The 57405-nt window shown below is 64.6% G+C and carries 30 protein-coding genes and 2 pseudogenes; 7 read left to right on the top strand and 25 right to left on the bottom strand.

The annotated features are described in order from the left end of the window. Positions 1–274: 274 nt before the first annotated feature. The 13 genes and pseudogenes from BQ7477_RS12230 to eccCa all read right to left on the bottom strand — a co-directional run bounded on the left by BQ7477_RS12230 (position 275) and on the right by eccCa (position 19298). Positions 275–1390: a hypothetical protein gene (locus BQ7477_RS12230; RefSeq protein WP_234968643.1), complete on the bottom strand. Its 1116-nt coding sequence runs from the start codon at positions 1388–1390 to the stop codon at positions 275–277. Between the two features lie 278 nt (positions 1391–1668). Then, positions 1669–2535 (bottom strand): FAD:protein FMN transferase, encoded by an 867-nt coding sequence (locus BQ7477_RS02285; protein ID WP_073982662.1) that lies wholly within the window; start codon positions 2533–2535, stop codon positions 1669–1671. Between the two features lie 249 nt (positions 2536–2784). Beyond that, positions 2785–3348 carry an FMN-binding protein gene (locus tag BQ7477_RS02280; RefSeq protein ID WP_073982661.1) on the bottom strand — a complete coding sequence of 188 codons (564 nt, stop codon included), beginning with the start codon at positions 3346–3348 and terminating at the stop codon, positions 2785–2787. Next, on the bottom strand, positions 3345–4163 hold the full coding sequence (locus BQ7477_RS02275) for an ABC transporter ATP-binding protein (protein WP_200783453.1): 819 nt from the start codon (positions 4161–4163) through the stop codon (positions 3345–3347). Before BQ7477_RS02275 ends, BQ7477_RS02280 begins: the two co-directional genes overlap by 4 nt. A gap of 8 nt (positions 4164–4171) precedes the next feature. Next, a complete protein-coding gene (locus tag BQ7477_RS02270) occupies positions 4172–5470 on the bottom strand; it encodes an ABC transporter permease (RefSeq protein ID WP_073982659.1) in 1299 nt (432 codons plus the stop codon). A 5-nt stretch (positions 5471–5475) separates the two neighbouring features. Next, entirely contained in the window at positions 5476–6753 is a 1278-nt protein-coding gene (locus BQ7477_RS02265; RefSeq protein WP_234968642.1) for an ABC transporter permease, read from the bottom strand. Positions 6754–6763: 10 nt separating this feature from the next. Then, complete coding sequence (locus BQ7477_RS02260) at positions 6764–8083, bottom strand: DUF2318 domain-containing protein (protein ID WP_073982657.1); 1320 nt, start codon at positions 8081–8083, stop codon at positions 6764–6766. 138 nt (positions 8084–8221) lie between these two features. Continuing rightward, positions 8222–8866 carry an iron transporter gene (locus BQ7477_RS02255; protein ID WP_073982656.1) on the bottom strand — a complete coding sequence of 215 codons (645 nt, stop codon included), beginning with the start codon at positions 8864–8866 and terminating at the stop codon, positions 8222–8224. Between the two features lie 56 nt (positions 8867–8922). Continuing rightward, on the bottom strand, positions 8923–10545 hold the full coding sequence (locus tag BQ7477_RS02250) for an FTR1 family iron permease (protein WP_084795607.1): 1623 nt from the start codon (positions 10543–10545) through the stop codon (positions 8923–8925). 965 nt (positions 10546–11510) lie between these two features. Then, positions 11511–12704, bottom strand: a pseudogene (locus BQ7477_RS02245) (PEP/pyruvate-binding domain-containing protein); the annotation flags it as partial. A 310-nt stretch (positions 12705–13014) separates the two neighbouring features. Continuing rightward, a pseudogene (locus tag BQ7477_RS02240) lies at positions 13015–14288 on the bottom strand (FHA domain-containing protein). Then, positions 14288–15160 (bottom strand): PP2C family protein-serine/threonine phosphatase, encoded by an 873-nt coding sequence (locus BQ7477_RS02235; RefSeq protein ID WP_073982655.1) that lies wholly within the window; start codon positions 15158–15160, stop codon positions 14288–14290. The pseudogene BQ7477_RS02240 and the gene BQ7477_RS02235 overlap by 1 nt, the downstream one beginning before the upstream one ends. Positions 15161–15245: 85 nt before the next feature. Continuing rightward, positions 15246–19298: a type VII secretion protein EccCa gene (gene eccCa / locus BQ7477_RS02230; protein WP_073982654.1), complete on the bottom strand. Its 4053-nt coding sequence runs from the start codon at positions 19296–19298 to the stop codon at positions 15246–15248. A 143-nt stretch (positions 19299–19441) separates the two neighbouring features. On the opposite strand from eccCa, the gene BQ7477_RS02225 reads away from it, so the two are divergent. The 4 genes from BQ7477_RS02225 (at position 19442) to BQ7477_RS02210 (ending at position 23745) form a co-directional block, all read left to right on the top strand. Then, positions 19442–20863, top strand: a complete 1422-nt coding sequence (locus BQ7477_RS02225; RefSeq protein ID WP_073982653.1) for a hypothetical protein — start codon at positions 19442–19444, stop codon at positions 20861–20863. Beyond that, complete coding sequence (locus tag BQ7477_RS02220) at positions 20860–22110, top strand: FHA domain-containing protein (protein WP_073982652.1); 1251 nt, start codon at positions 20860–20862, stop codon at positions 22108–22110. The genes BQ7477_RS02225 and BQ7477_RS02220 overlap by 4 nt, the downstream gene beginning before the upstream one ends. A gap of 224 nt (positions 22111–22334) precedes the next feature. After that, positions 22335–22775, top strand: coding sequence for a hypothetical protein (locus tag BQ7477_RS02215; RefSeq protein ID WP_084795605.1), 441 nt, complete (start codon positions 22335–22337; stop codon positions 22773–22775). 43 nt (positions 22776–22818) lie between these two features. Continuing rightward, on the top strand, positions 22819–23745 hold the full coding sequence (locus BQ7477_RS02210; protein ID WP_129582475.1) for a hypothetical protein: 927 nt from the start codon (positions 22819–22821) through the stop codon (positions 23743–23745). A gap of 1937 nt (positions 23746–25682) precedes the next feature. Here BQ7477_RS02210 and BQ7477_RS02200 read toward each other — a convergent pair. After that, positions 25683–25970 carry a WXG100 family type VII secretion target gene (locus BQ7477_RS02200; RefSeq protein WP_073982649.1) on the bottom strand — a complete coding sequence of 96 codons (288 nt, stop codon included), beginning with the start codon at positions 25968–25970 and terminating at the stop codon, positions 25683–25685. Positions 25971–25991: 21 nt separating this feature from the next. Continuing rightward, a complete protein-coding gene (locus BQ7477_RS02195; protein WP_073982648.1) occupies positions 25992–26300 on the bottom strand; it encodes a WXG100 family type VII secretion target in 309 nt (102 codons plus the stop codon). A 203-nt stretch (positions 26301–26503) separates the two neighbouring features. Here BQ7477_RS02195 and BQ7477_RS02190 point away from each other — a divergent pair, with 203 nt between their 5' ends. From BQ7477_RS02190 to BQ7477_RS02180, 3 genes are all read left to right on the top strand, one after another. After that, positions 26504–27859, top strand: a complete 1356-nt coding sequence (locus BQ7477_RS02190; RefSeq protein ID WP_073982647.1) for an EsaB/YukD family protein — start codon at positions 26504–26506, stop codon at positions 27857–27859. Then, positions 27859–29379 carry a type VII secretion protein EccB gene (locus tag BQ7477_RS02185; protein WP_073982646.1) on the top strand — a complete coding sequence of 507 codons (1521 nt, stop codon included), beginning with the start codon at positions 27859–27861 and terminating at the stop codon, positions 29377–29379. Before BQ7477_RS02190 ends, BQ7477_RS02185 begins: the two co-directional genes overlap by 1 nt. Positions 29380–29412: 33 nt before the next feature. Then, complete coding sequence (locus BQ7477_RS02180) at positions 29413–30537, top strand: S8 family serine peptidase (RefSeq protein WP_073982645.1); 1125 nt, start codon at positions 29413–29415, stop codon at positions 30535–30537. 38 nt (positions 30538–30575) lie between these two features. Here the strand turns inward: BQ7477_RS02180 and BQ7477_RS02175 are convergent, their stop codons facing one another. The 10 genes from BQ7477_RS02175 to BQ7477_RS02130 form a co-directional block, all read right to left on the bottom strand. Then, complete coding sequence (locus tag BQ7477_RS02175; RefSeq protein ID WP_073982644.1) at positions 30576–32138, bottom strand: serine/threonine-protein kinase; 1563 nt, start codon at positions 32136–32138, stop codon at positions 30576–30578. Beyond that, complete coding sequence (locus tag BQ7477_RS02170) at positions 32135–34708, bottom strand: transglutaminase TgpA family protein (RefSeq protein ID WP_073982643.1); 2574 nt, start codon at positions 34706–34708, stop codon at positions 32135–32137. Before BQ7477_RS02170 ends, BQ7477_RS02175 begins: the two co-directional genes overlap by 4 nt. Beyond that, positions 34705–35970, bottom strand: a complete 1266-nt coding sequence (locus BQ7477_RS02165; RefSeq protein ID WP_084795601.1) for a DUF58 domain-containing protein — start codon at positions 35968–35970, stop codon at positions 34705–34707. The genes BQ7477_RS02170 and BQ7477_RS02165 overlap by 4 nt, the downstream gene beginning before the upstream one ends. A 44-nt stretch (positions 35971–36014) precedes the next feature. Next, a complete protein-coding gene (locus BQ7477_RS02160) occupies positions 36015–40829 on the bottom strand; it encodes an Ig-like domain-containing protein (RefSeq protein WP_478209444.1) in 4815 nt (1604 codons plus the stop codon). 1206 nt (positions 40830–42035) lie between these two features. After that, the gene (locus BQ7477_RS02155; RefSeq protein WP_073982642.1) at positions 42036–43550 is read right to left on the bottom strand and encodes a serine/threonine-protein kinase; all 1515 of its coding nucleotides are present in this window, start codon (positions 43548–43550) and stop codon (positions 42036–42038) included. Positions 43551–43567: 17 nt separating this feature from the next. Next, the gene (locus BQ7477_RS02150; RefSeq protein WP_200783452.1) at positions 43568–46246 is read right to left on the bottom strand and encodes a transglutaminase TgpA family protein; all 2679 of its coding nucleotides are present in this window, start codon (positions 46244–46246) and stop codon (positions 43568–43570) included. Further along, positions 46243–47469: a DUF58 domain-containing protein gene (locus BQ7477_RS02145; protein WP_073982641.1), complete on the bottom strand. Its 1227-nt coding sequence runs from the start codon at positions 47467–47469 to the stop codon at positions 46243–46245. The genes BQ7477_RS02150 and BQ7477_RS02145 overlap by 4 nt, the downstream gene beginning before the upstream one ends. 20 nt (positions 47470–47489) lie before the next feature. Beyond that, the gene (locus BQ7477_RS02140; RefSeq protein WP_073982640.1) at positions 47490–48455 is read right to left on the bottom strand and encodes an AAA family ATPase; all 966 of its coding nucleotides are present in this window, start codon (positions 48453–48455) and stop codon (positions 47490–47492) included. A 51-nt stretch (positions 48456–48506) separates the two neighbouring features. Beyond that, complete coding sequence (locus tag BQ7477_RS02135) at positions 48507–54638, bottom strand: Ig-like domain-containing protein (RefSeq protein WP_073982639.1); 6132 nt, start codon at positions 54636–54638, stop codon at positions 48507–48509. Positions 54639–54824: 186 nt separating this feature from the next. Beyond that, positions 54825–57293 (bottom strand): ATP-dependent Clp protease ATP-binding subunit, encoded by a 2469-nt coding sequence (locus BQ7477_RS02130; protein WP_073982638.1) that lies wholly within the window; start codon positions 57291–57293, stop codon positions 54825–54827. Between the last annotated feature and the right edge of the window lie 112 nt (positions 57294–57405).

Below are 57405 nucleotides of genomic sequence, written 5' to 3'. Positions count from 1 at the left end.
AGCCGTCCGCGCCGCGAGCTTCGCTCGGCGCGTCGCCTCGAAGCCCGGCCAGGCCCTGCCACCGCCCACCTGCACCGCAACCTGGCCCCACCGGCACCCTCCACATCTGTGGGGCCTGATGCACTGGCGCATGTTTCGGTGCTTCGCCCCGCAGTGGCATCCGTTCGTGATTACGTCCACGCATTCGCTTGTTACCGATGAGGTGTTACACCCGATCGGTAAGGTTCAACCTCTTCTGATCGGGTTGAATGTTCCCGATCAGGTTGAATCTTCCCTAACGGGTGTAATCCTCTCGCGCGGTTCCCCAACGATTGGCAGCCATATGGAACCGACGCTCCGGTCCATCACATGCCGGCGTGGGTTTCGCCCACAGGCCCTGAGCCGAGGATGGAATCACGGATTGGAAAGGCCCCAACAGCTCACTTACCAAGGACCTCAGTTGCGTCAGATCCTCATAGTCTGGCCACGAGAATCGATAGATTGTCCAGCCAGCGCCACGTAAATCATTTTCACGTTGGATCCAGTCACGCTTCGCCCGAGCAAAGTCGGCTTCGTTCTTTCCGAGCTTTCCAATCCCATCGAACTCGAAGATGATCATGAGTCCCGGAATAGCGATGTCCGCAAAATAACGCCTCCCGTTGACGACGATCTCGAACTGGGTCACGACCTCGAAGGCACTCACCGACTTCACCACCCACAGAAGAGCGGCCTCAGCAGGGTTCTCGCAGCCCGGGTCAGCGGCAACAATCAGGCGTTTAGCTCTCCGGAAGGGGATAGTTTCTTTGCCTGTCGCGCGTTCTTCGAGCCTTGCCAGCATATTGGCCCGCAGACCATCCGAACGTTGCCGGTCCACGTCCTGCGTAAACACCGAAAATTGCGACTGTCGATTGAGTAGCATACACAGTGCCACGAAGGCACTTAAGTGTTCAGAGAAGAGAGCCATGCGCACTCCAGCATCAACGATTCCTTCGACGGTGATGCCCTCTACTTGCTCAAGCTCCGGCGCATTGGGTGGCACGACGCTCCACCGGACCGAGACAGCAGGCACCCGAACAGCCTCCGCTTGGACTGCGCGCAGCAATTTGTGCCCACGCCGCGAAGGAGTCCACACGCAAACATCGGGGTTCGCTTCCCACAACGGAATACCTCGAGCAACGAGCGCACTGGCTCCGATGAAGACACGATCTTCACTCCCCGCATGCTGCACAGCCAACAATCGTGCTCGTGACACGGCTTCCCAGACAGCCCATCGCGAACTCAGGAATTGAGCATCGTCGACGCGTACGTAGCACCCCTTCATGATGTGTAGATACACGCATGTATCTTGCATATCGCGAGGAATTCGACAGCCCGACGATGAACGAATTACGGTCAGCTGATTGTCACTCATATGTGGATGATTGCAGCACGGCGAAAGCACCTCACCTAGAACGGCTGCCCCTGTGGAAAACACACGACACGAACAAAGGACTGTGGATAAATGCCCCCCAGCTCCTGACAATGGTGGCCGACAACAGCACCTGCCCAGGTATTCACTTGTTACCGATGAGGTGTTACACCCAATTGGTAAGGTTCAACCTCTTCTGATCGGGTTGAATGTTCCCGATCAGGTTGACCCTTGCACCAAGCATTTCCCATCCCAGGCCCATCCACGCATCAGCTGCTCGTTCATCGCGCCGCACGCACCAGGCCCACAACCTTCGCCGAGGCCGGGGCACCCGTCACGCGGGCCCAGCGAGCCACGACATCAGGAACATCGATGGATGGATCAACGAGCAGAGCCGTTGACAGGGCCTCAGCCAACACACCCGACGAGGCCACGACACTGACTTGTCGCACACCTGCATGAGCGGGATACCCCGTGCGCGGGTCGATGATGTGGTGGTCCAGCAGGCGCGAGGAGGGTGCCGCCCCATCGGCGTGAGAGGACACGGTAGCATCGGCCGCGCACGCGGGTGTTTCACGGGTTGTTTCACGCAGGGACGAGGTCTGCCCTCCCCCGGTGGGCGCGCCGGGCTCGCTAGCAATAACAGTGGGGTGAGTACGGGCAGCAGTGCGAGCCTGCGCGATCACACCATCAGAGCCAGTGCCACCCGCGACGGAACCCTCGCCTGACACGCCACCGCTGGCATCACGACCGGCACAGTCCCCACCGTCCTGCGCACCGCCATGCACACAGCCAGCCGCGCCTGTTTCACGCGATGTTTCACGCGCGTGAGGAGCCGACACAGGATCGGGCGCAGCCCACGCGCGCACCCTACCCATCGGCCCGAGGTTGTCCCCGGACGTCGACAGTGACGCCATGTCACCCACGGGAAGTTCCACGACGCCAGAGACGGCCGTGGGCGCGCCGTTCGGGTCGCGCACGCCTGCGCGCCACGGGGAACCGTCGGCGCGGGTCCCGAACACCGACACCGACGACGTCCCCACCGACACAAGAACTCCGCGCGCCCCCATGGAGACCGCCAGGTCGCGGCACGCGTCAGCGGTGTACCCCTTCGCGACGCCCCCCAGGTCGAGGCGGGGGCACGGCACTCCGTCANCCCGCCCCACCCGATGACGTCCACGCGGGTGCCCATCGCGGGAAACGAGGAACGCCAGGTGGGTGCGGTCCCCGCAGCCTGTGTATGCGTCGCGTCTTGGGGGGCGGCCCGCGTGTTTGTATCCGCCCGATTGGCGCCAACTGGGGCGTCCTCGTCGCCTGTAACGGCGGCGGTCTGGCGGGACCTGGCCACGGCCTCGTTCCCCGAGGGGGCGCTAACAGGCGTCCCCGCGCCGCTCGGATCAGTCGTCGGAGTTCCCGAGGTCGGCGTCCTTCGTGGAGTCGTTGAGGCCGGGGATGTCGATGTCGTCGGCGCCGTCGGGGGATACGCCCTGTGCGGCGGCGATGGCGCGGATGGCTGCCTGAACGAACTGTTGGTGGGCGACAGTCGCGCCGGTGATGACGTCAACCTTGGCGGGGTCGCCGACCTGGGTCAGGTTGTCGGAGTACTCCTGGTAGGAGGCGACGGCGGCCTGCGCTTTCTTGTAGTAATCCTGGTTGAAGACCTCGCCCGAGGAGCTCTTGCCGTAGTCGGCACCCTTGTCAGTGCCGTCGGCAAGCGTGGTCTGGTAGGTGGTCGCAGTGATGTGACCACCCTCTACGGTGATCGTGATCGTACCGATGGAGCCTTGGTCGTCGGGGTTGGACTGCGCACTCCAGGTGCCGTCGCTCATGGGCTTACTCATGTCGAGGCCGGTGGAGGGCGTGCACGCGGCCAAGATGGTTGCGCCGAGCGCGCCGAGGACCGCGAACGAGGCCGGGGCGATCCATCGCGAACGGGTGGTGTCGGCGGGTCGAGCGGTCATCGTACTTTGTCCTTTCCGCTGCGCGCGTCGCCGTCACGGCCGGGCAGGACGGGCCCGGAGGCGTGCGCCGCGAAGTCGTGGTCGTGCCAGGTTTCTTTCACGACCTTACCGTGATCGAGCCGAATCTCGCGCTGGCCCTGTTCGGCGACGAGCGCGTCGTGTGTGACGACCATGAGGGTCGTGCCGTCGCGGTGGAGCTGGTTGAACAGGTCGAGGACGATTTCCTCGTTGGTTTCGTCCAGGTTTCCGGTGGGTTCGTCGGCGAGGACCAGCTTGGGGTAGTTGATGAGGGCGCGGGCCACGCACACGCGCTGTTGTTCGCCGCCTGAGAGTTGGCGGGGCAGGTGGGTGGCACGATCTGCGAGGCCAACACGGTCGAGGGCTTCGAGGGCTTCTTTTTCGTCGGGCATCGAGTGGTAGTACTGGGCGACCATGATGTTTTCGAGGGCCGTGAGGTGGCCGATGAGGTGGAACTGTTGGAAGACCAGGCCGATGGTGCGGCAGCGGACTTCGGTGAGTTCGTCGGCGGTCAGGTCGGAGATGTCGTGTCCATCCAGCATGACGGTGCCCTTGGTGGCGGTGTCCATGGCGCCGACGATGTTCATGAGGGTGGTCTTGCCGGAGCCGGATGGGCCGACGATGGAGACCCATTGGCCGCGCGGGATTTCGAGCGAGACGTTGTCGAGTGCGTGCAGGTCGCCGTAGATTTTGGAGACGCCCTCCAGGGTGAGCAGGGAGTCCGTGGTGGCAGGCGAGGCCTGGGTTGGCTCGTGTTCGTTGAGCGCCGAATCGGGGGTGGTGTCGGGGGTTGTCATGGTGGTTCTCATTCTCCGCGCAGGACGAGCGCGGGGTCGACGGCCAGTGCGCGGCGCACGGGCGGGAGGCAGGCGAGGACGGCGATGAGGATCGAGCAGGCGATCGTGCCGATGAGGATGAGCGGGTGCAGCGAGATGGACCGGTGGAACACGGAGGTGGAGATGAGGACAGCGAGGCCGTAGCCGGCTCCCGCACCGAGGATGCCTCCGATGAGGCCGAGCATGATTCCTTCGCCCATGAATTCCGTGGTGATGGAGCGTGCAGTGGCGCCCAGTGCTTTGCGCAGGCCGATTTCGTTGCGTCGCTCGGTGACGACGGCGATCATCGTGGTGGACACGCCGATCATGGTGAGGGCCAGGACGATGACGGTGATGACGACGAGCAGGGACCGCAGCATGGTGAGGACGCCCGTGTCGGATTGGGCGAGGCGTCGCACGGTCTGGGCGTGAATGTCTGGGTTCGCAGCGTTCATGCCGTCGGCGACGGCGCTCAGCGCATTGCCTTCGAGGGCGATGGAGTATTCGGCGAGCGACACGGTGCCGCTGGTCCCGGTCAGCGCGTCCATGTCTTGGGTGGACATGTAGACGTAGCCGTCTTCGTTGCCGCCTGTCTTCAGGATGCCGGAGACGGTCAGGGTGACGCTACGCGGGTCGGGTTCTAGGGCCGAGGCCTGGGCTGATCCTTGGGTTCCGGCGCCGGACTGTGGGCCTTGGGTGGCCGGGGAGGTGGATGCGCCCGACTGGGTAGCAGCGTCGTGGCTCGTCGATGCCTGTGGCGTGGCACCGACTTGGGCCTGCGCTTGGGCGGCCTTCGCGGAGGCTGATCCGTCGAGTTGGCTGATCGTGATCGTAGAGCCTGTCTTGACGTCGATGGTGGAGGCGATCTGTTCTCCTACGAGAACCTGCCCGGACTCACCTGGCCACTGCCCATCCACGTACCAGTAGGGGTTCATGGAACGCACGGCCGCCAGGTCTGTTCCACCGGCCACATACGGCTGGTCATTGATGGTGACGGTCTCGTAGTCGAAGGCCGCGGAACCGACCAGCGCGCCCGAGGGAACCAAACTGGTTGCGGTCGCCACGGCCTCGTCCGTGAGGACCCCATCCCCGGCAGGCGAAACGACGAGGTTCGCGCCATAGGAGCGGATCTCGCGGGCCATCTGCGCGGGCACGTCCACCGCGATCGTCACGAGACCGGAAAGGGTCGTCGCGCCGATTGCGACGGCGAGGACCGCGATGAGGACGCGGGAGCGGCGGCGCAGGATGGAGGAGATAACCATCCGCCAGAACATTGCTCGTCTGGACATGGGAATCACCTTCCGTGGAGGACTTCAGCCGCGTTGAGGCGCAGCAGGTAACGGATCGCTGGGATGGAGGCCCCCAGGACGACGAGGATGACGAGGACCGCGACGAGGCCCACGACGACGGGCGCGAAAGCGATCGAGGAGTGGAACACCATGTATCCGATTGCCTGGGCCAGCGCGAGGCCGCCGCCGTAACCGACGACGCCGCCGACCAGTCCGATGATGATCGTCTCCGTCAGGAACAGCGCGATGATCTGTTTATCTTTGGCACCCACGGCCTTCATGAGTCCGATTTCGCTGGAGCGTTCCATGACGCCAGCAGTCACGAGGTTCGCGATGGCCAGAGCGGAGGCGATGAGCGCCAGGACGGTGACGAGGACCATGAGGAGCTGAGTCTTTTCGAGGATCGTACCTTCGGACTGGGCGACCTGGCGGACAGGGCTAGCGACAGAGTCCGTCATGACTTCCTCGATCTGGTAGGCGATCGACGAGACGTAGGCCGTGCAGTACCAGGTTTCTTTTTCTTTCACCGTCAGCGAGTTCGGGTTCTTCGCAGCCTTGCGCGCCAAGTCGTTGTCCGGCGTGGTCAGGGCTGAGACCTCGACGCTGCCGACTGCCCCCTCACGCCCGATGAGTGCCTGTGCCTGCGCCAGCTGAATAAACACGCCGCGGTCAGCGTCGTCGCCGCTGGTGATGATGCCACGCACCGTGAAGTCGCGCGTGATCCCCTCGCGGGTGAGCGTGAAGGAGTCGCCGACGGCCAGCCCGTGCGCGCTAGCGTAGGTCGACCCGACGACCGCTCCATCCGCGTCGTCGTCCGCAGGCCACGCGCCCTCCAGCCCCCACCATCCGCGGAGCCTGTCCAGGCCTGTTTCGACGCTCTCGCCTGTGGCCAGTTCGAGGTGGTGACTAAACCAGGTGCCCGTGGTGGGCACGTGCTCGCCGCTGGCGTTCGTGGCGGACACGTTCAGCAGGGGCGCGAAGTCCAAGATGTTGTAGGTCCAAAAGATCGTCTTAATGTTGCCCAGCTCGTCTTCGCGCAGGTACGAGTGGGCCTCGGCGGCCTCGCCCGTGTTGTAGAGGTCATCGAGGACGGCTGCGCCCTGAGGACGCACGACGATGTTGGCACCGTACGATTTCAGTTCCTGGTTGACCTTGTCGCCCACGTTAAACATGACGGAGAGCATGGACGTGGCCACGCACGCTCCCAGCGCGACCGTCAGCGCGATCATCAGGTGGCGGTTCCCTCGCCGGGTGAGGGCGCCGCGAATCATTCGAAGAAACACTGTCAGCCCCCTACTTCACGAAGACAGAGGCCGAGGCCTCGAGCACCGAGATCGGAACGGTCAGCGTGCCGTTGGAGACCTTGTATTCAATGGGGATCGGGTTGCAGCCACCCTTAAATCCGATGGTCGCGATGTTCATCGCCACTTCACACAGCTTGCAGATGACCTTGCCGTCCTTCTCGTAGTATCCGGTTGGCCCGCAGATTTCGCATGCGTCCAAACCGACCCCGAAAGCGGACCCCGCCTTCTGGATGACAATGAAACGCACCTTGACACCACTGGAGGTCGTGTACTCGTAGCGGTGCAGGTGTCCGTCGGAAATGTCGGCCAGGTTGACGCTGACCTGGTCGTCGACGACGCTGTACGACTCGGGAGCTGAGAGTTCGACCTCCTGGCTGCCGTATGCGACACCAACGGTGATGAGCAGCGCGCCGCACAGGTAGCCGATCGCAGCGGTGCCAGCCATGGACTTATATAGGCGTGAGCGGGCTCGTCCCAGGCGGCCCTCCGCCGGGTTCGATCCCACGGTCGGGATCGAGCGGGACGCGCGCCAGGTCAGCACTGCGACGACGCCCAGGGACAACGCAGCCACGATCGTAAAAACAGCCTCGTTGTTGATGAACCAGACGATGACATCCCACGATGACTTGGGAATCTTGATCCAGTGCTTAGCCTTCATGATACGCACGAACAGCAGGGCGTAGTTAACCAGCAACGACAACACGATGACGACGGCGGGCCACAGTCGGTTATTCCACAAACATATCCGGTAGCACAGCCACGCCAAGAAACACACGAGGACCCACGCCAGCGCGTAGCCGAGGATCGCGAGCACCATCGGTGTCGAATAGATTTCAACGCCGCCCGACGTCATCATGACCGCCTGGCTCATGGCCACAGGTACGCAACGGAACAGCGTCAACGCGATGACGAGCGCACCCACGACGCGCACGATGAAATCACCGAACAGGGGGGTTTCCATCGACGAGGCCGCCTGAGCCTCGTCATCTGCGTCCCCTGGCAGGTGGACCCGCATGCGACGCGACCGCAGCGCGACCAGCGCCAGGAAGACGATGCCGAGAACAACAGCAAGCGGCAAGGTGATGAGGGCGACGACCTGACGGTCCACGGCCTTGGGGGCCTCGACGTTAATAATCGTCAGCACCAGGGAGGAGACCATGCCCAGTCCGACGCCTAACCAGACTGCCCACGAGCGCGACTGACGTCCGCGCCTGCCATGGCCCGCGGCCGGCATGAAGCGGATGACGGCACCGACGACAAGCATCGATAGCAGCAGCGTCAACGTCGCTTCACTCATCTGTTGAAGCATTGGCTTTCCTCTCGCAATTAAGGTTCACCGAAGCCATTGGGCCCCGATGACGAGTCTAGTCCCCTCACGGGGCGAGGGCCGAGGCGAGCGGTCCCATACACGAACCACCGCCTCGGCCCCGACAAACGCGCGCGTCGATCACCAGGAAACGGCGGCGGGGTCCCACTGCCAGTCCGGGAACTCCGCGACGAGCGGCTCAGTCCAGAAGCGGCCCTCGACGCCCGTGGCCTTATCGGTGTGCAGCAGCCAGCCGCTGGGGGGCTTGATCGTGAAGGTCACGTCGTAGGTGCCGGCATCCAGCTTCGGCAGGTTCAGGCCGTAGTGCGGGCCGTCGGAGGCGTTCATCGGCATGAGCGTGCCCTGCTGAACGACGTTACCGGACTTGTCCGCGATCGTGTAATCCACGGTCAGACCGGGCACGAAGTCGCCCGCACCAAAGCCGAGATTATTATCCTGTGCCGCGTGAATATCCGCCTCAACGTGCATCGACGACTCCGCAGCCGGGGTGCCGACCTCGGGCTCCATGTCAACGGGCTGGAAGTAGACGCCACCCACGACGAGGGGGCCGACGTGCACATCGTCGCCCAGGGGCTGCTCCTCGAAGCCAGCATCCTCACCGGGGGCGGCCGCGCCGGTGTCGGCGCCGGTGTCGGAACTGGCCGTGGATGTGGCGCCCGTCTTGGTCGTTTGAGAGGGGGCAGAGTTGTTCGAGCAGGCAGCCAGGGTGCCTGCGAGAGCCAGCGTGGCCAGGGCCGCGCCGACACGGAAGAGGGAGCGCTTCATGCGTTGATCTCCTTAGCGTGTTGAATGGGTGAAAGGTCGGTGTCGCTCAATGAGCGTCATTCCTCGGCCCGCGTTTGGGCGGCAGCCTCGCGGGCGAGGCGAGCTTTTCCGAAGAAGTAGAGACCGACGATCAGGATGAGAACGACGGCCTGCGCGGCCACGTTCTCCACTCGGGGATAGATCCCCAAGAGGTCAATGGTCGGGAACCCAGAAATCGGTGTCAGGGACACAACATCAGCTTCCTGGAGTTCCCCGATGCCCGAGCCTGTGAAGGTGACGGCCATGAAGGCCATCAGGATCGAGGTCACCGTGAAGAAGGGGCGCAGCGGGATACGCACCGCCGCGAATTGTATGAGCAAGTAAATGACGACCAGTGCGGCCAGGCCGACGGCCAGGCCAATCCACACATAGTGGACCTTGTCGCCAGCAGCAGCGACGATCGGCACGTAGAACAGGATCGTCTCGGCGCCCTCGCGCAGGACAGCGAGGAACGAAATGAAGGCCAAGCCAACGAGGGATCCGCTGGTCAAAGAGGCATCCGTCTGATCTTTAATGTACTTGTCCCACGCTTTGTTGGAGGACTTATTGATCATCCAGTTCGAGACCCAGATCAGCATAACGACCGCGAAGAGAGCGGCGAAGCCTTCCAACAGTTCCTGGTTCGCTCCAGCCAGGGAGGTCACGTAGCTGAAGAGGAACGCCAGGCCAACCGATATGGCGAGCGCCAGGGCCACGCCGCCCCACACGATGGGGGCCTTCTTTTTGTGACCTGCTTTGGACAGGTAGGCCAGGACGGCGGCAACGACCAGGATCGCTTCCATGCCCTCACGCAGGATCACGAGGAGAGAGGGCAGGAACTGTGCGATCCACGGGGACGAACCGCTGGCCGCTGACTTACCGGTGTAGCCGTCGAGGGTGTTGGCGTCCTCACGGATGTAGTTCGTGAGTGTCGCGTAATGCGCATCGACAGCCGCCGAGTCGTTGTCTGTCATGGCCTTTTTCAGGAGGGAGAACTCCATTTCGACCTGCGAGACACGCGAGCCGGAAATGCGGCTCATGACCTGCTTCTCCATGCCGGTGATCTCGTAGTGCTTGTAGTAGGCGTCGTTGATCTTGTCCTTGCCGGCCTTTGCGTCACCCCCCTTGTAGGAGTTGACGCCGTCCGCGATGATCCCGTTAATCGTTCGAGCGACCTCACCCCACGCTCCGGGACTGTAGTCGTCAGACGAGGCCTGGGCGGCATCGGACGGCGACACGCCGTCGAGGGTAGCGGCGTCTTCCACGATGTACTGCTTCAAGGTTGTGGCATGACTGGTGACGCCCGCGCTGTCCCCGTCCGCCATCGCTTTCTTCAGGAGCGAGAACTCCATTTCCACCGTCGATACACGCGATCCGGAGATGCGGGCCATGACCTGCTTCTCCATGCCGGTGATCTCGTAGTGCTTGTAGTAGGCGTCGTTGATCTTGTCCTTGCCGGTCTTCGCGTCGCCGCCGTTGTACGCATTCACCCCCTCGTCGATGATTCCGTTGATCGTCGTCGCCACGTCACCCCACGTTTGTTCGGCTGCCCGCGAGGGTGTGGCGACAACCGCCACGACAATAGTTGCCATGAGCAGGGCGATGATAAGACGAATAGACCGCTGGACGACATGTTCAGCGTGGGCGCGTAGCACTGCCACGGCTTGCCTCCTGACGAGTCGGCGCTCAGGCGCCGAGTTGATGAAATTCCCACCGAACAGCGTAGCCACATCTCGTACAGGTGGAAAGTAGTCTGCTTAGGTTGTCCTAAATTGTGATCATGCTGTGACAGTGTTTAGCGCGGAGACTTACCCCCATCGAGGGACTAAGGGCCCAGGATTGCCGCTTGCTGACACGATGCCATAAAAGGGTGACAGATCAGGCAAAATGCATCTTCCATCGAGCCACGACGAGGCGCACGCAGCGCCCGACGGTCCGGAGGGCCTGGCTGCGGCGCCGACACGCGTCATCAAGAAAGCCCCCAGCCAAATTTCGCACGTAATTTAACCCGGTCATTTTTCGAGATAGGCCACAAACGTTGCAATTCCAACAATGCAAATTCAATGTTTGAACAAGCCACAGGGGAATTACGTGCGACATTGTTGGGGAACCACTCCGGTATTTCAAACGAAAGAACCCACCGATTGGAGCGCGCCCGACGGTCCGGAGGGCCTGGCTGCGGCGCCGACACGCGTCATCAAGAAAGCCCCCAGCCAAATTTCGCACGTAATTTAACTCGGTCATTTTTCGAGATAGGCCACAAACGTTGCAATTCCAACGATACAAATTCAACATTTGAACAAGCCACAGGGAAATTACGTGCGACATTGTTGGGGAACCACTCCGATCAGCGGGGAGGTCGGACTCACCGCCAGGCTGCACCCGTTACGTCGCGCTGCACCCGTTACGTCGCGCTGCACCCGATCAGAACGGGTGCATTGCCTACGGATCGGGTGCATTGCCTACGGATCGGGTGCAATGCCTACGGATCGGGTGCACTGCCTACGGATCGGGTGCAGCACCCCCAGTCACAAGAACAAACGCGGAAGCTGCGAGACGCGGACCTGGGTGCGGTGCCGGTGGGTGGCGGCAGGGCCTGGCCGGGCTTCGAGGCGACGCGCCGNGCGGCGCCCGGGGAGGCGGCCATGCCGCGGGCGATGAGCTCCTTGTCGGCCTTGGCGTCGAACTGCGGGAACATCAGCTGGGTGAGCTGGTCGCCGGTGACGCGACCCAGGGCCTCGTCGCGGGTGATGAGTTTTTCGCCGAGGAGCTGGGTGGCAATGCGGAACGCGGCGGCGGCGGTGCGCTTGCCGACACGGGTCTGGAGCATCCACAGCTTGCCGCGCTCGATCGTGAATTCGATGTCGCACATGTCGCGGTAGTGGGTTTCGAGCTTGCGCATGATGGCGCGCAGTTCGTCATAGACGGGCTTGTTGATGCGCTCGAGGTCGGACAGGGCCAGCGTGTTGCGGATGCCGGCGACGACGTCCTCGCCCTGCGCGTTCTCCAGGTAGTCACCGTAGACGCCGGAGTGGCCGGAGGAGGGGTCACGGGTGAAGCAGACGCCGGTGCCGGAGTTTTCACCCATGTTGCCGAACACCATGGTGCAGATGTTGACGGCGGTGCCCAGGTTGTGGGGGATGCGTTCGCGGCGGCGGTAGATGCGGGCGCGCTCGGTGTTCCAGGAGCGGAAGACGGCTTCGATGCCCATGTCCATTTGGGTGCGGGGGTCCTGCGGGAAGTCCGCGCCGGTCTGTTCCTTGACGATGCCCTTGAAGGTGTCGACGAGGCCTTTCAGGTCTTCGGCGGTCAGCTCGGTGTCGCCCTTCACGCCGCGTTCGGCTTTGAGGTCGTCGAGGGCGTCGGAGAAGAGGTCGCCGTCGATGTCGAGGACGGTCTTGCCGAACATTTGGATGAGGCGTCGGTAGGAGTCCCACGCGAAGCGCTCGTTACCGCTAACGGCTGCGAGGCCGAGAACGGATTCGTCGTTGAGGCCGATGTTGAGGACGGTTTCCATCATGCCGGGCATGGAGAACTTTGCTCCGCTTCGCACGGAGACGAGGAGCGGGTTGGTGGGGTCGCCCAGGTGGCGGCCCATTTTGTCTTCGACGCCTCGCAGGGCTCGGGTGACCTCGGTGGCAAGCGTCTCGGGGACGGACGACTCCTTGAGGTATGCGCGGCACGCCTCGGTGGTGATCGTGAAGCCAGGGGGAACAGGCAGGCCGAGCTTCGTCATCTCGGCGAGGTTCGCTCCCTTGCCTCCGAGCAGGTCCTTCATAGACTTGTCACCCTCGGAGAAGTCGTACACATACTTGACCATCGTGGTCCTCAACTTCCTTGTTTGCGATGATTGGCCCGGCTGCGGGCCACTACCACAGGCAAGGATACACGCTTCAAGGGACTAAGGTCACTTCGAGACACACCCCGTAATGATTGTCCTGACATTGACGAGGCCGTGGTTGCTTGTCGGGTATTGTCTCCTCGCGTGGAAACGGGCTTCAAGGAGGTTAGGCAGGCAATCGGCGTCGCTGTCACACCGGATGACGGGCGCCGCGTTTTCTCGACCGGGGGCGGGCAGACGGACGTGGGGCGGACCCGAAGGCCCGCCCCACGTCCGGCGTGAGAATCGTTCAGCGCACGCGGAACTCGATGGTGGTCCCCTCGCCGACGTCGATGAGGTCGCCGTCGTTCAGGGCGATCGTCACCATGGGGGTGACGTCCTGGAAGGAGCCGTCCGCGTGGCGCAGGACCGTGCCGTTGGCGCTACCCAGGTCCATGAGGGCCCACGAGCCAGGCGTCGTCATCATGACGGCGCAGTGGGAACGCGAGATTTCGGTGGCCGGGCTGGGGACGCGCAGCACGGTCGCCACGGGGCGACCGGTCAGGGCGCGCGCGTCGGGGTCGCGACCGATGACGACGTCACGCGAGACTTCGACGGGCACGGTGCCGCCGTGGATCAGGAAGGCGACGGGCGCAGCGGGGCCGGAGTTGACGGGGGCGAGACGCAGAATCGTGGCCTCGGTGTCCGTCTCGGCGCCCAGGCCGGCCAGGCCCTCGGCACTCATCGCCTCGGGAGNTAGCCTCCCGCACGCTCGGCGGACTCGGCAGTGTCGACCGGCGGTTCCTCGGAGTTAGAAACGACGTAAAGCTCACCTGAGGTCTGTTCGGCGTCCTTCTCGGGCGCCTCCTCCTGCTGCTCATCTGCGTTGTCAGCCGTGTCAATGGAGGAATCCGAGGCCTCGTGGGCGGGCTTAACGGCGGGCGCACAGGCGCGCGGAGAGGGAGGCAACGAGACGGGTCCATTGCTGGTGGCCGCAAGGAACTGGGCCTCAACGGCGGCGAGATCCACTGACGTGGAACGCGGAGCAGGCTCGGGCAGCTCCTCGCGGGCCTCGCGGCGGGCGCGGCGCTCGTGGTCGGGGATGTCAGGGTTGATGAGGAAGCCCATCGTGTCGACGGGCATGGAAGCCAGGGCTTCGACTTCGTCCAGGGCGCGACCGATACGGATTTCAGCGGCCTCGACGCGGTCGGCGGCGGGAACCATCCACGTGACCTCGTCGCCCTCGATGATGGTCGCCTCGAAGGTTTGCCACTCGCCGGGGTTAAAAGGCCACGCCCAAATGGGGTCGGTCCACACCTGCTCGGTGATCTGCCCTGCGGCGCGCATGCGCAGCTGAATATTGCCGAGCACCGTCAGGTAGGGCTGTTCGCCCGCGCAGTCGAGCAGCAGGACGTCGCCCCGCTCTGCCTGCACGTGAGAGAGCCAGGCCTGCGTGTCAGCGCGTCCCCACACGACATCGGCGGCGGAGTCCGCGAAATCCAGCGGAACCAACGCCGCACCGAGCGGACCAGTGACAAGCATCGCGCCTTGGCCGCGACACAGGAAGCGTCCAATCTGAAGCATCAGTTACTGCCTTCTCTCCGAGGAACCCGGCGCGCTGTCTTGATCGACGCCGGACGTACTGGTTGAATCATCCGATTCATGACATTCGATGTCAATGTTACTCGTGATTCGGTTCCTGCGTAAACTACAACAGCGGAGCTATTGTCACGAGTCCCCGCCTCGAGGGATGCACGCACGAGCGCATCGGCGCTTCCCTGCGGCCCATCCCCAGCGGCAACAATGGCGTGAATCTGGGAATCCTGCAGGACTCCATGCACGCCGTCTGTACAGATGACCGCCCGATCGCCTTCTTCGAGCGGCATGATGGTGTAGTCGGCCTTCACACTGCCGGGCTGTCCGGCACCCAGGGCCTTGGTCACAACGTTGGCCGGGGGGATGACGCGGGGCGCCCCGGACGTGGCCGCGAGATCACGAGCCTCCTGTATGGCAGAGTGGTCGTGAGTGAGTTGACGAATGCCACCGGCTCCCACGACGTATGCGCGCGAATCACCAACGTTGAAGGAGAGCCAGTAGGGTCCTTCCGTGGTACGCAGGACCATGACACCCGACAGGGTCGTGCCGGGGGCGCTCATCGGATTGTCGGCGGGCGCGAGAGAGGCTACCGAGGAGGCTGCCGCGTCAATGGCAACCGAGAGATCAACCAGATCCACGGGTCGATTCCCGAGGCGTTCGGGACTGAGGAACTGCTGCAGCGTGATGACGGCCCTTGACGAGGCCTGGGCCCCACCGAGGTGACCTCCCATCCCATCGGCGACCGCGAACACGGGCGGGACTGCCAGCCAGGAGTCCTCGTTTTCTGCGCGGACCGGACCGATGTCGGTCGACGCGCCCCACAAAAGCGCGGGGCGCACCGCATGTTCACCCAGAGCCATCTACCTTTTTCTTTCTCGCTGCGTTGAGCGCATGGGATAACGCCTCACTCGGTTATTCTACACGCGCACCGCGCATGGTTACGCGCTATCGGACAGGGTCTGAGTAGGCCAACTGGGCGCGGAAGACGCCCTCCTCGCGCGAGACGACAATCGCTCGACCCGGCACAGCTCGGACCGGCTTGATGCGTCCAATTACCTGACCTTCGTCAGGGTTACCAGACAACATAATGCCCGTTGTTCCCAGATCAATGAGCGTCTGGAGGACCCGCTCGTACAGGGCACGGGACACGCCGCCCATGCGCCTCGTGAGAACCAGATGGAGACCAACATCACCCGCCTGGGATAGCAGCGGCTGGAGCGGCATCAGCGGGTTGCCTTCAGAAGTCACCACCAGGTCGTAGTCGTCGACAAGGACCCACACCTCGGGACCAGACCACCACGACCGTGTTGCGAGCTGCTCCGCGGTCACGTCATCGCCTGGCAAACGCATCTTGAAGAAATCAGCGAGCTCGCGCATCGAAGCGGCGACATCTTCAACGCGCGTGAAGTAGTCGAGCGAATACTCGGGGGGCACGACGCCGAGGGAGGCCCTACGCAGGTCGATAGAGATGATCCGCGCCTGATTCGGGGTGTTGCGTGCCATGATTTCGCGCGCAAGGGAACGCAGGAACGTAGTCTTTCCAGACTTGGAGTCCCCGAAGAGATAAAGGTGTTGTTCAGAATTCGGGTCGAAGCGGTAGGGACCGAGACGCGACTCTTCGATACCGAGCATGAGCGCGGGAGCGGGACCCTGCACGGGCGCGTCCGCGCCAGGCAGCTGCGCGATCTGAGCCGCGGTGATCTTTGTGGGCAACAGGCGCAGCTTCGGGCCGGGACCCGCGGGCAACGCCGCCCGAATCATCTGAAGCGTAGCCGCCACGCCCTCGGTCACTGTCGTCGGATCCGGATCGCCGTCGGCGCGCGGCAGACCAACGAGCACGTGATGCTTCGACATGGAGACGCCGCGACCGGGACGAGCCCCGGGGATCTGCTTCTGGACGTTACGGTCAAGTGCCGAGTCACGGAAGTCACCGATCTTGAGCTCAAGCTTGGAGCCAAGCATGTCGGCCACCTGCATACGGAAGTCACTCCATCGCGAGGTGGCCACCACGAGGTGAACACCGAAGGTCAAGGCTCGGCTGAGCATCGTCCCGATCGTCATGTCGAGATCGTCGAAGTCGGCCTTCAACGACGCCCAGTTGTCGACCACGAGGAACACGTCGCCGTAGCCGTCGTCGTAGCGCCCTTCAGCGCGTCCGCGGCGATAGGTTTCGATGGAGTCGATCCTATGTTCGCGGAAGTAACGCTCGCGATCCTCGATGATGCCTCGAATCTCAGCGATCATTCGAGTCAGGATTTCGTCGGTGTCACGTGTGGCGACAGCGGCGACGTGTGGGGCATCCGTGAAGGATGCGAACGTGCCGCCGCCCAGATCAATGATGTAGAACTGGACTTCCTGCGGCGTGTAGATGAGCGACAAAGACATGACGAGGGAACGCAGCGTCATCGACTTACCGGTGAGCGGGCCGCCGACGACCGCGAAGTTACCGGCAGCGCCCGACAGGTCAAAGGTCAGCACATCGCGGCGCTGCTCGAGCGGGAGGTCGCGGGTACCCATCGGGAAGACGAGCGAGCCGCGCTCACGCCACTGCCTCGACACATAGCCGAGGCCCTCAACCGGCGCCAGATCAGGCATGAGCTGATCGAAGGTGTCGGGAACATCGAGCGGGGGCAGCCACACTTGGTGGGCGGGTATCCCCTTGCCAGCCATCTTGGCGACCGCGATGTCTAGCTCGCTCATCTCCGCCCACTGTGCGTCCTCGGGCAGGACCATAGCCTGGCCGGTCGATGCCTGGGGGGCGCCCGGCTCTTCGCGGGTCAGAACGGGGGCGAGGCTGAAGGGCAGGACTTTGATCTGGCGATCCGGCGTGCCCGCCGTGGACATCTGGGTGGAGGCAACGGTTCGCGGCGGCGGTGGAGCTGCGACGTACGAAGCTCGGAACCGGATGAGTTCGTCGGTTCCGGGCATGAGGTAGCCGGAGCCAGGCAAGGACGGAAGTTCGTAGGCGTCGGGCACGCCCAGAACTTCACGGGACTCGCTGGCCGAGAAAGTCTTCAGGCCCACGCGATACGACAGGTGCGACTCGAGACCTCTCATCCGCGAGGTTTCAAGCCGCTGAGAAGCGAGCAACAGGTGAATCGACAGCGAACGGCCCAGACGACCGATTGCGACAAAGAGGTCCGCGAACTCGGGCTTGGCGGTGAGAAGTTCCGAGAACTCGTCGAGGATGATGAAGAGGGCAGGCATTGGGGGGAAGCTGTGCTTGCCAGCGACACGGTCAGCCTCATAGTCCGTGACGTTCGCATAGTTGCCTGCGTCGCGTAGGACTTCCTGGCGGCGCACCATTTCACCCTTAAGGGCGTCCTGCATGCGGTCCACGAGGGACAGTTCGGACTCGAGGTTGGAGATCATGGCAGACACATGCGGCAGGTTCGACATGCCGGCGAAGGTCGCGCCGCCCTTGAAGTCGACGAGGACGAAGTTGAGCTGCTCGGGCGAGTGCGTGAGGGCGAGGGCGAGCACAAGGGTGCGCAACACCTCCGACTTACCGGAACCGGTCGCACCGATGAGCAGGCCGTGCGGACCCATACCCTGCTGCGCGGCTTCCTTAATGTCAAGGAGGACGGGGATGCCCTCGGGAGTAACACCGAAGGGGACGCGCAGGCGGTTCCTACCAACGCGTCGCACCCAGGACTGCTCGGGGTCAAAGTCTCGAATGTCACCCAGGTGCAACAGCTCCAGCAGATCAACGGTTCGCTTGACGTCGGAACGCCCAACCGGCGTTTCGCTCTCCTTGGCTCCCTCGTCGGATGCGAAGGGAGTCAGACGGCGCGCGATGGCCTCAGCTTGGGCTTGACCGACGCGTTCCCACTCGCCGACGATGGCCTGGTGACTGAAAAGGTTAACTTCGAGCACGCCCCGCGTCTCACCCTTAGCGGCAGGGTGCACGAGAAGTCGCACAGTGGAGGGACTGGTCAAGGGACCCCATTTTTCGTGGAGATTAATGGTCGTCACCCCAACGGCACCCTCTGGGGAACCCAACTGGGTCGAGGCCGGCAACTCGGCTCCGTCACACACGAGGAGGACATGCGGCCAGGGGGTAAGGTCGTCGCGCGGCGCAAAAGCTGGACGATCAACGACATCGGAACCGAGCAGATCCAGCAGATCAACAGCCTCGGTCACGACCATGCGGGCGGGTCCAACCGCATCTGATTCAACGGTCGAACCGGCGTGGGGGAGCCACTTCACCCATTCCCACTCGGGAAGGCGATCCGGCGAGCACAGCACGGCGATGCGCAGGTACGTGGGACTCACGAAGGTCGCCAGGTGCGTCATGATGAGCCGCGCGATACCAATCGTGTCGTCGTGGCGACCCGCCAGTTCGATATGCGAATAGTCCTCCAAGGGAACACCGAAGGCGACGCTGTCCAGGTTGCGGTGCGTCTCGATGAAGCGCGTCATCGCCGACAAACACACGATGTCAGGATTGGCCATTGGGGGCAAATCCGGGGGCAGCAGTTCCATCGCAAGGCCCTGTTCAGACACACCCACGCGCGCGTTAAGCATCTCGACACCCGGCTCACGCTCCCACACGCGTTCGCCCTGTTCCGCGACCGCCACCAAGGCCTCGGGCGCGGGAAGCGCCCAGTTCACGAATGCCCGCTGGCGATCCGCGACGTTACGCACCGTCTGCCTGGTCTCCGCCAGGTACGCCAAGTATTCACCGCGCAGCGTCTTGACTTTCTGGCGGTGCTGGGAGACCTGGCGGTACACGTTGAAACCGACCATGGCGACCATCGCGAAGACCATGCCGCCAGCCATCATTAGCATCATGGGGTTACGGCCCTGGCCGCCCCCTGCGGATGCCTGAGAGATCGCCATGAAGATCATGACACCCATGGAACCCATCATGGGGATAACCATGGCGAGTACGTTACCAATGCCTGCGGCCTCCGCCTGATTCGGCGGCGGCTGGATGGGGATTTTCCCCTCCGGCATCTCCGGTACGCCCTCTAAGACATCCTCAGAGTCAGCCATCGTTCCTCCCTCGTAGCTGCACGCGGCTCTCAGTCGTCCCCGCTATCCTAACGTGCGTCAGAGATGAACTTTTGCCAAGCACACGTCTGATGACACAATACTGTGTGTGGGTCAGGCCTAAGAGTCAACGAGAGGAGGGGCGCGTGGGAAACGCTCAGGCATCGATCACGATTGTGGGCGGCTCCCGGCGGGACGATTACGTCATCCCCGTCGGCATGACGATTGCGGGGCTGCTCGCTCTGATCGAGGTCGACCTGGCGAAGCTGTCTGCGCGACTCACGTTGGGCGGCGGACGCCCCGTCGAACTCGGCGCCGTCATCGGTCGCGACATTCCGTCCGGTTCCGTCGTGACCATCGTCGGCTCGCAGGAATCGGCTCAGGCCCTGGCGCACGACCGGCAGGCCACCAGCAACCGCCGTTTCCGCCCCGCCATGGCGACCCTCTCCTTTATATTCGTGTCCTCTCTTCTGACACTCCTCGGTGTCGTTGCCCCAACGCTCGCCCTGTACACGACGGGCAACGAACTGCTTCCCCCGTGGATCACGGGCACATGGATCCGTGTGGCGCTCGGCTCTGTCTGCGCGCTCATCTGGATGTTGCCTCTTGCTGATCGGGCTCATTGCACCCGCGGGTTCGCTCTTTTTGGATGCTGCGCGGCGTCCGGAATCAGCATCGGAGTGGCGATCTCGCCGCTGCCCGGATCCGCTTCGCTGCTGCCCGTCATCGTTTCCTGGTCGTGTCTGCTCCTCTCGGGACTCGTCCTGTTCGCTCGATCGACAGCGAGTGCCCGCGTCACCGTTCAGGGTTTCGCGATGATCGCCGCGGCCCTGACACTGGCCTCCCTGAGTATGTTGAACACGATCAGGGTTGCGCCCCTTATTTTTGCCGCGTCGATCATCTTCGTTTCGTTGTCGCCCCACCTGGCACTACAGATCCCGGATCATCAGATCCTTGACCTGCCGCTGGTGATGAAGCGCTTGCCGTCGATCCGCCTCACAGTTCTGCCCCCACCGTCGCGTATCACACCCTCACGCATCAATAAGACACTGGCGGAAGCTAACTTCCGGTCGCACTCGATCCTGTCGAGCGCCACCATCATCGCCTTCGTGTCGGGCGCGGCCACCGCCTATCAGCTTCCCGTCGGTGGCCCCGTTCCCTACGCCGGCTACACTACGCTCGCGCTGTGCCTCCTTGCGGTCCTCGCGTTGGTGACTAATTCGCGGGCTAAACGCGACCACTTCACCCATTACGGGCCTCGCGTCGTCGCGTTGGTCGTCTGGGTGGCGCTATTTTTTGCGCCGGAATGGAACCAGTTCGTCGTGCGCTCGACGGGAGAGTCGGCGGTCCAAACGCTGTCGCTCGCGCGGTATGTCGTGCTCCCCCTGTCTCTGTGCCTGCTGGCTTTGATTGTGCCACTGACCGCTCTCATCAGGTCCGGTCGTGAACCTTCGGCGTTGGTCGGCCGAATCATTGATATTGTCCAAGGCTTCTCGCTGACCTTGCTGTTGCCGGCCGCGACCTACGGGTCGGGTCTCTTCGATTTAGTTTGGCGGAAGGTATTATGACGCCCACTTCACCGGCCCTGGTTCCCGTTCCCGCGTCTGCGGGCAAGCGCGCCATGGCGCTCCTCGTTGACCTTCTTGGGGCCGCATTGGTCGCGTTCGTCGCTTCAACGCTGTCGCACGGCAGCGTTGCCGTCACCGTGACGACGGTGGTTGAGTTCGCGGCTGTCGAGGCCATAATGATCGCCATCACCGGGCGGTCGATCGGAGTGTCCGTCACGCGCTGCGCGTTGGTGCGCGCTGATTCCTCCCAACTCTGTCCTTCTCTGGGGCGTTCCTTCGGGTACGTGTCTCTGACGGCGCTGACCTCGATCATCGTGCCGGTTCCCTTCGTGTCCGTGCTGGTGGGCGGCTACCAGGGGTCCTGGATGGCGAAGCTCTGCTCGCTGCAGTGCGTGACCTTTGCGCCGGAGGACACCATGGCCGAGGCCGCAGCTCCCTCGAGTCCGTACGGGAACGCGCGTGCGCGCACCGTCGGCGGCTACACGAACTTCGGGTCCGTGACGGGAGCGCCGTCGACTCAGGCCGGCCTGACTCGCGAGCATACGTGGGCCGATCAGCCACGTGCCGCCGCACCCTTGGAGAGCGCAGCGCACGCGCCCGTGTCGCCGTTCTCCATGCCGGTGCCCGCGAACCCGCAGGCCCCGGGACGCCCGATCGCCATCTCCGCTCCCGCGCCCAATCGTTTCGCCGCACCCCAGGAGAGCGCACGCCGCGCCGAACCGGCTGCACCAACCTCGCCCACGCCTCGTACCCCGATGACACCTGGCGCACCGACGGCGCCCTCGACGCGTCCTGTCCCCTTGCCTGCCCCGGCCCAGTCCGCGCCGTACGACGCACGCGGGGCGGGAGACATGACTGCGCCCGCACCCTCCAAGGCCTCACTCACCCCGGCTGCGCCCACCGCGACAGCGCCGCTGGCCGCACTCCTGCTTGACACTGGCCAGTCGATCCCGATTAACAGGACCATTGTGCTTGGCCGCGCGCCCTCTCAACTGAGCGCAGCCGACACCCCCATCGCGATCGACGACCAGACGCGGTCTCTGTCGCGCACGCACGTGCGGATCATGCCGTCAGCGACCGGAATTACGATCGAGGACCTCAACTCGGCGAACGGCACGCGCGCACGCACCCCGGGCGGACGCACGCACACGCTTGTTCCCGGGCGGCCCATCGAGCTACCCATCAACAGCCAGCTGCTGCTGGGCGAGCGCCTCATCTCCGTTGTTGATCTGCGCCAGAGGCGTTAATCCGTCTCTGCCTGACGCTGGCTTTAGCAGCGCAGAGCGTGGCGATGGTGTCACTTCGGCGATCGACGTTCCGTGGTCTGCGGTGGCCCGCGGCGGTTGCCTTGCACGAGTTGGCGCGCGGAGCACTCACACGCCCCGGCCCGCCACTAAGCCTCCTGTTGTGCACTCCTTCCATCTGGTAGGCTAGATGCGTTCCAACGGCGCGTTTCGATCAGGGAGTTGTCATGGGTATTGAAAGTGTTCCTGCGGAAATGATGGCTGACTACCAGCGGTGGAATGGGTGGATCACCAAGCTGACCGTGGGCGAGGACAGCGTCGTGGCCAGGCTCAATACGGCCGCCAACAAACTAAAGACAAACAGGAGTGGGCAGACGGTTGGCAAGTGGGGCGTGGAGGAGGGGCCGCAGGCCTTCCAGGCCCGCTACTCCACTTACCTGGACCAGGAGATCACTGCGCTGACGCAAATGGCAAATAACGTCACTAAGTTTGTCGCCGAATTACGGGATGCTGTTGACCGACTCGAGAAAGGCGATACGTCATCGGCGTCGAACCTGAAAGAGAAGGGGTCGAGCGTCTCAGCGATCTACAGCTCCGAGAGGATGCAGCAGATCTGGGATCAGGACACGACCGGCATGCCCAACATTCCGAGCGACTTGGACTATTAGGTCCGATCTGGGCGTGGTTGGGTTCTCGGCGAAAGGAATGGTCATGGGTGCAAGCACTCGGTTGAGGGGCCGCATGGCCCGGTGGGTGGCGTGCGCGTCGGCTGCGCTGTGCGCCCTGGTGGGAGCGGGCGGCCCCGCGTGGGCCAATAATAGGCCGGTCCCCACTCCGACGGCGAGCGTGTCCCAAGCACCCGACACGCCGCTCCTGCCCGGACACGTCATCACGATCTGGGTGCTCATCGACATGACTATTTCGAACGTCCGCACTGACCCAGCGGAGGACGTCTTCAACATGGAACTCACCTTCAACGGCGGGTGGGGCGGCTCCCAGGTCATTACGGACGAGGAATGCCAGGGCCTGGTCAACACGTTCCTGTCGGGCGCCAGCCCGGATTTTTTCACCCACGCCCAGACAGTTGGAGACGCCTGCCAGCTTGATGCCTACTACACGGGCGACGCCGCTCACGCTTTCTACTCCGTGGACGAGGGCGGACACACCCAGGTACGCGCCCCCATGACCTACCTCAACCAGATCGCCTCCGCCTTCGAGGACGCCACCATCGAACAGCTTGACGTCCGCTTCCTCCAGATCAACAACGCCCACTGCAACGCCGACGCAACCATGGAAATCCTCGATGAGCCACTGTCCGTCGGCCACTCCAGCTGGTGTCAGTGGATGGTGCGTCAAGGGGCCACCATCCCCACCACAGATGACCCGCTCCTCGAAGGCGACATCGAACAAACATTCTTCGACTTCGGCTACGGCACCGTCGGCCCGTTCACCGACCTGACGCTCCCCGTCAACCCCTTCACCCTCACGCCCACGCCCACGCAGGCCGCGGACGATTCTTCTCCCGCCTCCGCCTCTTCTTCGCCGCGGGGCCTCATCATCGGCGTGGGCGCCACCATCACCGTCCTAGCCCTCGCAGGCCTCGCAGCCCTCATCTGGGCGCTACGCGCCAAGAAGTAACAGCGTCCACGCACACATTCAGAACGCGTCGTCCCGCGGCCCGTTGACACGACTGACTCCCGGCGCAGCCGGCGGGGCGTCGAACGCGAACCCGGCGTGTCAAGTCCCGGGTTTTGTGGAGGCTTGTTGAGGCCGCTTCCTTTCGTGTTGTTGTGTGTTGGTTTTCTGCTTGTTGTGGCGTGATGCCGCCCAGGGCGAGGTGGGGCGGCGGGTGTTGTACCAGTGGACCCAGGCGGCGGTTTCGCGCGTCGGCTTCCAATCGGGCTGGTTCCCCAGTAATGTCGCACGTAATTCCCGTGCACATATTTCAGACATTGAAATGTGGTCGTTGGAATTGCAACGTTTGTGGCCTATCTCGAAAAATGACCGCGTTAAATTACGTGCGACTTTTNAGAACCAGCACCATCACGACCACCCGTAGTCCCACGCGCAGAACCAGCAGCACCACGCCCGGCGACACCACCACGCGAACCCGCGCCACGAGCCTCAACAACCCCAGCAGCACCACGCGCAGAACCAGCACCACGCGCAGAACCCGCACCACCACGCCCAGCGACACCGCCACGCGAACCCGCACCGCCACCGCCAGAGCGAGCCTCACTTAGACCAGACGACCCCACAAGACCCCCACGGCCACCAGCGCCACCCGAACCAACCGGAGCAACACCAGAACGCATACCCGCCACGCCAGCGCCGCGACCCACCGCACCGCCACCTAACAGAGCAGAAGGACGCAACACACCACCAGCAGGAGCAACAGAACGCAAAGGAGAACCAGCCACACCCGTGGCAAGCCCACCAATACCCGAGAAACCACCACCATGCGACACAGCAACACCAGCCGCACCAACCCCAGAAGTAGCCATCAACACGCCACCAGCAATCCGAGCACCACCACCACTAGGAGGCACCGCACGCCACGCCGGATCATCCACATTGAGCACATCAGCAGGCATATGACCACCAACTGGCCCATTAGGCGTCATCCGCTGATTCACCGGCGTTGTCGTCAAGTCGATGTGAGACAGTTGTGCGGGATCGGTGATCGGATTCGACGGGCTGCCGGGTTCGCCGGCCGTTGGATAGGCCCATCCATTCGAACCTGAACCCGCGACCGTATGCGCGCCCACGGTGGGAACAAGGCCGCCGCCAGCGCCGCCGCCACCGCGGCGACCATTACCGCCACCGCCAGCGCCGCCCTGCTGACCATCATCACCGTGAGACTGCCACGCGTCAGGCACGTAGTCGTCCTTCTGCGACGCGAAACTCTGTGCCTCCTGCTTGCCCTTAGTGTTGACAGCGTTCAGGATTTCTTGCGCCCTGGCCTCGCGCACTTCGTTGCGCTGGGCTTCCAGCGCCGCCAGGTATGCGTCACCGCTGGCTTCGACAGCGCCACCCATTCGGGCGGAGACTGAGGCATCAGGGATCGTCACCTTCTCCTTGCCGCTGTACGTCTCAATTTCCCAGGCGGACAGCAACTCCGGGTTCAGCTGTTGAGTATTCGCAACCTGCGTGTGCATCTCCTCGCGAACGGCGAGGTGGTGGGCCTTCGACGACTCGATTCGCTGCAAGTGTCGGTTGACGTCACTGATAAAGTATGACATCCACCGGTCGGCGCCACTCTTGGTCTGCGACTGTCCCACGCTCTCATCAGCTGTGAAACACTCCGACGTGTCCTTTGCGGTGTCGACATCGGTGTGGGCGTTTCCGGCGCGATTATCTTCGGCCAGATCCTCGGACGCCAGGGGCATAGCGGACAAACTCAAGAACGCCTTCGCGCGTTCGTACAGGGGCGATTCAACAGCCATAGCGCAACCTCACTTGCACTCAACAAGACCCAGGTAAAAGCTTGGAACCACGCGCCACGCGCGCGGCTCCGAAGACAGTTGTTGCGGGGAGGAAAACTCCGGTCTCCTCCCCGCAGCGACTGTGGCGTGTCAGCTGAAGGACGCGGCGTTACGAGAGTCCGTCGCCTCTGCGGACTGGCGTGCCTCCATCACGGCATTGGACACGTTGGTAAGGATGTCCACGATGCCGTTCATGCCGTCGGTCCACTTGGCCTTGGACGTCTCGTAGGCCTCCTTCGCCCGTCCATCCCAGGAGGACTGCAGCTGGCGGAGCTGAGAATCCATGTCTTCAAGCCGGTTCTTCAGATTCGTGACGCCGCTGTCCATGTCGGCGACGGCCTGCTCGATATTTCCGTAGCTGTAAACAATATCGCTCATGATAAATGCCTTTCTCTGCTCTCAGAGCAGCTGCGCTCCGTACTTGTTCATCGTGGCGGCCTGCTCTGCTTCGTTCGCCTTCATCTTCGTGTCGGACGAACGCATCGCCGAGTGCAGCTCTGTCAGCGCATCGGTCACCTTACGGGCTTCAGTGTCCCACTTACTCATGACGCTCGTGAACGCGCTGGCTGCCTCGCCCTGCCACGACGAGCCGATGCCCGCCAGCTTGGACTGCAGGCCCGACAGTTCAGACTGGATTTGCTGTTGAGCTTCCTCGATGGTCTGCGCACCCTTGAGCAGCGCGCCATCGAGAGCCTTCTGATCGGTCATTTTTCCTCCCAGATCATCGGGAAACAAGCGCATCCACGGTGGGTGCGCCCTACTTGCGCAGCCAGTTTAACCACATAAACGAAACAAAGTCCAGCCTATCGACAGACAATTTCATTAAACTTCTACCGTTGTGCAGAGTCGTGACAGTTTGCCCCGCACCCCACAAACGGGCAGACTAGGACCATCCCAACCCGGAGGAGACGATGGCCCAGAGCACGCACACCGCCGCTGCACTCACTCCACTGACAGTCACCTTTGACGATCAAACGGTCGACCTGTCGGTCCCTCAGTTGTCTCCATTGGCGGAGTTGATTCCTACCATTTTGCGTAGCCTCGGTCGCATGGACGTGTATGGCGCGTCCGCCGGCTTCACTGTATCTACGTCTTTCGGGCAGCTCCTCGACCAGTCCCTGTGTCTGCGTGATCAGGGCGTGCGCGCGGGCGCATCCCTCACGCTTGAGCGCGCAGGGCAGGGACGCGACGACCAGCGTTTCGATGACCTTGTCGAGGCCGTGGGAAGCGCCGTGGAAAAGTCTGTCGATCCGTGGACACCCCTGGACTCCCTCCAGCTCTCCGTCTACGCTTCCGCGCTCTTCGTCGGGCTGGCCGCCGTCCTCCTGCTGTCGGCATCCTCCCACGAAAGCTCCGTCCTGGGTACCGCCTCTTCCTTTGACGGCATCCGCCTGATCGTCTACCCGATCGTTGGAATCGTCGGCGCGCTTCTCTTGACCGGCACCGCCGCGGTCGTCTCCCGTCGACTCGAGCACGCCTCGGTCGCTCTCTTGGCCGGATCGGCACCCGTCCTCCTCGCCTGCGCCTGCGCGGGTGCCTTACCCGCCGGCCCCTGGACCGCGACTGGGGCTCTTACAGCTGGCGGCGCCCTAACCGTCGCAGCCCTGTGTCATCTTGTCCTGCCCGGAAAACTCCGCGCGAGCGGCCTGTGCCCCGCGATCGTCGGCATGACCCTCGGGTTCCTCGGCTTCTTCTGTGGGCTGCTCGGCATGAACGCTGCTCGCATCGCGGCGCTCATCAGCGCTCTCCTCCTCCTCGTGTGCCTTGCCATCCCGTGGTTCGCCATGGCGTCGGTTCCCGTGCGCGTCACGGGTCCTTCAGCGGCCGCCCAGATCGACCCACGCCAGATCGATAAGTCCGTTTCCATGGGCGTGTCTCTGTCGGTCTCCATCCGTCTGGGTACCTGCCTCGGACTGATCGTCCTGACTCCCATCCTGGCCTCGTCAGCCGAGGGAATCATCCTCGCTTCTCTCATCGGTGCGGCCCTCATGCTCTCCACGCGCTCGATCCGTTCGCGTATCGAAGTCCTCATCGGTGTCGTCTCCGGGATGGCTATCCTCGCGTGGGCCTCCTACGCGGCCGCACTGCTCTCGCCGGCGACGCTCCTGCTCGTGCTCGTCACGTCCCTGGTCGGCAGCCTCCTCGTGCTCGCCACGAATGTCGTGACCCCGAAGGTTCGCCCTTGGCTATCGCGCACTGCTGACACGATCAGTACCGTCGTCATCATCGCCATCCCCCCGTTCGCCCTCTACATCTGGGGCATGTGATGGCATCCAACAAGGACATTCTCGAAGCGCAACGTTACAACCGACGCCGCCTCATCACCTCCTTCGTCGCGGGTTCACCCGACGGCAAAGAAGTTGAACCCCAAGCACCCACGCGTCCTTTCATCATCGGCGCGTTCCTCGCAGTGCTCATGCTCCTCGTCAGCGTCGGCTTGCGTTTCCTCTACCCCGGCGCCGACTCCTCGCAATCCTCCGGCCTGGCCGTCGTCTCAAGCTCCGGCGCCCGTTACTACCTACAGGACGGCCAGTGGCATCCGATCGCTAACCGTACATCCGCGCGGCTCCTGGGCGACTCTTCAACAGCCACGATGAAAATCTCGGACTCTGATCTCGCCAAATACAGCCAGGGGCAGGCCCTCGGGATCCCTGATGCCCCCGAGGACGTCCCCTCCACCGCCAGCCGGATGAGCGCCGACTGGACCAGCTGCGCAATCTCCGAACACACCTTTACGTGGATCGGTAACTCGTCCCTGCTGTCCAGCAATGGTCTGCACAGCGCCCGCAGCGCCTACGTGTCCCCCTCCGGTAGCAACGACTCCTTCGTCGTTGCAGGCTCCTCCAAGTTCCGGGTCCCCTCCAGCGCAGGAGACATCGTCGCACGGCTGCGTATCGGCTCCTCCCCCATCGCCGTCGACCCCAATTGGCTCTCGCTCTTCGACGACGGCCCCGACCTGACCACCTGGAGCGTCGACGAACCCGGCGGGGCCATGGCCTCGTACCCCCAAAATAACGGTTCCCTGCGTCAGGGAAGCATCGTCGCCGTCAAAGACACGGGAACCACGACCTACTACGTGCTGGTCTCCTCCGGACACGCCTACCCCCTGTCGCCGCTGGCCGCCGCACTTTACGAGGGCACGACCGCAGCACCCAACGGCACTATCGAGGGCGCGCTCGCCCTCCAGCCAGGGGCCTTCGCCCAGTCCTTCACAGTCGCTCAAACCGACATCGAACCCTCGCCTTTCCCCAGCGAATGGGCGCAGCTCGAAGGCCTCTACCCCTTCGATTCGGACTCCACCGGCGCAGGATCCGACGACGACAACCCGAAGGTAATCCGCGTCCGCGATCAGGTGCCCTGCGCGAGCCTGGACCGCGGCCAGTCGGCCGCAGGGACCCCTAACGCGAACAAGCAGGCTGCCAGTTCCGCCCACGCTACCCTGACCGTCATGTCCCAGGACGGCGCACGTCGCGCCTCCTGGAACCTGGACCCCACGGCCAATGTTCCTGCCTCGTATTCGCCCGGAGCTGCGCTGGTTAAATCCGGCTACGGTACCCTCGCCCAGGGCTCCAGCAACGGTCAGAGCGACCCGCCGCTCACGTTCGTCTCAGACCTGGGACTGCGTCACTCCCTCGGCGAGGACCAGAACGATACCCTCCAGCGCCTCGGATGGAACGCTCAGTTCATCCAGCCCGTCCCCGAGCAGTGGCTCGAACTCATCCCGACCGGCGTCGAACTATCGAACCGTGCCGCCCGCCGGGAGGTTGCCGGTGGGGGCAGGTCATGAGGTGCCAGGCGACGCGCACCACCGGCGCNGAACATCACGAAGGGCGGTAACGTCACCGTCGCCATCGTCGATTCGGGTATCAGCCCGTCCAGCAAACACTTCGTTCCCGTGGGTCCCTCCACGGACCGCGGCGAGGATTCCGCCCGCTTTCCATCCGGTTCCATCGTCCTGCCGGGCCTTGACCTGGTGTCTTCCGGCGGGGATGGGCGTACCGACACCTACGGGCACGGCACGCAGGTGGCGGGCATTATCGCCTCCCGGCTCCTGCCCGAGCAATCCGCCCTCGAGGGGGTTGCTCCGCGCGTCGCCCTGCTCCCCGTGCGCGTGTACGACACGTTCAACGAGGACCCTCAGAACGGTCAGACCGGGCTTGACGCTGGAAAAACCGCGCAGGGAATCGCGTGGGCCGCCAGCCAGGGGGCGCAGATCATCGTCGTCCCCCAATCACAAATTGAGCAGGATTCTCGACTCGACGAGGCCGTGGCATCGGCGACCGCTCAGGGATCCCTCGTGGTCGCGTCGGCGGGCAACGCGCAGACGCAAATCGTCCAACAGTATGGAACGGACACGGTGCCACGCTACCCTGCCGCCCACCCTGACGCGCTCGCTGTAACCAGCGCGACCGGTGGCGTGCCCGACGGTGGGCAAGTCTCGGGTGTGCACGTCGACGTCGCCGCGCCCTCCATTTCGTCGCTCACCACGGCGCTCGCCGGCGGCGACTGTCTGACCGGTGAAGCTAACAACGAGACCACCGGCAGTTCGTCTTTCGCGAGCGCCTACGCTGCGGGAGCCGCCGCCCTCGTCGCTTCTGCTCACCCCGATGAGGGTCCCGCCATGTGGAAGTGGCGTCTCGAGGCCACCGCGCGGCGCGTAAGTCCCGCCGCCAGATCCAACGGTGTGGGCTGGGGCATGGTTAACCCCTACGCAGCCATCACCGTGTCCGCGACCGCCCGCATTGACGGACCCGTCAACCCGATGACCGGCACCAGCGGCCAGGACACCCCTCCCACTCTGCCGGTCACGCAGCGCGCCTCAGGTGAAGCGGCTCGCACACGCACAAACCTCACTGTTGTCGCTATCGCGCTGGGATGCGCGACGTTCCTCGGTTGCCTGGTCGTCGTGTCGTGGCTGCGTCAGCCGGGCCGCACCAAACGCTAGCGGCGTCGTTAAAGGCACCGCCGGGCACGACGCAGCCGCTACTCGACCGCGACGCAGGCGCTAATTGACTGCGATTGAAGGCCCGAGGCCGACACAACCGTACGCACTGTCAGACAGTTGTCGCCGCCGGGTAGCGCCGGCGCCGTCACGGAAGCGACGGGAGTGGACGCGCCCATCGGTGATTCCCCCGGGCGTTCAAGCCGGTATTGGAACATCAGCTGGTCGCTCGCGTAGTTCGGATCGTCGGGCGCACTCCACGTCCACACGATTGACCCGCCCTCCAGGCGACCGCTCAGCCCGCTGGGAGCCGCCGGCGGAACCGTCAGCCCGTTCGGCTCTTCCCCTCGCGCGGTCGGCGATTCTGCGGGGTCGATGCGGATCGAATGCCCGCCACCGGTCAGCATTGCCACGACCAGGCCAGCTATCACGACAGCGGCGACAAGCACGAGCGCCACGACCGCCGGAAAAGACACGCGGCGCCCGACGCTCTCTTCCTCATCCTCAAACGAGGCCGCCTCAGCGCGTCCCGTCGACACGTTGCGCGGGTGGTGCCACGAGTCCGCCACCGGCACGACGCCCGACTCTGAAAAGTCAAATCCCGCGCCCGAACGGATCGTCGCATCCTGCGCCGCAGACGTCGCCCGAGGCCTCGTCCCCACATCCTGGGACGCAATCGGCACGGGGAACCCACCCGCGCTGGAGGCGCTCGGCTGGCCGGGTTCGCAACCGCGGGACGCATCGCGCACCTCGATCGGCGTTTCCGGCAGGCCGATAAGACGCTGGATCCCCTGCAACGACTGCGCAAAAGCCAAAGCGCTGCGCGTCCTGCGCGAAGGGTCGAGCGTCATCGCGGCGCGCAGCACCTCGTCCAACTCGACCGGCACGTCAGCGCGGGCCACCGATCGCGCACGCCCCGAACGCACGCGCATAGCGACCGCAACCGTCGAATTATCCCCGATCGGGTCCTCGAAAGGACTGCGCCCCACGAGCAGCGTCCACAGGCACGACGCCAACGCCCACACGTCCTGTGAGGGTTCCGCGGGCGCAGCGCCGTCGTGTTGTTCCGGCGGCGCCCACAGGACCGAGAACCCATCGGCGCTGCCGCCACCCTGACCGATGCGCGCACTCACACCGAAGTCGGCGAGCACCGGCGCCTTGTAGGCGTCCAGCATGATATTGCCGGATTTAATGTCGCGGTGCACGTATCCCGATCGGTGCAGCATTTCCACGCCCGCGGAAATGCGGATCATCATGTCCAGGGCTGAAGCCACATCCATGGGTCGGGCCCGCACCTGATCGGCGATGTCGGCGACCGGGCAGTACTCCATGATCAGGAACTGGCGGCCGTCTTGCAGCGACCCCACGCCGTAGAGGTCGACGATGGCGGGGTGGCTCGACACGCGAGCCATCGCGTCCGCCTCGCAGCGGACCGCATCGTTGCCACCCTCAACGTTCGACCGCGCGATCTTAATCGCAACGTCGCGCGAGGGAACCTGCTGATGATACAGGTGGACGTCCGCGAAGCCGCCCGAGCCGAGGGCGCGAATCCAGCGGAAACCCTCAATGTGAGGACCCTGGCCTACAATGCCTCCCGGTGTCATGACTTCCTCCTCACGCTTTGGGTGTGCTCCGAGGGACCATCCACGTCCTCGCCGTCATCGGTGGCCGGACCCAAGCCTCGTCCCTGTTTCTTCAGCGCGACCGGCGTGCGGCTCCACGCGCGCAGCAGCGAACGCAGGGAGAAACGGCGGCGCAGGCGCACCCACAGGCTCGCGGAGGACGCCAGGGAGCGTTTCAGCTGATCCACGTCCGACCATGCGGACTCGGCTTCCTTCGGGCCGCCCGTCGCCTCCGCGAAGTCAGCGATGTCGGCGCGACGAGCGATCGCCACGGTCATCGGGACTGTCTCGCGGAACAGTGTCCAGCCGGGAATGAGGGCAGATGTCGACGCCTGGGACGCGACGCGCTCACCCTCCGGCGCCTCGTCATCCTGGCCCTCACGTAGCTTCCAGAACGAGGCTAAAGCCCACGCCGTCTCCTGACGCGTCTGATCGGCGCACACGCGCACACCCGCGTCTATCGCCATGTCGACAACCTCGTCCCACGACCCCACGAGGGCCACGCCGGGTGAAGCCTTGCGCCGCACGCGGGTGCGCCTGGCTTTGAGGGCCATGATGAACACGAAGGGGAGGAGGAGCAGGAACAGTGACCCTGAAATACCGCCAATCATCAGCCACGGGATGCCCGCGCCCGGCGGCTCTTTCGCTGCCACGTCCTGGTCACGGTTGACCGGGGGCAGCTCGACGGGTTCCTCGGGAGGCTCCGGCGGCTGAAGGACCTGGGGACGCGGCGAGTTCTTCTTCGTGTGCGACTTCGACTCTGGCGTGCGGTCCTTGTCGGGGGTCGGGTCGAAAACGGCCCAGCCCGTGTCCGAAAACTCCATTTCCACCCACGCGTGCATGTCGGTACCCAGCAGGGTCGTCGTGTCTGTCGGCTCGCCCGACGGGTACGCGCCGATCACGACGCGCGCGTTCCACCCCAGCTGATGCAGCATGAGCGCCATGAGCGCCGCGTACTGCTCGTCGTCGCCGATCAGGTCGCCGCTATCTGAAATCATCGTCGACAGGCGATTGAGATTGTGTCCTGGGCGCGACTGGTCGGTGTTTTCCGTGAGGTAGAAGCCTTCGTTGTGCAGATACTGCTCGATCGCACGCGCCTTTTCAATCGGCGTTGACGTGCTGCCCACGATCGTCGCCATGAAAGCGTCGAGACCCGTGGGGTAGGGTTCATCCGTATCCGCGTGGAACTTAACAGGCGTGGCGCCAGCGAATTGGGAGTCCGTGGGGGTCACAACCGCATCCGATCGGACCGTCAGCGTTTGCGGCTGCGCGGGCACGCCGGTGGTCAACGCAGCGTTAGCCCACATGTCAAAACGCAGGCCTTCCTGCTGGCTGCTCGCGTTCTCCCCGCTAAACGTCAGCTCACGCACGTTGCCAGCCACGGGCACCCACGGACCCACGATCCCCGATGTCTCGATCGTCGTCGTGAAAGTGGAGTCGTCAGCCTGCGTGCCGACACGCGGGATCGAGGACCCCACCGACACGTAACCGTTGCGCACGTTCACCACCTGCGCGGTCCCATCAGGTTGCGCGATCGTCACTGACGAGGCCTGGGTCTTCGGGGCGCTCATCGTGAACGTCGTCCCGTCATAGACGTCGAGGGCCGCCAGGCGAATGCGAGTGTGTGCAGGCAGGCCCTGCACCGTCATGACGGGCTGCTCAGCCAGATCCTTCTTGTAGTGACGGAAAGCTGCCAGCGGAGACGGGTACTGTCGCACGTTGAACGGCGGTTCCACCAGCTCACGCGCCACGATGCGTCGGCCCACCGGCCCCCACGTCGCGGTCACCGGCAGGGCCACGCCGACCGCGAGCGCGATCATCAGGGACGAGGCCAGCAGACGACGCGAACGGAACACGGCCTGACGGGAGGGACCGCGCGTGGAAGCAGTCGCAGCGCTGGCACCGCCACGGCCTCGTCGATTAACGGACACGTCAAGCCCGAGGGACAGGCGCTGGTGGGAGGACGCCCACGCGAGCCACAGGAAAGCGCCGGCGACCCACACCATGAACGGCCACACGGGCGGCACCAGCCCGGACGGGCCGAACGCCAGGCCCACGACGCCCATGAGGGCGATGGGAAGGACGCCGAGGAGTGGGCGGCCCCATCGCACAGAGACGAGGCCGGCGGCGAGCGCGCAGACCAGGCCGGTTATCCACGGGACAAGAGCGGGACCCACGTAGGAGGCGGCCGGCGGCGTCAGGGTCAGTAGGTCCTTCCAGGAGTCCACAGCGCCGCGCACGAGCGTCAGCAGGGTGTCCGTCGTGGGGACAACGCCCCAGCGCACAGTCGACGGCAGCGCGATAGGGCCGCCCACCAGGAAGTAGACGACGAGGACGACCGCGAGCGTGGACAAAGTGTCCCACGACCAGCGGGTCGAAGCCGCAGCAATCCCCAGGCCGACGCCGACGCCAGCTCCGGCTGCTATCAGGCCCGCGTATGAGCCGAACACGGCCTCGTGCGTGAGGACCGGGCCCGTGAAGAGCACGGCGAGCGCAAAGAAAGACAGGAGGGGCAGGCGGGGCCTGGCCCGGCTCACAGCGTCGACGGTCATCGCAGACCACCCACCAAGTGCGCCAATTCTTGCAGCGACGGGCAGTCGAAGAGCACGCCGCCCTCGAGGCTGCGGCGCCTCGCCCGCTGCTTCGGGTTAATGCGCAGCACCTGGACGGTCACGTCCCTGGGGGTAACCTGCGCGAGGTGAGCGGCTTCCTCGTCGCTGACCGAGGAAGGCGCGATGACGCTCACATACGAGGCCGAGGGACACGAGGCGAAGGCGCGGCGCACGCGGGCCGTGATGTCGGAGCGTCCACTGAAAGACAGGGATGCGAGGGTGTCGAGCATCGAAACAGCTGTGGTCGTGGGCACCCACCGTTTACCCGCCGCGAACGACACCGTACGTGAGGCTGCGATACCTGACAGGGCGAGGGAGGCGGCCACCGAGATCCCGTCCTCAAAGGAGTCACGGTCCCATGAGGAGCGGGCCGTGTCGAGCACGATCAGGTGGTGGGAGCGGTGCGTCTCTTCGTACTGGCGCACGATGAGCTTGCCCAGGCGCGCCGTGGACTGCCAGTGCACGGCGCGCCGGTCGTCGCCCGGCTCATAGTCGCGCAGCGCGTGGAACGACACGTCGGAACTGGACAGCTTCGCGGTCACCACGCCCTCGACATCAACCTGGAAGCCGGTCGCGTCGAAAGGCACGCGGACCGTGCGCGGGTGAACGTACAGGGTCACCGGGTTGTCCCAGGAACGCACGCGGCGCAGCAAACCCAGGCCGTCCGAGCGCACGGTGCGCGCAGGCCCGATCTCGATGACGCCACGGCGGCGCGTGACAACGGAGAAGAACTCGTCCCACGTGCGATGGGAAGACACGCCGGGGACCACGAACTCCGCGACGCCCGCGCCGATGGGCAGCTCAATGACCTCGGTGCCGCCGCGGCGCGCCGTGTCGTTGACGACACGGATCTCTGCGAGCGCCGTCTGCCCCGCCGACACTCTCTCCTGCGGCAGGCGCAGCGACACGCGGTACGGGGAGGGCGCTGCGATCAGGACGATAGCGATGACCAGCAGAGTAACGCAGACGATAGCCAGGGCGAAGGACTCCGCCCAACCCGCCGCCATAGCACCCACACTGCCAGCGATCGCCGATGCGACCACCAGCCACCCGAAGGGAGTGACGACGGCGCAGGCCTCCAGCATGTGGCGCATGCCAGGGATTGCCCGAAGGCGGGTGCCTACTCTCTGGCGCGCCGAGGAGACGGCTCGCCAGGCGCGCGATCGGCCCGTCGAACCGAAGTCAGCGTTCACTGCCGCCATGGCACTCCTCTCATCGTTTGTTTCCTCCAAGGCTTCGTCGGCTCTCAGCGCGGTTCGCAACTGTGAATGACGACGTGACCGTTCATCTCGTCCTGGGAGCCTTTGAGCGTCGGGATCCCCGACGCAACCTCGGGTCCGGAGACGGTGACCTCGCGCAGGCGCCCCGGATCGACGTCGGAACTCACCTTGCATACGTGCGTCGCCGACATACCCGGCGTGAAGCCGGGAGCAACCAGGTTGAACGTGTGGCACGCCTGCCCGGGCACTTCCTTGGCGACATCCGAGTTGCAGGTGTCGACCCACTTCGCGGACACGTTAAGTCCGGTCGTCGTGGTGTTGGAGGTGACTGAAGCCTCGCCTTGAGGGTTCTTGACGACAACCGTTGCGCTGACCCAGATGCCCTCAGGCAGGCCGGTCACCGTCCTGGATGACATCCCCATCATGTCGTACTGCTGTCCGTTCACGATCGCCGTCACCGACGTGACGTTCGGGTAGGCCTCGATCGTGCCGAGGTTAATGGTTACCGCTCCGGCACCGGCGCTCGCGATCGTGACACCCGACAGCGTCGGAGGCGCGATCGGCTGCCCCACCGCGGGCACCGCNGTCCCGTAATGCAGGGTCAACTCATCGCTGGAGAAGCCGTTACCCGCGGCTTTGCGCAGGCCGCTCACGCTCAGCTCGCCAGCCCGGCCCGTCCCCGACAGAGTCGGTGCGCCAATCGCCATCGGCACAGTCGACAGCGAGAACACCTTAGAAACCGAAGAGTGGTCACCTTCCGCGTTCGTCAACTTGATGGTCACGCTCACGCGGTCACCCGGGGTAACGTCGTCGAATCGAGCGGACGTGACACCCCCATCGAGCGACTTTTCCTGCCCATCCACGGTGATCGTCGTCGTCCCCCACCCGGTGCCGCCGCTACTGTCCACCTTCCATGAAATATCGACGGTGCCCGACGAACCGTCGTGGGCCGACCCCACGTGCGTGAGGGTAATGTCCCTGGCGGGGTCAGGGTTACCGTGCGGGGTCACCGTCGCCAACTCGGACCACTCGGCCTGCTTGTCGGCGCTGTTTCGAGCCACGATCGACACCGAATAGTTCGTGCCGTTCGTCAGACCGGACACGGTTGTTGAGGTCGCGCCGCCGCCCGCCGACGCCTGATGGCTTGAGCCGTCGCCGCCATTGAGCGAAATCTCGTACTTAGTGATCGGGGACCCCTCATTGGAAGGAGCACTCCACGATACGGTGACCTGGCCGTCGCCGGCGGACAGGGTCGGGACGGCCATGCGCGCGGGAGCAGCGTCGACGAGCACCTCGCTGGAGGCAGCCGACGGATCCGAGTCCCCCACGGCGTTGCTCGCGACAACGGTGAAGGAATGCTTGATGCCGTTGGTCAGACCACTGACCTCGCACACCGTCTGTTCGCACACCGCGGACCCGCCATGAGAGCCGGTCACCGTGTACTTGGTGATGCGCGCGCCGTTATCAGCACCGGGCGTGAAGGACACGCTGGCACGCCCCGCACCGGTGGGCGTCACCTGAACGTTTTCTGGCGCGTCCGGACGGTCACGCACCGTCACCGACACGCGGCCCTCAACCGTCCGCGAGGAATCCAGCGTCTTATCAACGACGCGATACACGATCACCATATTGCCGTGGAATCCCGCCCGCGGACTCACGGCCAGGACCGTGCCCTGCGGATCCACGGTCCCCTCGCCAACCTCAACGGTTGCCCGCTGAATCGTGATCGGCGTATCCGGGAACGGGTTCGTCGTGTACTGCGTCAGATCCACGTTCACCGTCCGTCCGGCGTCCGCAATAATCTGCGCGAGCGAAGTCTGAATCAGTGCGCGCGTCGATGCCACGACCTCGATCGGCACCTTCGCACTAACCGGGCTTCCCGAGCCGTCGTCCACGCTAAGCGTCAACGACCCGACGGGCCCCGACCTCGTCCCTGGTTCCGCGCTGACGGACAGCTGCGTATCCGTCACGTTTCGAACCGTGATGCCCGAGGGGACGTCGGAGATACGGTAAGTGAACGAAGACGTGTCAGGGGTGTCAGGATCCTTGACCATGAGGGGCAGGTCCACGCTGGTGTCCTCGCCCGCTGCGACGCGAATGATCGTCGGCGTGATCGTCGGAGGATGGTTCTGTGTTGCCTCCACGGTAATCGGCAGCGTCAGCGACGCCGAGGTCGCCGAATCGTCGCCGTCACGCCCATCGAAAACCTCAACGTTAATGAAGGTCTTACCCACGTAGGTGGGGTCGACCGTAAAGGATATCGACGTCTCGTCCGCAGTCAGGTTCGTCAGTCCGGCGCCCCCGCGCACCGTTGACGTGTCGCGAATATAGGCGCGCGCGTCACGCTTAACCATCACGTAGTCGTCAAGGTTCAGGGTCTTCGATTCGCCCGCCTTCACGCGGATGGGGACGCGCGAAGGGTTGACGGCGGGCACTTTACGCTCCGCGCCGGGCACCGACACGACGGCCGAGGAGGACAGGCCGTCCTGGTCGGTGATCGTATAGACGACGAGGCGCCGATCCTTATCCGGGGTCACCGTCACCTTGTGGGTGGTGTTGTCCGCGCTCACACCTGTGCCGCTCGTTGAAATAGTGAGGTCAGCGAGCGCACCGTCGGGATCCTCATCGTTGGACAGCACACTGACCTCCACCGGCGCACCGTCACGCGGCACGTCCGACAGGGAAACCACGTCGTCGCGGGCGATCGGCGCCATGAGGGGCGCGTCCGCTTCGACGTTGATCGTCAGCTGGCCCGTCGCACTGCCGCCGCGCCCATCCTCAACCACATAGGTGACGACGAAGGGGTTGGTTTCCGCGGGCGTCGTCACCGACACGGAGGTCGCAGACACGACCGAGGCGCTCACCTGCGAGTTCGAGGACTCAAGGGAGCCCTCACGCAGCTTGAGGGTGTCGCCGTCAGGGTCAACGTCGTTGGACAGCACATTGACCTCGATGGTGCGTCCGGGCCGCGCCTTAACCACGTCGGGGATGGCGACGGGGTCGTGGTTGAGATCCGAGGGCGGTGCGACCCCCACGCGCACGCGAGCCTTCGCTTGGCGGCCCAGTCGGTCCTCGACCGTGTAGGTGAACACGTCTGTTCCCGACGCATCTTCGCCCGGCGTGTATTCAATCCACTCGGTGCCCAACGTCGCTGTACCCATCGTCGGGGGTTGGTCGATGCCGACCAAAGTCACCGAGTCTCCGTCGGGGTCGATGCCATTGAGGGGGACGGGGATGCGGATTGTTTGACCGGCGGCCGCCCAGGCCGTCAGGGCCTTGGGCTGGGGCGCGGAGTTCGCCTGTTCGGCTCCGATCACGTTGAAAGTCGCGGTCGCGCTCGCCGTGTTGCCCGCCGTGTCGCAAACCGTGTAGGTCACGTCGACGCGGCCCGTCGTCTGGCCCGCCTCGAAACGCACGAGGTTACCGGTGACGAACGCGTGCCCGTACTCGGAGTCAACCGTGCCCGCCAGGGAGGACGAGACGCTCATCTGTAGGCCCGACGGGGAGCGGTCGTTGGCCAGGACCTGGATGGACGCGATGTCCCCGACACGCACTTTCGCCGAATCGTTTTGCAGTTCGAGCGGGGCGCGGTCGTCCTTCGCTCGCGTCGGAATGACGGCAACCGAGGCCGTGGCCGACCCGGAACCGTTAGACACCGTATAGGTGAAACGCACGACGTCGTCGATGCCCGCGGGGGCGGTCACGCGCAGGAGGTGACGGTCGATGAGCGCGACGTCAATTCCCGAGCCCGCGTTCACGTCAATGGATTGGACGACGAGGACACCGCCCGACGGGTCCGTGTCGTTGGCCAGCGGGGCTACCAGGGCGGAACCGCCCGACGGCAGGATCGCAATGTCGTCTTCGGCTACGGGTGCCGCATGCTCATCGCCCGAGACGACGTCGATGCGGACGACACCGACGACGGCCTGCGGCCCATCGCTAACGGTGTACGTGAACTCGTAGGAACCCACCTGCGAGCCGGTGAATGTCACGGTTCCCAGTTCCAGGTCGGGAACCAGGGTCGTTGAGGCCGGCGCAGTTGAGACCTTCGTAAGCGTTAGGACATCGCCGTTAGGGTCCGTGTCGTTCGCCAGAGGCGCTACGATGAGGGGTTCGCCGACGCGTGCAACGTAGAAGTCGGCGTTGGCGATAGGCGCGATGTTTCCGGGTTCTTGGACGAGGACGGTCAGTTCGCCTTCGGTCGTGATCCACCCGTCAGAGACGTACACGCTCACTTGACGAGGCCCGGCGCCCGCTCCGAGGTCACGGATCGAGAGCGTTCCGTCCTCGGAGAACTGGACCGACAGGCCCTCCGAACCTTCGGCTCGCTCGAGGAAGATTTGGTCCCCGTCCGGGTCGATCCAGTCGGCCAGCACGTTGTATTCGATCTGCGCGCCCGACCCCAGTTTCACGTTGGCGTCGTGGACGCGCTTGGGGCCCGCGTTTTCGCTCCACGGGTGCACGCGCAGAGAAACATTCGCGGTAGCCGAGGCCAAGCCGTCGGATGCGGAATACGTGAAGGAACCCGATCCCTGCGCGTCGTCGGCGACGCCGGTGATCTGGAGGGCACGTCCGCCGCGCGTGACGACGACGTTGCCGAACGACGGCTGCGAGGTCGCCTCTGCAGTGAGCACGTCACCGTCGGGGTCGGAGTCGTTTTGGAGGACCGGCAGGAGCGTGGATTTGCCGGGGCGCACGCCAAACTCGTCGTCAACGGCGGTGGGCGGCGTGTTCTTTTCGTTGCGCTGTGGGTCGCTGATCTGCTCCAGTAGGTCAGGGTTAGGGTCCTCGGAGTCGACTTGGGTGTCGTCCGGGTTGTCCTGATCCCAGTTGTCGATCATGACCATGTCCCGCTCCGGCAGCCACACGGTGCCGGTTTCGACGTCGTTGAGGACAATGCGGGTGCGGTTGACTCGAAAGACCGGGTGCTGGGCGGCGGCGAGGTTTTCCACGTCCGCGTAACGTTGAGTACCGCTCTGGCACATGCGGATTGCAGCGCCCGAACCGCCCCACGCGCCGAACGCGCAGCCCTGATGGAAGGCCGGTGGGGCGGCCACTCCCGCGATACTTGCACCCTCTTGCGCGGGGGTCACCGTGGGGGCAGAGCCGTTCAGGGGCACGCTCACGAGGGAGTCGGGGGTCGCCAGGAGAACGGAGGATGCTGTGGGTCCGGGTATCTGCAGGACCGCGCCGGGTGCAACCCCGTCGCCGCTCAAAGCGCGCGAACGACCTGCGGGCATAACGACGCTGTTCGTCGTCGCATCGTAGATGACGGGCTTGTCGCCCACGGCCGTGATCGTCAGGTCATCCCCGGCGGAGATTCCGTCGATCGTCTTCTTCGAGGCGGTCCATGTGGCCCCGGCGCGGCTGACTGTCGTCAGGGTCGCGTACTGCGGAGCGTAGGCGAACACCGTTCCCGTCGTGGATACGGTCACGACTCCGCTGGCAAGTCCGTCGGCGATCGCCTCCGTGTCTTCGTACTTGAGGGAGTCAGGGTGGTTGGCGTCGCCCACCCACAGATACCCGGCTGAGGCGTCGAGGACGGCGATCGTCGTTGCGCCTTGAACCACCTGGGAACCCTCGGGCAGGGTGGTCGCGCCGCCGAGTTTCATGGCCGCGACGTCAACGGATGCCACGGAGTGCGTCGTGTCGTCACCGATGGTGACCGTGCGACCGTCCTGGCCCAGGGAGACCTGCGCGCTCGGGGTCGATACGAAACCGTCAAAGGTGAGGGCGTCGTAGTTCAAGTGTCCCAGGGACAGGTCTGACCCCTTCGTGACCCAGATGCCACCATCGTCCACGTCCAGTTCTGTCACCTCGATGCCGCGGTGCACAATCGCAATGACAACGAGCGCCGTTGTGACGATCAGGACGCCGATCGCGGGGAGCCGACGAAACGCCCGACGAAGCAGCTTCGATACACGGTCACTTTTCGCCACGGCGCTCACCACTCTCCCAACAACCTCACCCGCGGACAACGGGCCGTTATCAGACTATCTCAAAACACACGGGGGCACGAACCTCGGCGGCGCGCGACACACAGATGGTCAGGGAACGTCCAGGCACTGACGCACAGGGTCCGACATGCGCCCCGAGGAACGCGACACTGTCGTCACCTCCACGCAGTTCTCGCCGGTCGTTCCTTCGACACTCACCGTGGTCACATCGACGCTGCCGCGCGACTCACCGACCGCGCCAACAACCTCGTAGGAGTATGAGATGTCAGACTTCGCCGGCCCATCAGGGGCACTCCACGTCCACGTCACCTCACCCCCGGAATACTCACCCGTCAGGTTCGTCACCGGCGGGGGGGCGGCTCCGAGCGCATCTTCCGGGTTGTTCGCCGCAGCTGTCGTTTCCTCGTCGGGGGCGATGCGCGTGAAAGACCCCTCACCGCGCAGCATCCCCACGACCAGGCCCGCGGCGATCACGGCAGCCAGTAGCGCCAGCCCCACGGCGACCACAGGGTTAACACTGCGCTTGGACGCCGCCGATTCCTCGGCGACGCGCCCACCCGAAGCCTCATCCACGTCCGAGGCCCGCTCGATTTTCCACGAATCAGCCACGGCCTCGACCCCACCCGAGCCCGCCCCTCCCTCAAAGGAATAGGACTGTGGCCGCAGGCGCGTCTTGTCCGGATCAATGACAGGAGCGCCGCGCAGCCGGGTCTTCTGATCGGCGCCGACGGGCGCCGCGGTGGCCTTGGGGCGCCTCTCCTTGATCTCCATGTCCGTGCGAGGAAGTCCCATCTCCTTTTGCACGCGCTGCAGGCCCTGCCCGAACTCCATTGCCGAGGGCGTGCGCTCGCTCGGATCAACCGCCATCGCGGCACGCAGCACGCGCTCCAGCTCAGCGGGAGCATCCGCGCGCCCCAGGCCGCGCATACGCCCACGTTGGACTCGATTCGCGATCGACGCCGCTGAATTATCGCCAATCGGATCCTCAAACGGGCTGCGACCCGTGATAAACGTCCACGTCGTTGAGGCCAGCGCCCACACGTCCTGCAACGGGGACGCAGGCGAATTGACATCCTGCTGTTCGGGGGGCGCCCACAGGACCGAAAACCCATCGAAGGCACCAACCTCGAGCTTGCCCACTTTCGAAGCGACACCGAAGTCCGCGAGAACCGGCTTGCCGTAGGCATCCAGCATGATGTTCGACGGCTTAATGTCGCGGTGAACGTAGCCCAGGCGGTGGAACATCTCCACGCCGCCGCTGATCTTAATCATCGTCTCAAGCGCCCTGTCCAGCGCCATCGGGCGGGCCCGCACCTGAGTGAGAAGGTCAGCGACCGGGCAGTACTCCATGACCAGATAGGCGCGACCGTCAGACGTCGTGCCGACGCCGTGAAGCTCCACCACCGACGGGTGCCCCGCGAGCAGCGTCATCGCGTCAGCTTCGCGATGCAACTCACGCGTGCCCCGCTCGTCGCCCTGCGCGCGCACCACCTTGATGGCCACGTCGCGGCTGGGCAGCTCCTGGTGGTACAGGAACACGTCCGCGAAGCCACCCTGGCCGAGCGGGCGAACCCAGCGGAACCCCGGAATCTCAGGGCCTCGCATACCCGCGACAGCTGGGCTCACTGCTGACTCTCCTCCTTCATCGTGCGCGCGACTGACGCGCTCAGGCGAAGCTTACGACGCATCCGCACGCTGCGCAGGGACAGTGCGCGGCGCGTGCGCACCAAGAAGCCGACGCGACTGGCAACCAGGGAACGCAATTGCCCCACCTGCACCCAGGCCGCGCGCGCACGGTCACGGGAAGCGCCATGGGACGCGAAGTCCGCGACGTCCGCAAAGCGGGCGATCACCACCGGAGCCGGCACGTCGTCGCCGAAGCGGCTCCACCCGTCGATCACGTAGTGGCCGCGCGCCGCCGAGGCCTCGTCCACCTCGACAGAGTCTATCGAACCGTCCTCGCCGTGGCGTACCTCGCCCGTCACCAGGGCGAACGGGTCCCCCGGATGCTCGCCGAGGCCCCACTGGGACGCCAGCGACCAGGCTGTCTCCTGGCGCGTACGCCCCACCTCGATGGCCAGGCCGGAATCAGCGGCCAAGTCCACGACCTCGTCCCACGAGCCGATGAGAGCACCGGAGGCAGCCGATCGGCGACGACGGCGCCGACGCGCGGCCTTATAGGCCAGGATTGCCAACGGAGGCACCAGGATCAGGAGGATACCGCCCGCAATGCCTGCGACGACACCCCAGGGGAAAGCTCCGTCGGGGTGCTTGACCGGATCAGCGTTCTGATCGCGCGTCGTCGGCGGCAGCTCAGCGGGAGCCTCGGGGGGATCCGGCGGCTGAAGGACCTGCGGACGCGGGACGGACCGAGGCTTGGGGACCTGCGTCTGCGGCGTATGGTCACGCGGTGGCGTCGGGTCGAAGACGGCCCAAATGCCGCCCGCGAACTCGACCTCCACCCAGGCACGAATGTCGGAGCCTCGCAGGGACGCGGCACCCCCCTGGGAGCCGCCCTCCGGGTAGGCGCCCATGACGACGCGCGCGTTAATGCCCAGCTCGTGGAGCATGAGGGCCATGAGGGCCGTGTACTGTTGGTCGTCACCGATCAGGTTCTCATCCCCGGAGAGCATGCGCTGGAGTCGGTCGGTGCGAACGCCCGGACGCGAGTACTGGGTGTTCTCGTTGAGGTAGAAGCCGTTGGTTGACAGGTAGTGTTCGATTGCGCGGGCGGCCGCAAGCGACGTCGACGCGTTCTGCGTCAGGTCGGTGGCCTTCGCGGCAATGCCTTCGGGCACGTTCGTGTCCTTGGACGTGTTGGGCATGACCGCCAGGGAGGCGAGGTCCTCGTCGCGCACCGGATCCGTGAAGCTGGTGCGCACGTCGTAGGTCATCGTTCCCGCGCGCCCAGTGGTCAGCGCCGCGTTGCCCCACGTGTCAACGAAGAGGCCGTCCTGCTGCCCAGCACTGTCCGCCCCGACGAACGTAATCTGCGAGGGCGTTCCCAGGACGGGCACCCACGGGCCCGACATGCCGATGGCCGACACGGTGACGGTCGAATCCCCTTCAGCGCGTCCAGGGATGGTCGTCTCGACGGGGATATAACCGGAGTGCCCGTCGCCACGGTTCTCGGACATACCGAAGGTCGTGCCGTCGTAAACGTCCATCGCAGCGATGCGCACCCGCTGGTTTTCAGGCAGGTTAGAGACGGTCAGAAGCGTCTCGTCCTTCAGGTCGGTCGTGTAGTGACGGAACGAGGCCATGGGTGAGGGGTAGGCCTGGATGTCCAGGGGCGGCTCGACGAGGTCACGACCGACGATGCGGGTACCCGAGGAACCCAGGTAAGAGGCGCCGGGCAGGGCCACCCCTATCGAGATCGCCAGCATGAGGGTCGCGCCGAGGACGCGGGTCCCCACGTAGACGGTGGAGCGGGAGCTGCGCCCGAGAGTGTTTTCCGCGCCGGTCGCACCGGAGCGGCCCACCAGCACGTCCTGTCCCAGCGTGATGCGCTGGTATTGGGCGGCGACGGCCCACCAGGCAGCAAGGAGACCCCACCAGATCAGGACAGCCCACACGGGCAGCGGCTTTGCGGACAGGCCGAAGAACACCGAGATGCCGCCCATCGCGACCAGTGGAATGGAACCCGCCATAGCACGTCCGGCGCGCGCGGTGATCAGACCGGACAGGACGGACAGGACGAGGCCGCTCATCCACGGGACCAGGCCGGGACCCGAGTACGCGGACACGGGTGCGGTCAACGTGAGCAGGTCCTTCCACGCGCGGAAGGACCCCAGGACCATGACCTGGAGGGTCTTGCCGGTGGGCAGGAACCCGAAGAGGGCCTCTGAGCGCAGTGCCGCTGCGCTGCCCAATAAAAAGTAGGTTGCCAGGACAACCAGGACAGTCGTGATGGAATCCCAGCGCCACTTGGTCGACGCGGCGGCAATCGTCAAGCCGCAGACCACGCCCGCGCCCGCGGCGATCGCGCCAACTCCCCCGCCGAAGACGGGTTCGAAAGCGGCGACGGGACCGACGAAAAGGAGCGCGAGGACCAGCAGCGACCACATCGGCATGCGCGTATGGAACGTCGCGAAGCGCTGCGTGATTGTCAGCAGGCGTGACCGCGTGGTGCGCGACTTGGGTGGGTGTTCCTCGGAACGTGGGCCGCCGCCGCTTGAAACGTGCGGCTGAGTGGGGTGGTTCGGCGAGCGGGGATCGGCCTTGACGGGCGGGGCCGCCACGGCCTCGTCCTGGGGGTCGATGCGCTGGGCGCGGGGTTTCGTGTTCGTGTTTTTGCTCATGCGAGTCCCCCGGCGACGATGATGCGCGGCAGGTCATCCAGGGTGGAACAGTCGAGGAGGATGCCTCGTCCGAGGTCTCGGCGGGCGCGCGCTTTATCCGCGCCGATACGGATGATGGACACGGGCACGTCGATGGGTGCCAGTCGGGCCAGGTGGGCGGCTTCCATGTCCGAGGTCTGGGGGCCGACAATGAGAGTGAGCGCGGAGACTCCGGGGCGCTGGGCCACGGCCTCGCGCACGCGCAGTGGAAGGTCACCGAAGGACTTAGACGAGACTTCGGATAGGGCGTCCAAGAGACGCATAGCGACCGTCGAAGGCAGCCACGTCTCCGTCGTCGTCACCGACACCGGGCGCGATTCGCGCAGGTTCGACAGACCCAACGAGCCTGTGACCGACACAGCGGTTTCGAACGAATCGTGGTCCCACGCGTCGCGGGAGGTGTCCAGCACGATGACGTGGTGGGAGCGGTGGGTCTCCTCGTACTGGCGCACGATGAGCTTGCCGAGGCGCGCCGTGGACTGCCAGTGCACGGCACGCCGGTCGTCGCCCGGCTCGTAGTCGCGCAGCGCGTGGAACGACACGTCGGAACTGGATAGTTTGCCGGTGGACACGCCCTCAACGTCCAGTTGGAAGCCCGTCGCATCGAAAGGCACGCGTATGGTGACTGGGTGGACGTGCAGGACGACGGGTTCGTCCCAGGAGCGCACGCGGCGCAGCAAACCAAGGGGGTCGGAGCGCACTGCGCGTGCGGGACCGACGTTGATGAGTCCCCTGTGACGAGAGGAGATCAGGAACATCTCATCCCACTTCTCGTGAGCGCCCAGCGGCGGCACGACGAACTCGCCCGTGCCTGAGCCGATCGGGAGCTCGATGATGCCAGCGCGCACGGTGCGACCTCGCTCGTTGCGCACTGAGATCTCGCCGACAGCTGTCTGACCGGCGACGATGCGCTCATTAGGCACGCGAATCGAGACGACGTGCGGCGGCTTCCAAGCGACGCGCGTGGCCGCCAGAACCAGGGCGACAACGCCCGCGAGAGCGCATGCCAGTGCCTCGACCCACTCCAGGGTCGCCGCGAGAATCAGGGCTACCACGATGAAGACGGTCAGCGCCCACCCGGTGGGTGTGACCGCACCCGCAAGCGCCTTCAGCGGGTGTACGCGTGAGGCCTGCGCCTTGCGAGGCGAGACCATCGTTGCGTGATCCGTGCGCGTGCCGTCCATTGCGGTGGTGACTCTAAGCGTTAGGCGCCCACCGCCGGCGCGGGCACCGACGTGAGCGCACGCTGGATGACGCCCTCGGAGGTGGCGCCGGAGAACGCTGCGTCGGGGTCGACGATAATTCGGTGGGACCACACGGGCACCGCGAGGGCCTTGATGTCGTCTGGCAGGACGAAGTTACGTCCCTGCGCGGCTGCCCACACGCGGGCGCAGCGCACCATGCCGATGGCGCCACGGGTGGACACGCCCAGCAGTGAAGACTCGTCGTCGCGGGTCGCTTCAGCGAGGGCGGCCACGTAGTCGAGGACCGCGCGGTCCGTGTGGTTCGCCGAGGCCAGGGCCGACCAGGCGACGATGTCCTGACCGCTGACGAGGGGACGCAGGTTCTTCGAACGGTCGGGGGCTGCCGAGCCGTCGAGGACGTCGATCATGGCGGCGCGCGAGGGGTAGCCGATCGAGGTCTTCATGAGGAAGCGGTCGAGTTGTGCCTCGGGCAGCGGGTAGGTGCCGGCCTGCTCGACGGGGTTCTGGGTCGCGATAACCATGAAGGGCTGGGGGGCGGGGCGGCGCACGCCGTCGACCGTCACCTGGGCTTCTTCCATGACTTCCAGGAGCGCGGATTGCGTCTTGGGCGAGGCGCGGTTGATTTCGTCGGCGAGGACGATTTCCGCGAAGACGGGGCCGGCGTGGAAGACCCACTCGCCTGTCTTCTGGTTGAACATGTTGACGCCGGTGATGTCGGAGGGCAGCAGGTCGGGGGTGAACTGGATACGCGAGTGCGTGCCGTCGATAACGGCGCTGATCGCGCGCGCCAGCGCCGTCTTTCCGGTACCGGGAGCGTCTTCGAGCAGGAGGTGGCCGCCGGCGAACATCGTGGTCAGGGCCAGGCGCACCGCCTGGCGCTTGTCGAGCACCGCCACGGACACGCCGTCGACGAGGCCCTTGAAGACCTGGGCGAACCGGGTCGCGTCTTCGATGGAGAGGGTCATGAGTTGTCCTATGTTCGTCTTGTTTCTCGTATCGTGGAAAGTGTATTTGTTCTATTCGACTCGGCAGCTCTTTACGACGTCCCGCGCATTGAGCTCTTTGGCGGTGATTGCCTCCGTCAGGATACCCGGTATGCTCGGCGTGTCCCGTGAGAAGCGGAATTCGGTGTTTTGGGCGGGGCGGCCGGTGCTGACCGTGCAGACGAGGGTGACCCCCGGTCCGAACTGGGAGGCTCGTTTGGCTGTCAGTGTCATCGAGCCGCATTCTTGTCCGTTCGAACACGTGGTTTTTCCGGTGAAGGTCGCGCCGACATTCTCCGCGGCTTCGGTGGTCTTGAAGGTTTTTTCGACCGTCCGGTGTGCCCCGCCTTTGCTGATCATTTCGACGACAGCCGTGTACTGGTTGACCGGCGCCAGGCCCGAGACCGCCCACGAGGTTATCGGGCCGCTGAGCTTCTGCTTGGTCGCCCCTTCCATTTCCTTAATCCACACGTTGGTTTGCTCGATGGTGACGCCGCTGGGGACGTCCCACGAGACAGTGGCGCTGTTGATGTAGGAGGTGACCGACACGTTGAACACGGGGATCGTGGTGTCTTCGTCATCATCGGGGCCCGAGCGCTGGCCGTTGCCGACCGTGCCGGAGGCCGAGACGACCGGACTCCAGACGTAGTCGTTCGGGCCACGTTTACCGCGCTGACAGAAGTAGTAAGTCATCGTGGAGCCGGGCGGAAAGTCACCGACGTCAAAGTCGCCGCGGTCACCGTTGTTGAGACGAAGGGGGTTGCCGGGGGCCGTGCACCCCGCCGCAGAGTCCGCGTAGAAGAGCTCCAGGTCGGCGGCCGTGTAGCCGTTTCCTTCCTTCAGGCGGGCATTCGAGACCCTGAGCTTACCCAGGGCGTTGTCCGAAGGCGGTCCGAGGTGCGGGGGGTCGGGAGCCAGCGGTGTTGTCTTGGCAGGAGTGGGGTCCTCGTGGACGACCGCCGGAATGACGTAGCCAGGAGAGGTCGCCGTGTCACCGTTCGCGTTACTGACGGTCACGTACACGGTGAGGGCCACGCCGTAGGGAACGGTCATCTGGGTGGTGGTGGTTCCGCCCGTGACGTTCTTTGTGACGCCATTAACGGAGACGATCGTCTCGCCCCATCGAGCGGTGCCAGAGCTACCCAGGGACCAGGTGATGGTCGCCAGAGCGGCGTTACCGTCGCGCTGCTGGGCCGCGCTGGCGCTCGTGATAACCGGCTGATCGGGTCCGCGGCGCGCGGCCTGAGGCGTCGCCGACGCACCGTCCGAGGGCGCGGATTCGCCCTTGGCGTTGCGTGCAACGACAGTCACCGTGTAGTTCTTCCCGTTCGTCAGGCCCGTGAGCGTACACGTGGTGTCACCATTCGTCGAACACGTCACATCCGATCCGCCGGCGACAGAAGCAGTCGCCGTGTAGCCGGTGACCGGGGAGCCGTTGTCCTTGGCCCGAGCCCACGTCGCCGTGATGGTTCCGTCGCCGGCCTTGAGGAGAGGCGCACCCGGGCGTCCCGGCGCGCCGGAGATCGTGATGGCGTTCGAGGCCGTCGAACGCTCGGACGTGCCCTCCTTGTTGACCGCCTCGACGGTGAAGGAGTAGGTCTGGCCGTCGCTCAGGCCCGCGACGCTACAGACGTTGGTGGAGCAGGTGGCGACCTGGCGTCCCGTCTGGTCGTAGACGCGGTACTCGGTGATCGGGGAGCCGTTGGACTCCGGCGCGTCGAAGGTCACGCGAGCGCCATTCGGTCCTTGGGCCTCGGCCCGAACGTTAGTCGGAGCGGCCGGCTTGTCCGTCACCGTGACGGTGATGGTTCCCTGCACGACGCGCGAGGGGTCGCCCAGCTTGTCGTTGACCTTGAAGCCGACGGTGATCGTGCCGGACGCGCTCGGAGTGACCGACACGGTCGTGCCCGACGTGGCGACAGTCGCGCTGCCCGCGGACAGCGCGGCGCTCTCCAGGGTGATCGGCGACTCCGGGTACGGGTTAGTCGCGGAGGACGCCACGTCGACGCTCACCGTATCGCCGACCTTGGCGGTCAGCGTGTAGGCGGGCACCTGGATGAGGGGCTTGTCGGAGACGACGACCTCGACGGGAATCTGCGCGTTGACCGTGTTGTTGTCCTCATCGGTGACGCTCACCGCGATCGACCCCGCCGAGCCTTTCGGGGTTCCCTCAGCAGCCGACACGGTCAGGGTGGTGCCCGACAGGGACGCCTGAATCGAGTTCGGAGCGGAATCCATGGTGTAGGTGAACGTGGAGCTATCCACGCCCTCGGGGTCACGCACCGCGAGCGCAAGGTTCTGCACCACGGCCTCGCCCCCGGCCTCGACGCGGATCGCGGTCGGCGTGAAGGTCGGCGGCTGGTTCTTGGTCGCCTTGATGCGCACGGGCAACGACAGGGAGGCGCTCAGCGCGCCGGCGTCACTGCTGTCGCCGTCCGCGACCTGAATGAGGAACGCGGAGTTGCCACCAAAGTCAGCGTTCGCGTTCAGGGTGAGCTGCGTGTCCGAGTCAGCCACGACGGAGTCGAGGCCATCCTGAGGCACCGGGGAGGACCCCTCGACGAGGCGCGGGGTGCGCCCCGCGCGGGTGGCGACGTAGTCCGACAGGCTGATCGTGCGCGACGTGCCCGCGTCCATCTCGATCGGCAAGTTCGCCGAACTCAGGAACGGCGCGGTCGAGTTGCGACCGGGGACCGTCACGACCGCCGAATTAGTCAGTCCATCGCGGTCGGTGATCGTGTAGACGACCAGTCGCGTCGAATCGGTTACGGGGATGAGCAGGTCAGAACCGGACACGCTCACACCCGACTCAGATGTGGTCAAGCTCACCTCATCGATGCTGCCGTCGGGGTCCTCATCGTTCTCCAGCACGTTCACGCGCACAGCTGAACCGTCGGTGGGCAACTCGTCGTAAGAGACAAAGTCGTCGCGAGCAATCGGCGCCTTCAGCGGCGCGTCATCCTGAACGAAGACCGTCAAAGTACCGCGGGCGGAACCGCCGCGCCCGTCACTGACCGTGTAGGACACGAGGTAGGTGCCGGCCTGGGAGGGCGTGTGCACCTGGATGGACGAAGAGGAACGGACCTGCGGGTCGAGTCCAGGCGTGGACGTCTGAAGGCCGCCATCATCCAGGCTCAGCGAGTCGCCGTCCGGATCGAGGTCATTCGCAAGGACATTGACGGTCACCATACGGTCGGGGCGAGTGAGAACCGTGTCGGGCACGGCCACCGGATTCTGATTCAGCGCAGGAATCGGCGTCACAGCGACGCGCACGCGAGCCGACGCGCGCGCCCCCTGACGATCCTCAACCGTGTACGTGAAGGTGTCAGTGCCCGACGCATTGTCATTAGGCGTGTACTCAATCCACGTTGCCTTCGCGGTGGCCGAACCCTTCTGCGGTGAAGAATCCACGCTGCGCAGGCTCACCGAATCGCCGTCCGGGTCAATACCGTCCAGGGTCACCGGAATACGCGTGGTCTGACCGGCACTCGCCCACGCCGTAATGTCGCGCGGGCGGGGCGCCTGGTTGGTATCCGAAGCGGCCAAAACCTCGAACGTCACTGTGCTGGACGCACGGTTACCCGCAGAGTCGATGACCGAATACGTCACATCCATCGTGCCGGGAGTATCCCCGGCCTCGAGGCGCACCTGGTTCCCCGTCACGAAAGGCGTGCCCACAGCGGAATCGCGATCGTATTCGAGGGTCGACTCGACCTGCAGATTCAGGCCAGCAGGCGAACGGTCATTCGACAGGACAGAGACCGTGCCCACGTCACCCACGCGCACCTTGCCCCTGTCAGGCTTCAGGACCGGCGGCAAGTCAGAGCGGTCGGTAGCGCCGGGGATAACGGTCACCGTGGCGCTCGCGCTGCCCTGACCGTTAGAGATCGTGTAGGAGAACGACGCTGTTGCATCCAGGCCGGAAGGCGCGGTCACGCGCAGCAGGTGGCGGTCGATGAGAGCCACCTCTAGGCCGGGGACGGCAGAAGAATCGACTGAGGTGATCGCCAGGACACCGCCGGAAGGGTCGTAGTCGTTAGAGAGAGGCGCGACCAGCACCGACCCTCCCTGCGGCAAGACAGCCGTGTCGTTCTCAGCGACGGGCGGCAGCGCGGCGGCCTCGGCGACCTCGACGCGCACGATACCCAGCGTCGTGGCGATGCCGTCGGACACTGTGTAGGCGAAAGAATAGGAACCCGGTGACGCCGCCATGAAGTCGATGGTGCCGCGGTCCAGGTCAGGCATGATGGATGCGCCCGAGGGGGCACCGGAGACGGCGGCCAAGCTCAACGGATCGCCGTTGGGGTCGGTATCGTTCCTGAGCGGATCGAGGGTAATGGTCTCGCCGGGGTGAGCCTGATAGAGGTCCCCGTTGGCGGTAGGGGGCAGGTTGCCCGCCTCCTGAACATCGACGATGAGTTCGCCGCGCGTCTCGCCGCCCTGGTCGTCGGCGACGGTCAGGACCACGGTCTTGGGGCCAGCCGAGCCGCCCTCCTCGGTGATCGTCAGGCTACCGTCCTCCGTGAAGGATGTGTTCAGTCCCTCTGGTGCCTGGGCGTCTTTCAGATAGATCGGGTCGCCGTCTGGGTCGCGCCAATCAGACAGTGCCTGATACTGGATCTGGGCGCCCGCGCCGATCTTGACGGAGGACGCGCGCAGCTGCACGGGTGCCTCGTTTTCACCGTATGGGTGGATCGTCACCTGTACATGCGCGGTGGCGGAGTCCTTGCCGTCGGAGGCCTCGTAGGAGAAAGACGTCGATCCCGTCTGCTGCGCACCCACGTCCGCGATTTGGAGGGCGCGGCCCGCGCGAGCAACGGTCACAGTTCCCCAGGCAGGCTGGGAGGTCGGGGATGCGGTCAGCACGTCCCCGTCAAGGTCGGAGTCGTTGTCGAGGACGGGTAGCACCGTGGAGCGGCCCGGGCGGATACCGAACTCGTCGTCCACGGCCTCGGGCGGAGTGTTCTGCTCGCGTTTTTCAGGGTCGGCAACCTCGTTGGTGAGTTCGGGGTTGTCTTTGTCTTCCTCCTCGTTTTCCTCTAGCTGCTTTTCGACCTCGTCCCAGTTGTCCATGAGGACCATGTTCGAGTCGGGCAGCCACACGCTGCCCTGTGCGACGTCGTTGAGGACGATGGCTTTGCGGTTGGTGCGGAAGACGATTTCTTTTGCACTCCTGAGAGTGTCGATGATCATCTGCTTATTCGAGCCGGGGTCGTCGCATGAGCGCACGTATGCTCCCGAGCCGGTCCATGCGCCGTAGGAGCATCCTTCGTGGCGTACGGGTGCGGCCGGTGTGCCGCTGGGGGCGCCCTCGGCGGCGGGAACGATCGTGGGGGCGGCGCCCTTCAGGGGAATGGTCACGAGGGACGAGGCCGTGGCGAGGAGCACAGAGTCGGCCTTCGGTCCCGCCTGCTGGAGGACTCCGCCGTCCTCGACGCCTGCTGCGCTCAGGTTAAGCTTCTTGCCGCCAGGCAGGAAAAGGGTGTTGGTGGTGGAGTCAAGCGCGACGACCTGGTCGCCGACGACCGTCATGGACAGCGTGGCGTCAGCGGGGATGCCCTCGATGATGGAGGTCTTCGCTTGATCCACGGCACCCTGACGCTTAACAGTTGTTAAGGTACCGGACGCAGACAGGGCGTACACCGTCCCATCCATGCCGGTGACAAACGCACCGTCTCCCATGTTCGAGGCGACTGCCGCACCTTCGGAGAGGCTGGTCGGATTCGGAGAGGTGGCCGAGGTCGTCCACAGTGTGCCATTTGTCGCATTAAAGACCCCGAGAACATCTCCGCCCTGCATGACGACTGATCCGGACGGCAGCGACGTAGGGGACTCAAGGGCCACCTGAGTAACATTGACCGGCGCAACAGTAAGTGAGGTCAAATCAGAGACGGTGACGGTTTCGGCTGCCTGACCGACGTCGAAGTTGGTGGCCTCGGTGCGCAGCGCACCATCGAGGATGCGGGCCTCATAGTCGAGGTGTCCGACCATCTGCTTGGACTTGTTTGTGACCCAAATTCCGCCATCATTGACGTTCACCTGAGTGATTTCAGCACCTTTGTAGATCACGCCTGCGATACACAGCGCGACAACAACCAGCATGAGGACGCCCGCCGGCAGGCGTCGTCTCACGCTGGTCAGGTTTCGCCGTGCTCGCGCCTTCATAGCCCCTCTCTCAATCGATGAATACAGCCTCGCGAATAGTGTTGCACGCTTTCGCACAATCCCCATAGTTAATGAGAATCTATCAGAGGTACGATTACTTGACAACTAGAGAGCGGCCCATCCTTGTGAGACGGGCCGCTCTCCGCTAAGCCAGGGTTTGTCATCCCTCGACAATTGGCGAGTAAATCACTCTCCGTTGAAGGTGAAGGTCCGCTCCTTCCCCTCGCCAGTGACCCCCACCGTGACAACCTGACCAGGTTGCAGCTCACCAAACAGAATACGCTCAGACAACGCATCCTCGATTTCACGCTGGATCGCGCGACGCAACGGACGAGCACCCAAAACCGGATCAAAGCCCACATCAGCCAGCAGCTCGCGAGCCTCATCCGTCAACTGCAAACGCATATCCTGCGCCTCCATACGCTTCGCCAGCTTCGCGATCATCAGATCAACAATCCGGGCAATCTCAGGTTTCGTCAGCGGCGGGAACACGATCGTGTCATCCACGCGGTTAAGGAACTCCGGACGGAAATGCTGCTTCAACTCCTCCGCAACCTTCGACTTCATACGACCGTAATCGTGCGTCGAGTTATCCGCCGTCTGGAAGCCAGTCAGGACACCCTTGTTGATGTCACGCGTACCCAAGTTCGTCGTCATGATGATGACGGTGTTCTTAAAGTCCACCTTGCGGCCCTGCGAATCCGTCAGGCGCCCCTCCTCCAGGATCTGGAGCAGGGAATTAAAGATGTCCGGGTGAGCCTTCTCGACCTCGTCGAAGAGGACGACCGAGAACGGCTTGCGGCGCACCTTCTCCGTGAGCTGGCCACCCTCGTCGTAACCAACGTAGCCGGGAGGCGCACCGAAGAGACGCGACGCCGTGTGCTTCTCCGAAAACTCAGACATGTCCAGCTGAATAAGCGCATCCTCGTCGCCGAACAGGAACTCAGCGAGGGCCTTCGCCAGCTCGGTCTTACCCACACCCGTCGGACCCGCGAAAATGAACGAACCGCCGGGACGGTTCGGATCCTTCAGACCCGAGCGCGTGCGACGAATCGACTGAGCGAGCGCCTTAACGGCCTCGTCCTGGCCAATGACACGCTTATGCAGCTCGTCTTCCATCTTCAGCAGCTTCGCGGTCTCCGTCTGGGTCAGGCGCACGACCGGAATCCCCGTCGACATGGCCAGAACCTCAGCGATCTCCTGATCCCCGACCTCAGCGATCTCGTCAGACTCGCCGCCCTTCCACGCCTCCTCCTTCGCCTTGCGCTCCTCGGACAGCCTCGACTCCTCGTCGCGCAGCGACGCGGCCTTCTCAAAGTCCTGATCGTCAATCGCCGCCTCCTTATTGCGACGCACCTCGGCGATCTTCTCATCCAGCTCACGCAGCTCCGGCGGCGCAGTCATACGACGGATACGCAGACGCGCCCCGGCCTCGTCAACCAGATCAATGGCCTTATCAGGGAGGAAACGATCCGAAATGTAGCGGTCCGCCAACTCGGCAGCCGCTTGAATCGCGGCGTCCGTGATGATGACGCGGTGGTGCGCCTCGTAACGGTCACGCAGGCCCTTAAGTATCTCCACCGTCTCCTCGACGCTGGGCTCCTCCACCTTCACCGGCTGGAAACGACGCTCAAGGGCCGCATCCTTCTCGATGTGCTTGCGATACTCATCATTCGTCGTCGCACCGATCGTCTGAAGCTCGCCGCGCGCCAGCATCGGCTTAAGCATCTGTGCCGCGTCGATCGAACCCTCAGCCGCGCCCGCACCCACGAGCGTGTGAATCTCATCGATGAACAGGATGATGTCGCCGCGCGTACGAATCTCCTTCAGGACCTTCTTCAAGCGCTCCTCGAAATCACCACGGTAGCGCGAACCCGCAACCAACGACCCCATGTCGAGGCTATAAATCTGCTTATCCTTAATAGTCTCAGGCACGTCGCCGTGCACGATCGCCTGCGCAAGGCCCTCAACGACCGCAGTCTTACCAACACCCGGCTCACCAATCAGAACCGGATTATTCTTCGTGCGGCGCGACAGGACCTGCATGACGCGCTCCATCTCGACGCGGCGACCGATGACAGGATCCAGCTTGTTCTCGCGCGCAGCCTGCGTCAGGTTGCGACCGAACTGCTCGAGGATCGCGGAGTTCGAGCGCTCAGGACCACCGCTGCCCCCCACGCCCGCGCCAACCGACTCGCGGCCCTCCTCGTCACCCCGCTGGTAGCCGCTGAGCATCTGGATGACCGTCTGACGCACCTGCGCCAGATCCGCGCCCTGCTTAGTCAGCACCTGGGCGGCCACACCCTCACCCTCCTTCAGGAGGCCGAGCAGCAGATGCTCCGTCCCAATGTAGTTGTGGCCCAACTGCAGGGCCTCACGCAGACTCAGCTCGAAAACGCGCTTCGCACGCGGCGTGAAGGGAATGTGGCCCTCGACCGGCTTCTCACCCTCACCGATGATCTCAATGACCGAGGCGCGCACAGCCTCGCCCTTGATGCCCATCGTCTCCAGAGCCTTCGCCGCAACGCCCTCGCCCTCAGAGATCAGGCCGAGCAACAGGTGCTCCGTGCCAATGTAATTGTGCTTAAGACCGCGGGCCTCATCCTGCGCGAGCACGACGACCCGGCGCGCGCGATCAGTAAAGCGTTCGAACATGTCTCTCCTTGCTTCGGGGCAAGCGCCGCAGCTCGGCGCACACCCGTCCCAGTTGACTGGTTACAGCCTACGGAAAGCTCCGGCGCCGTGCGCGCGCTTTCGCCCTCGGCGC

The organism is Actinomyces bouchesdurhonensis, from assembly GCF_900128465.1.
GTDB lineage: Bacteria > Actinomycetota > Actinomycetes > Actinomycetales > Actinomycetaceae > Pauljensenia > Pauljensenia bouchesdurhonensis.
Note: the sequence above shows the minus strand (reverse complement) of the source record. Positions and strands in the feature narration are given on the sequence as shown.

Bases quoted from the DNA above. Each gene is read 5' to 3' on its own strand.
- BQ7477_RS12230 (WP_234968643.1), bottom strand. From the start codon at position 1,390: ATGAGTGACAATCAGCTGACCGTAATTCGTTCATCGTCGGGCTGTCGA.
- BQ7477_RS02280 (WP_073982661.1), bottom strand. From the start codon at position 3,348: ATGACCGCTCGACCCGCCGACACCACCCGTTCGCGATGGATCGCCCCG.
- BQ7477_RS02255 (WP_073982656.1), bottom strand. From the start codon at position 8,866: ATGAAGCGCTCCCTCTTCCGTGTCGGCGCGGCCCTGGCCACGCTGGCT.
- BQ7477_RS02145 (WP_073982641.1), bottom strand. From the start codon at position 47,469: ATGGACGGCACGCGCACGGATCACGCAACGATGGTCTCGCCTCGCAAG.
- BQ7477_RS02150 (WP_200783452.1), bottom strand. From the start codon at position 46,246: ATGAGCAAAAACACGAACACGAAACCCCGCGCCCAGCGCATCGACCCC.
- BQ7477_RS02185 (WP_073982646.1), top strand. From the start codon at position 27,859: ATGGCATCCAACAAGGACATTCTCGAAGCGCAACGTTACAACCGACGC.
- BQ7477_RS02165 (WP_084795601.1), bottom strand. From the start codon at position 35,970: ATGGCGGCAGTGAACGCTGACTTCGGTTCGACGGGCCGATCGCGCGCC.
- BQ7477_RS02170 (WP_073982643.1), bottom strand. From the start codon at position 34,708: ATGACCGTCGACGCTGTGAGCCGGGCCAGGCCCCGCCTGCCCCTCCTG.
- BQ7477_RS02270 (WP_073982659.1), bottom strand. From the start codon at position 5,470: ATGTCCAGACGAGCAATGTTCTGGCGGATGGTTATCTCCTCCATCCTG.
- BQ7477_RS02235 (WP_073982655.1), bottom strand. From the start codon at position 15,160: ATGGCTCTGGGTGAACATGCGGTGCGCCCCGCGCTTTTGTGGGGCGCG.
- BQ7477_RS02175 (WP_073982644.1), bottom strand. From the start codon at position 32,138: ATGACACCGGGAGGCATTGTAGGCCAGGGTCCTCACATTGAGGGTTTC.
- BQ7477_RS02220 (WP_073982652.1), top strand. From the start codon at position 20,860: ATGACGCCCACTTCACCGGCCCTGGTTCCCGTTCCCGCGTCTGCGGGC.
- eccCa (WP_073982654.1), bottom strand. From the start codon at position 19,298: ATGGCTGACTCTGAGGATGTCTTAGAGGGCGTACCGGAGATGCCGGAG.
- BQ7477_RS02260 (WP_073982657.1), bottom strand. From the start codon at position 8,083: ATGCTTCAACAGATGAGTGAAGCGACGTTGACGCTGCTGCTATCGATG.
- BQ7477_RS02140 (WP_073982640.1), bottom strand. From the start codon at position 48,455: ATGACCCTCTCCATCGAAGACGCGACCCGGTTCGCCCAGGTCTTCAAG.
- BQ7477_RS02210 (WP_129582475.1), top strand. From the start codon at position 22,819: ATGGGTGCAAGCACTCGGTTGAGGGGCCGCATGGCCCGGTGGGTGGCG.
- BQ7477_RS02215 (WP_084795605.1), top strand. From the start codon at position 22,335: ATGGGTATTGAAAGTGTTCCTGCGGAAATGATGGCTGACTACCAGCGG.
- BQ7477_RS02135 (WP_073982639.1), bottom strand. From the start codon at position 54,638: ATGAAGGCGCGAGCACGGCGAAACCTGACCAGCGTGAGACGACGCCTG.
- BQ7477_RS02155 (WP_073982642.1), bottom strand. From the start codon at position 43,550: ATGCGAGGCCCTGAGATTCCGGGGTTCCGCTGGGTTCGCCCGCTCGGC.
- BQ7477_RS02200 (WP_073982649.1), bottom strand. From the start codon at position 25,970: ATGAGCGATATTGTTTACAGCTACGGAAATATCGAGCAGGCCGTCGCC.
- BQ7477_RS02195 (WP_073982648.1), bottom strand. From the start codon at position 26,300: ATGACCGATCAGAAGGCTCTCGATGGCGCGCTGCTCAAGGGTGCGCAG.
- BQ7477_RS02130 (WP_073982638.1), bottom strand. From the start codon at position 57,293: ATGTTCGAACGCTTTACTGATCGCGCGCGCCGGGTCGTCGTGCTCGCG.
- BQ7477_RS02190 (WP_073982647.1), top strand. From the start codon at position 26,504: ATGGCCCAGAGCACGCACACCGCCGCTGCACTCACTCCACTGACAGTC.
- BQ7477_RS02275 (WP_200783453.1), bottom strand. From the start codon at position 4,163: ATGACAACCCCCGACACCACCCCCGATTCGGCGCTCAACGAACACGAG.